Here is a 55,323-nt window from a genome sequence, read left to right as displayed (position 1 = left end):
CGTTCTTCTGCCCCGATCCGGTGGCGGCGAAACGCTGGGAGAAACTGGTCGATGATGCGCGAAAGGCAGGCTCCTCGCTCGGCGCAGTTGTAGAATGTGTTGCCACCGGCGTTCCAGCCGGGTGGGGCGCTCCGGTCTATGCAAAACTTGATGCCGACCTCGCAGGCGGAATGATGAGCATCAATGCGGTCAAGGGTGTGGAAATCGGAGACGGCTTTGGCGCGGCGAGGCTGTCGGGCGAGCAGAATGCCGACCCGATGCGCTCAGGCGCAAATGGACCCGAATTCGAGGCCAATCATGCCGGGGGTATTGCCGGCGGAATCTCGACCGGACAACCGGTAGTTTGCCGCGTAGCGTTCAAGCCGACCAGCTCAATTCTAACGCCAGTTGATACCATAAGTTCTTCGGGTGAGAACACTCAGATCCAGACTAAGGGTCGGCACGATCCCTGCGTTGGCATTCGTGGAACGCCTGTTGTCGAAGCGATGATGGCGCTGATCCTCGCTGACCACAAAATGCTGCACCGCGCCCAATGTGGATGAAGCTTGGCTAATTAGCGGATGCGCCGCAGCACAATATACAAGGCACCCTCCCCGCCGTGGCGGCGATGCGCCTTTCTCACCGCAGCGATGGAATCTGCATGGTCGCCAGCTGCCAGCCAATCGAGCAGCTTTGCCCGGATAACCCCGCGTTTAGTAGCTCTGTCAGCTGCATCGACCGGGCGCGGCCTGCCGGTAATAACCAGCACCAGCCTCGCCTCCATTGCCCGCGCCTGCATCATTCCGCTTTCGAGCCGTTCATGCGCGGCATCCAAATAATGATCGTGCAAATCAAGTGTATAATCGGGCGCGATATCGCCCGATTTGAGCTTCCGGTCCCATTTAGCGTCGAGCGTTTGTCCGCCGATGCGCCGCGCCATTCGCGGCACTGGCTGCCGAGCTGCTGGACTTTGAATTGGCGGGCGCTGCTTTGGCGGAAAAGCAACTGGCTTGGCTCTCTTTTGTATGGGAGCAGGTTCTTTTGCGCTCGGCTCCGCAGAAACCGCCGGAATCACCCGCCCATCAAGCGGTTCAACCGAGGAGGCAAGCTTTGCCCATGCGGCCTCTTCTTCGGCAGACAGGCCGCGAGGGAGTTTCACTGCACCGCCCTTATTTGCCGTTGAGGCGCTTGACTGTACCCTTGGGTAACAAGATCAGTGCTTGTCCTCGGCCGCTCATCCCGCCAGCAATTTCGCGAGCATCCTCGCCAGCGCCCCAGAACGTATCAAACCTATTGGCGCCCTTAATCGCGCCGCCCGTGTCCTGCGCAATCCACAAACCGTCCGCAACGTCGCGGTCAAGGTCCAGCCAAACCGGCGCGCCATAGGGCACAAACCGCGGATCTACCGCTACCGAACTTTCGCGCCGAACTGGAATGCCGAGCGAGCCCAAAGGTCCATCGCCGGTCAATTCGGTGAAGAATATCCAGCTTTCATTGAGCCGCATCAACGCTTTACCCTCGGCTGGATTTTCGCGAATATACGACATGATGCCCTGCATCGATCCGGGGTATTTACCCGGTCCATCGCCTAGCAACCCGCGTTCGCGCATCACCCCGCCTATGCCGGTATAGCTATGCCCGTTCTGACCCGCATAGCCGATCCGCATGACCGACCCGTCATCCAGCTTAAGCCGGCCAGAACCTTGTATTTGGAGAAAGAACATTTCGACCGGATCGGCGGCGTAAGCGAATGCAATGCCGCGATCTTCCAATGCGCCATCTTCGATTTCCGCGCGGGTATAATAGGGTACAGCATTACCGCTTTCATCAATTCGGCCAAGCGGCGCACGACCTGTCTTTTCCGCTTCAGCGGTTCCTGCAGGCCATTCACGGACCAAATCATTCGGGATGGCATAAACCGGCACTTCGCATCCAGGGCTGCGCATCCGGCATCCGCGAATTTCCGGCTCGAAATAACCCGTCGCGAAAGCTTCGCCGGTTCCGATTCGGGCAGTTTCAAAATACGTTTTGAAGAATGCGGGAGCGTCGCTTCGATATGCTGGTGCAGCCGTGCACGCCTCACGCCAATCTTCTGGGCGCGTCAAACCGGTCCGATCCTCACGTCGCAGCAGAGATGGGCAGCTTTCGATGAAGGCACTCAGCGCAGCATCTGCATCGGGCTGAGCCATGCCAAGACCGGCAACTGATGGACCCGAGGCAACCCCTGCGAGCCGCGCGCTGGTAATAGTCGCAGGATCAATCTGGATAGGCGGCGGGGCGCTTTCGGGAATAAGACTGCCGCATGCAGAAAGCAGAAGTAGCCCGCTTAAAGCAACCAAGACCTGGTTCATACGCATCGCTAAACCAGCCCTCTATCCCCGATCAACCCTCGTCAGTCTCGTCGAGCAGCCAGTTTTGATCGGAAGAGTTGATGTCACGCATGAATGTCCAAACATCGCGGCTTTCAATCGCATCATCGAGTGAACCCGCGATCATCGTACCGTCCTTATCATAGGTAACCGCCGCGATATCAGCGACGAAACGCACCGCAAGACGTGCCGTCTTGCCGTCGAGTGATGCGCGGTCAATAACCGATTCTTCAATCCGAATCAGGCGGTTGTCGAGTTTTTCGCCTGCTTTCTCACGCATCGTAATGGCTGCGTCGAAGCTCTCATACACATCCGAATCGCACAATTCGCGCAGAGTTTCACGGTCGCCCTTCCAGAACGCTTCGAGGATAATAGCGTAGGCAGCTTTCGCACCTTCGATGAAGCTGGTGATATCAAAGCTACGATCAGCCGCTGCGATTTCCCGAACCCCGCGCTCAACTGCCGGAACTATGCTAGGGCTTTCTTGAAATTGCTGGGAATTTTGAGGAATGACTTCGTCGCGCTGTGCCTGTTCCGCCTTGCGGGGTTGCGCTGGTGTTTCGCGGTGGGTCGGGATTGATTCCTCTTCGTGCTCGGCGCGTTGCCCCAGCACCGAATAGAGGCGCAGTCCAAGAAAGGCTGCGACCATGGCAAGGATTACGATTTCAACAATATGACCTGACACTATAAGTACCTGTTTTGCGGCGGCGCAGACAGATGCGCCTAAGCCTGTTTACCATTCGTGCCCTAAATAGGGTGTGAATACAAATGAACAACGCCCCAAACCACATTTCGGGCACGTCCCAGGGTCAAGAAATTTGCCAGCTTTGAGAGTAGTTGAAGTTGCGAGCACCGCATGACGGTGCTACTCGCGCCGCCGATCCGGACTTTTGCAGGTTCGGGAATGATATCCACAAAATACAAGCGAAAGACACAAACATCATGGCCGACGAAGGCGACATTCTCACCGATCTGAACATGGATCCAGCACCCAATGGCGCTGATACGAGCCCCGTCGCGGGTATCATTTCACAATATGTGAAAGATCTTTCGGTCGAAAACCCAAACGCTCCGGCCAGCTTCCAGTATACTGATCAACCGCAGATCGACCTGCAGTTCAACATCGCGGCCAAGCCAGTGAATGATGAAGTTCACGAAGTCGAATTGAAGATCAACGTCAGCGCCAAAGCAGAGCAAGGCAGTGTCTATCTAGTGGAGCTTGCATATTGCGGCCTAGTAGGGATGCGCAACATGCCAGAAGAGCAAATGCATGCCTTCATGTATGCCGAAGGCCCTCGCTTGCTGTTCCCCTTTGCCCGGCGCGTTATTGCCGATGCGACACGCGATGCCGGTTTCCAGCCGTTGATGCTCGATCCGGTAGATTTCAACGGCCTGTATATGCAGCAATTGCAGCAGAAAGCTGAACAGGAAGCGGCAGCTGGCGGCACTCCCGCTGGTGAAGCATAAGCTGGATGACACCTGCGGGCGCTGAACAATGAGCCTGCTGAAGAACGTCGGAACAATCGGCGGTCTGACCATGGTCAGCCGCCTGTTCGGCTTTGTGCGCGATATGCTGCTCGCCCGCGTGTTGGGTGCTGGCGGTGTGGCTGACGCGTGGCAATTGGCTTTCCAGCTACCGAACATTTTCCGCCGCCTGTTTGCGGAAGGCGCGTTTGCTAGTGCATTCGTTCCGCTGTTCAACCGTCATATGAAAGATGGCGATGACCAGACCGAGGCGAGGCGCTTTGCCAGCGAGATTCTGGCGATTTTGTTGCCGATTCTGGTGTTTTTCGGCGCGATCATGATGATTGCCATGCCCTGGATCCTCTACGCTTTTGCAAGCGAAGATCTTCAGGCTGACCAACAGAATTACGAGCTCGCGGTAATGATGGGCCGCATTGCATTTCCCTATTTGCTGTTCATGAGCCTAGCCACGCTAACTGCCGCAGTACTTAATTCGCTGTCCCGCTTTGCCGCAGCGGCAGCGGCACCAATTCTGCTCAACATTTGCCTGATTTCCGCGCTGACATGGGGCGCGATGCAAGCCGATAGCGAGGTTACCCGCCAATCGACCGGTCTGCTTCTGGCCATCGCAGTTACGACTTCAGGCTTGCTGCAATTGCTGTGGCTTACATACTGGATGCGCCGCAGCGGCTTTCGCATTCCGTTCAAGCGGCCACGAATTACCCCCGATGTAAAGCAATTAGGCGTGTTGATTGTGCCTGCCGTGTTCGGCGCGGGCGTCTATCAAATTAGCCGTTTCATCGACCTGTTCTTCCTCAGCAGCCTACCCGAAGGATCGATCACGTTTTTGGCGATGGCTGACCGCTGGAACCAGCTCCCGCTTGGCATTATCGGTATCGCACTGGGCACTGCAATCCTTCCCGCCCTGTCGCGCTTTATTGCCAGTGAGGACGCGGATGGAGCATTCCGTTTGCAAAGCAATGCGGTCGAACTGGCGATGTTGCTAACCATTCCCTCTGCTGTCGCTTTATTCGTAACCGGCAGCGCATTTACCCAAGTGTTTTTCGTCGGCGGAGCCTTCACCGTCGAAGACGCACTGATAACCGGAACTGTGGTTTCGGGACTGGTCATCGGCCTGCCCGCCTATGTGCTGGTAAAGGTGCTGACACCCAATTTCTTCGCTCGCAAGGATACGCGCACGCCGGTTTATACTGCGGCTGTGTCCTTGATCGTAACCATCAGCCTCAATCTCTTTCTGATCTTCTCGCTCGGGCTAGGCGTCTTGTCGCTTGCGATAGCTGGTTCGATCGGAGCGTGGTGCAATGTCGCGCTGCTTTACGCGATATTAGCCCGCAAAGGGTATTTCAAACTCACTGGAAGCGTGGTCAGCCGCATGTTCCGAATAATGATTGCCGCACTAATGATGGGTGCGGTGCTTTATTATCTAATGCCCTGCGCTGACCCTTACTTTACCGGCAGTGCGCTGGAGCGTGCAGCCAGTATTCTGAGCATCGTTCTGGCAGGCGCGCTGACCTTTGCAATCGCCGCCTTTGCCCTACGCGTGCTTGACCGCGAGACGATTGGCAGGCTTATGCGCCGTCAGGCGTAATTACAGGACAGATCATGAGAGTCGTTTCAGGCATTCAGCCGACAGGTAACCTTCATCTGGGCAATTATCTTGGCGCTATCCGCAATTGGGTGCGAATGCAGGATGAAATGCAAGATGGCAGCGAATGCCTATTCTTCCTCGCCGATTTGCATGCCATCTCTATGCCACATAATCCAGCTGAGTTGCGGGCAGGCACGCTGGAAATGGTTGCCGCGCTGGTCGCATGCGGAATTGATCCCAATAAGTCCGTCTTGTTCAACCAGGCACAGGTCCCCGCCCATGCTGAATTACAATGGTTGCTCAATGGCACGGCGCGGATGGGCTGGCTCAACCGGATGACCCAGTTCAAAGACAAATCGGGCAAGAACCGCGAAGGCGCGAGCATCGCTCTGTTTACCTATCCAGTCCTGCAGGCGGCTGATGTGCTGCTGTATCAGGCAACTCACGTGCCGGTTGGTGACGACCAAAAACAACATTTGGAGCTGGCACGCGATATTGCGCAAAAATTCAATAATGATTTCTGCGCCGATGATGCGCCTGTTTTCACCTTGCCGGAACCATATATCCCACCGCAAGCTGCCCGGATCATGAGCCTGCGAGATGGCTCCGCCAAAATGAGCAAATCTGATCCTTCCGACATGAGCCGCATCGATCTGGTAGATGATGCTGACACGATTATGAAGAAGGTCAAGAAGGCCAAATCGGACGCAGAACCGCTTCCATCGGATGCAGAGGGACTTGAAGGCCGCGCAGAGGCGCTCAATCTGGTGACGATCTACACCGCTGTTACCGGTGAAAGCGTGGATAGTGTCCTCGCTCAATTTGGCGGCGAGGGTTTCGGCAAGTTCAAACCCGCTTTGGGCGAGGTCTTGGTAGAAACCCTAGCGCCGATCTCTGCAAGATTCCGCGAATTAAAGGGCGACCGCGAATCGCTTGATGCGATCCTGGCTCGCGGCGCGTTGAAGGCACGTGATCTTGGCCGAAACACATTGGATCAAACTTATAGCGCGCTAGGCCTCGTTCGCGGCTGATTACACTGATTTACTTGAGGCTTCTGGCCAATCCTGTTCAAATCTAGTTCAGGGCTTTGCTTTACAATCAGCAAAGACAATGACAGATTTATCAGCATCTTATGGGATGGAGCGTCGGGTTAAGGCTTGAGCTTACTAGAATTCCCTACGTTTTTGGGTCCCGGTTTAAAGAGTAATTTGATTGCGAAAGGATTGGTCATGACGATCAAGGCATCAATATTCCGCCGCACGATGAAATTAGCATCTGTGCCCCTACTCCTCGCCAGCCTTGGTGCTTGTACGCAGGGCTTCAACGCCGATGTATCGCGTTTCCAAAGCCAGTTGCCTGCGCCGCAAGGCCAGACTTTTGCTGTAATCGCTGACGACCCTGCGCTGGCCGGTGGCCTCGAATTTTCAATGTATGCCGACCTGGTTGAGGCGCAAATGCAGCGGCTCGGCTACACCGAAGGCAATCCCGAAAACGCCAATTTGCTCGTGCGATTTGATTATGGGGTCGACAAAGGCCGTGAGCGCGTTCGTTCGACAGGCTTCTCTGACCCGTTTTACGGACGTTGGGGCGCATTTCGCCCTTATTATGGCTCCCGCTATCGCGGCCGCTTCGGCAGGCGCGGTTTTCATGGAAACGCATGGGGCTTCGGATTTAACGATCCTTGGTTCGGCGGACCTGAAGTGAACAGCTATACGGTTTATACCAGCGGTATCGACATGAAAATCGACAATACGGCCAATGGAACCCGGTTATTCGAAGGTAAGGCGCAAGCTGTCTCGACTTCCAACCGCTTGCAATATTTGGTGCCCAATCTGGTCGAGGCGATGTTCACCGACTTCCCCGGGAATTCGGGCGAGACCTTGCGAATTTCGATCAAACCGGAAGAAACTAAGGTTCGCCGGGTCGATTAATTTTTCTCGGGTCGGCGGACGCCCACAAGTAATTAGCTTTATTCTCCGCGCTTCTGCTGCCTGTGCCATCTGATCGCCGCTATTCCGACACCAATCGCCACCGAGCCGATTAGGAATGCACCCGGGAAGCTGAGTTCCACAGCGCCTGCACTGCCACGCATCGAAGCTTCCAGCACATCGAGCAAATAATTGCCCAGATGAATCGCGCCGGTCAACAGCACAGCTGCTGCAAGCATATTCTTGCCATCAAGCGGAGCCCATCCGCTTCGCAGGCCAATAAATCGCAGCACCCTTTGCGCCAGCCAAACCAGCACCAGGATCCACACAGCCAGCGCCACAATTGCGATCAACAGTCCGCCAAACCCCAAGCCGGAGATGGTTTCAATCATCTGCCGGTCGAGCCGAAACCACCCGCACCGCGATCGGTTTCATCAAGTTCGCCTACTTCGTGCCAAGCGGCTTGTGTTACGGGGCCAAGTACCAGCTGTGCGACCCGTTCGCCGCGTTTGATCGCGAATGCCTCGGTCCCGTGATTAATCATCAGGATCTTCAACTCGCCTCGATAATCGGAATCGATGGTGCCCGGAGTGTTCGGCACGGTAACACCAAATTTGTAAGCAAGCCCGGACCGGGGCCGGACCTGTATTTCATAACCAGCAGGAATTGCCATGGCGAGGCCTGTTGCAACCGCGTGACGCATACCTGGTTCAAGCGAGACATCTTCTGCCGACAGCACGTCCATACCCGCTGCGCCCGCGGTGGCATATGTTGGTAAATCGAGGCCTTCGCCATGGGGCAGGCGCTTTACCTGCACCCCAACCGTATTAGTCATTGTCGTCGCGCTCCGCCGATGTTTCAAGTTCTTCCGCGACCCGCGCAATCAATTCGCGCGCCACATCATCTTTTGGCATGTTTTGGAGGCTTTCAACACCGCGCTTAGTAACGATTTGCACACGATTATTTTCGCCGCCCATGACGTCACCCGAAACGTCATTCGCAACGATCCAATCGACACCTTTGCGCTTCAACTTGGTCTTCGCATTCTCAACCACATCCTGCGTTTCGGCGGCAAAGCCGATCAGCAAGCTTGGGCGATTCCCTCCCGCTGCAGTGGTGGCAAGGATATCAGGGTTTTCGGTCAGCATCAGCGCAGGCGGGGCAGAGCCGCGTTTTTTAATCTTCTCCCCCGATACATCCTTGCTCCGCCAATCAGATACAGCCGCAACCATGATTGCGACGTCAGCTGGCAAATTGCCTTTGACAGCTGCAGCCATTTCGCGGGCCGATTCTACATCTATCCGGTCGACCCCATGCGGTGTTTCGAGGAACACAGGCCCGGCCACCAGAGTCACCCTCGCACCGGCTGCTGCTGCTGCTGCTGCGATCGCAAAGCCTTGCTTACCTGACGACCTGTTGGCGATGTATCGCACCGGATCAATCGGCTCCCGAGTTGGCCCCGCTGTAATCAGAACATGCCTGCCGAAAAGAGGCCGGTGCTCGGGCTCCTGCTCGAAATCGGGCTGCCCATCGAGCGGATTGGTATGGCCATCTTGGCTGCCATTCTCATCGCCAATTCCGACTGAAACTGGCTGCTCATCGCCATCAATTGGCTCAGGCTCGGCACCGCCTTTTCCGGCCATGTGATTGGTCGCCTCCGGATCAGTCGGAGGGGCCGCAGCAGCACTACCCTTGCCCGCGAGCAAGGAACCGCCAGCTTCGGGATCGAAAGGTATTTCTTCCTCGGGCTCAGGCTCTTCTGAGGATTGTTCTTCCGACCATTGTGCTTCTAGCTCGTCTTGCGTGCGCTTGGCCGCAGAACGCGGAATAAGTGAGGACAGCAGGCTACCAAGACCGCCGCCGCGGGCTACCGGCTCGGGTTCTGCGACCTCAAGAAATTCACCAATTTCTGCCGGGTCGACATCGCCGGGATCAAGATCCAGCAAATCGGCAATTTCGAGCCAGATCGCCTCCGGTTCGGGCAAGCGCCCGGGGCCGAACTCTCCGCATGCCATCGGGCCTATGTCGGGATCGACCACATGAACGCCCGCCTGCCTCAACCAATTGGCATTGCGCTGCGTTGCCTCATGCTGCCACATCCGCACATTCATTGCGGGGACTGCCATCACCGGTTTATCGGTCGCGAGAATCAAGGTTGTTGCCAAATCATCGGCGATGCCTGCGGCCATTTTGGCCATCAGATCGGCGGTTGCCGGACACACGACGACCAGATCAGCCTCGCGGCTCAATTGGATATGGCCCATCTCCGCTTCGTTCTTAAGATCCCACAGCGTGGTGTAGACGGGGTTTTCGCTGAGAGCAGCAAGCGCCATCGGGGTCACAAATTGCTGACCGCCATTCGTGACGACGCAAGTGACATCAGCGCCACCCTTGCGGATCAGGCGCACGAGCTCACAACTTTTATAAGCCGCGATGCCGCCGCCAATAACCAGCAGCACTTTGGCAGAATTGTCCGCGCTCATGAAAAATCCCTCATCATCGTACTGACTTCAATATCATGGCACCAGACTAGCGGCGCAGCCCCCCTCCTGCCAGCCCTGCATTTCAGTGGTTAATTTTTATCTAGCCGATCATCCTTATCGGCCTATAAACCATCACTTAAGATTGACACGGGGGACCTGCATCATGCGTTTGGCATTAACAGCACTGATTTTCGTTGGCGGATTGTTTTATATTGCGATGGGAATGCGATTTCTGATCGACCCTTCGGGCGCTGGTGCGGGGTTTGGACTGTCGGCGATTGATAGCAGCGGACTTGCTGCGATCCGTGCAGACATCTCGGCATTCTTCATTGTCTCGGCGATTTGCATGCTAATCGGCGCGTGGAAGCGCAATGGTGACCTGCTGCTCGTTCCCGCCGGATTGTTTGGCATTGCCCTGCTCGGCCGTATCATCAGCGTTTTTGCCGACGGGACGGTCGAGGGTTTCTTACCGCCAATGATTATTGAAGCGGTAACCGTGACCGTAATGCTGGTGGCATCGCGAGTACTTCCGCACCGTGACCATCCCACTGATATCTAGCCGATCCAGCCTACCTGCAGCGCGCCGAAAGTGGCCGCTACACCGGCCAAGATAGCCACAGCATAGCCCGGCCATTTCCGGGTTTTATGCGCTGGCTTGTCCCACATCAACGGCACATGCGGCAGAGGTGCCTGCTCTGGCGCACCGCCTTTGGTTGGGAATTGGTCTTCGATCCTGCGAATTAACCCCGGCAGGCGCATCAGCGTCTCGGTATCTTCCTTGATCCGGTCGGCAATCGCAGCTTCAGGCCCCAACTCGTCACGTATCCACGCCCGGACATAGGGCGCCGAAGTATCCCACATGTTGATTTCAGGGTTAAGCTGGGTCGCGATACCTTCAACCATGACCATTGTCTTTTGCAGCAGCAACAAATGCGGCTGCGTTTGCATGTCGAAATCACGGGTGATTGCGAACAACCCGTCGAGCATTTGACCAACGCTCAATTCACTGACGGGTTTGCCCCGCATAGGCTCGCCCACGGCACGCAGCGCGGTCGCAAACTCGTCAACATCGTGATAGCTCGGCACGTACTGCGCCTCGAAGTGAATTTCCGCTACGCGTTTGTAATTGCCAGTGGTCAGTCCATAGAGAATTTCTGCCAGCCATGCCCGCGCTTGGCGGTTAATACGGCCCATAATCCCGAAATCAATCGCAACGATTGTGCCATCCGCACGCACGAACAAATTGCCCTGATGCATATCTGCATGAAAGAAGCCACCGCTGATCGCTTGAGTTAGGAACGCCAGAACCAATCTGTTAGCCAGCTCGGGCAAATCATGCCCTGCCGCGACCAATTCATCGCGCTTGCTTATCTTCACGCCATCGACCCATTCGACTGTCATTACCCGGCCATTTGTCCGGTCCCAGTCGATTGAAGGAATCTCATATCCATCAATGGCACGCATCGTCTCTGCTAGCTCGCTGGCGGATGCAGCTTCACGGCGCAGATCCAACTCGCGATTGGTCCAGCGCTCAAAATTGGCGATGGTCATGCGCGGGCGCAATCGTTCGGCTTCGCCGCCCATCGCTTCGAGATGCGCCGCCGCCCAGTGGTATGTCTGAAGGTCGCGTTCAAATTTCTCGCGGATGCCAGGGCGGAGCACTTTAATCGCAACGTCTTTGCCGTCGGTTGTGACCGCACGGTGGACTTGCGCAATCGAGGCAGCGCCAACGGGCACTGGGTCGATGTGGCTAAACAGAGTATCAATCGGCTGGCCGAAGCTGCTTTCGATGCTCGCGGAAATTTCTGCAAAATCAACTGGCGGTAGATTATCTTGAAGCGACAGCAGATTGTTAGCCGCTTCCTCCCCGACAATATCTGGGCGCGTCGCGAGCGATTGGCCCAATTTGATAGCCGCAGGACCGATGGCGCGAAATGCAGTCGCATAATCAGGAGTTTTGGGTTGGAAAGTTCCAAGCCTCGCAATCCGCACTAGTCGCCGAACTGGCGTCGGCGTGTTGGGATCGACTTCAATACCGCGCAATGCGCCGTGCTTGGCCAGTGTCCGGCCCCATTTCAAGAGCCGCCAGATATGCGTTGCGGGACGTGTCACGCTGCTAAATCTTCCAACCGGAATGGATCGCAACTGCGCCGCCGAAGATCGCCTCGACCTTGGTCTTTGCAAAACCAGCGTCGCGGATCATCTGTTCGAACTGCGGCATGGGCGGGAAACGGCGAATCGATTCGGCGAGGTACCGATAGCTTTCTTCATCCTGAGCGATCAGCTTGCCCATTTGTGGCATCAATTTGTGCGAATAGGCATCATATACTTCTTTGAAGCCCGGCCATTCGGTAGTCGAGAACTCGAGACAGTAAAATCGCCCACCAAATTTCAGAACGCGGTGCGCTTCTTTCAAAGCCCGATCAATATGGGTTACATTACGGATTCCGAATGCGATTGTGTAGGCATCGAAGGTGCGCGAGGAAAAACTTAGCTGTTCAGCATTCTGACGGGACCATACGAGGCCGTCGATCCCGCGTTCCATCGCGCGTTCGATACCCACATCAAGCATTTCCTGATTGATGTCTGATACTGTCACACTGGCGCCATATTCGGACATACGGAAGGCAATATCGCCGGTACCGCCCGCCATATCCAAAATCGTTTCGTCACTTTGCGGCTTAACGCGGCGCACAAACCGGTCTTTCCAAACGCGGTGCATACCCCCCGACATGACGTCGTTCATCAAATCATATTTGGCTGCAACTTTGGAAAAGACTTCGCCCACCAGCTCGGTCTTCTGGTTCACGTCGACGTCTTCGTAGCCGAAAGATACTGTATCGCTCATGGGCGGTTCCTTAGGAGCAATTGCGAGCGTGGCAAAGGGTGTTAAGAGCCTGACCATGCCTGAATTACCAGAAGTAGAAACAACGGTCCGCGGCCTCGCAAAGTTCCTTGATGGTCAGCGGATCACAAGCGTAACGCTGAACCGGCCCAATATGCGCAAGCCTTTTCCGCCAGAATTGGTGCAAATGGTGACGGGAGCAACTGTCACGGGCCTGGGTAGGCGCGCCAAATATGGCCTCATCCATACAGACCGCGAATCGACGCTGATTTTCCATCTGGGAATGAGCGGACGCTGGCGAATCGATCCGGAAGAGCCCGATAAGCACGATCACCTGGTGCTCGAAACGGAAGGTCATCAATTCGCTCTGTGCGACCCGCGGCGGTTTGGCTGGGTCGATCTGGTCGCGACGGATACATTGAATGAATGGCCATCAATCGCTTCATTGGGGCCGGAGCCGCTCGGTCCTGATTTAACCGTGGAGCATCTCCGCCAAGCCTTCGCAGGCCGCTCGCAAGCAATAAAGCTGTTGTTGCTTGATCAGCGAATCATCGCCGGACTCGGCAACATCTATGTGTGCGAAGCTCTGCACCGCGCCCGTATTCACCCACTTAAACCTGGAGGCAATGTTTCTCGGCAAGCTTTGACGAGATTGATTCCGGAAATCGTTGCGGTTCTCCTTCAATCAATCGAGGATGGCGGATCCTCCTTACGTGACTACGCTCGCCCCGATGGCCAGCTCGGCTATTTCGCCACTCGCTTCGCAGTATATGGACGCGAAGGAGATCACTGTGACCGTGAGGATGGCGGAGTAATCACAAGAATCGAGCAAGGCGGGCGCAGCACCTGGTTCTGCCCAAAATGCCAGAAGAAGTAAGTTCGTTATGCAGCGACAAATTGTTGACGATTCGCGAGAGGCTCGGTAAGGGGCGCGCTTTCCGGTAGGCAACTGCCGTTTCCGAACGAACCAATTTAAGAATTCCGGCCGTGTAATGGCGGCCCGACAAAGGACAGACATGGCCAATACGCCGCAAGCACGTAAACGCATCCGTCGCAATGATCGCCGCGCCGAAATTAATGGCGCGCGCAAGAGCCGCATCCGCGGTTTCGTCAAGAAGGTCGAATCGGCCATCGAAGGCGGCGATAAGGAAGTTGCAGCAGACGCACTCAAAGCAGCCCAGCCTGAATTGGCTCGCGGTGTTGCACGCGGCGTAATGCACAAGAACACGGCTGCACGGAAAATGTCGCGCCTCTCCAAGCGAGTCGCAGCGCTCTGATTTGAGTCGAGGATTCGGCTTCGAGCCAGGCGACTCGCTCGACCCAAAACAATTTAAGGCTGGCGCCGATGGTGCCAGCCTTTTTTGTTGGCCGAATTTGCGAGCCCAGATTGGGTGTGGAATGCCACCGAAACGAGACCTCACAAACGAAAATCCTAGGGATTTCCGCGATTCGCGCCGGATACATGACAAAAAATGAGGGTAAACAGCCTGTTAAACGGCGCTCTGCGGATCCTACCGAGTCAACAGAATTATTTCAGATTTTTTACAGTCTGAAGTCTTGAGTCTTTGGCGCAGCCGTTCATAACCAACATCAACGCTCGGGGTTCGACAGCCCGGGCTTTTACAAACTGACGCGATCTTGCGATCACGCGATAGAGTTTGCTCGGAAGAACACCATTTCCGAGTTTGGCGGCGCTATGCGACCGTTCAAGGCTATCACGTGCGCCGTCGCTTGGGGGGATAGATCCGGCTTTTGATCGGGCACACGGGGTTGGACGAGAGAATGGCAACGAAGATTGAGGGTGCGGCTGGCCGCAAAGGCGCCGTAAAGTCAGACAGGGAAATTATGGAAGATCTCGAAGCGATAAATCTGGCGGCTGACTGGGCAGATATCAGCCAAGGATTGCGCAAAGATCTGGGCCATCAATTGCACAGCCAATGGATCAAGCCGATCCAAGTTGGCGGTTTCTGCAAGGAAACCGGCACCCTTGACCTTTACCTTCCAACTGAATTTTCCGCCAATTGGGTGCTCGACCGATTCGCCGACCGGCTTTCGCTCGCATGGAAAATCGCGAAGAACGACATTCGCAATGTGAAAATTCAGGTACACCCTGGGCGCCGCAAGCTTCCTGATATCAGCCTGCATGACGGCGGGTTTGGTGGCGGGCGCCGTGCCGCCAACGATCGTTCAGATTCTTCGATGATTACGGTCGCTGCCGGCACAATAGGCGAACAGGGCTTTTCGTCCTCAGTTGGCCTCGACCCTTCTTTAACATTCGCAGCATTCATTACCGGCGAGACCAATATTCTTGGCTGCAATGCAGCTCAGCGGATGGCCGCGACTGAAACGCCGCAATTTTCCCCGCTTTATCTCAAGGCAGCGACTGGTCAGGGCAAAACCCATCTGCTTCACGCGATTGGCCACACCTATTTGGCATCCCATCCGCGGGCACGCATATTCTACTGCTCGGCGGAGCGTTTCATGGTCGAATTCGTGCAGGCGCTGAAGCAAAACCAGATGATGGAGTTCAAGGCGCGGCTGCGCAGCTTTGATTTGCTGCTGGTTGACGATATCCAGTTCATCATCGGTAAGGCGAGCGCTCAAGAAGAATTGCTCTACACAATTGATGCATTACTGGCCGAGGGTAAGCGCCTCGTCTTTGCCGCTGACCGGGCGCCGCAGGCCCTGGACGGTGTCGAGCCGCGCTTGCTCAGCCGCCTGTCGATGGGTCTGGTCGCAGATATCGCGCCTGCCGACATCGAATTGCGCCGCAAGATTCTCGAATCGAAACTGACCCGCTTTGCACCGCTCGAAGTGCCCGGCGATGTGATCGAATTTCTTGCCCGGACTATCACGCGCAATGTGCGTGAATTGGTTGGTGGCCTGAACAAATTGATCGCCTATGCCCAGTTGACCGGCCAAACCGTTTCGCTGCAACTTGCCGAAGAACAGCTCACTGACATTCTGTCGGCCAATCGCCGGCGGATTACGATTGACGAAATTCAGCGCACGGTCTGCCAGTTCTACCGGCTTGATCGAAGCGAGATGAGCAGCAAACGCCGCGCCCGCGCGATCGTTCGGCCGCGTCAGGTCGCGATGTATCTGTCAAAGGTACTCACGCCTCGTAGTTACCCTGAAATCGGCCGCAAATTTGGCGGGCGCGATCACTCGACTGTGATCCATGCGGTACGTCTGATTGAGGATTTGCGGACCCGCGACGCTGACATGGATGGCGATGTTCGAAGTTTGCTGCGTCAACTTGAAAGCTAGATAACAGCTTAGACTTTCCACCGATCACGAACAGCTAATCGACAGCCCTATGCACAGGGTTGTCGACAGGCTGTGCGCGCCGCGTCTACAGGCATCACATGGCCCCAAGCACCAGCCTTTCACCCGAACGCCTTGACCGTTTCGCACGTCACATCGTGATACCGGAAATCGGCGGAGCAGGACAAATGGCGCTGGCAGAGGCGCATGTCACTCTGGTTGGATTAGGCGGAATTGGCAGTCCTGCGCTGCAATATCTTGCTGGCTCTGGCATCGGCAAGCTGACATTGATTGACAATGGCGATGTCGAGCTGTCCAACCTCCAGCGTCAGACAATCTACACCCAGCGCGATATCGGCCATGCAAAGGCAGTCGCTGCACGCCGCTGGCTCGCCAATTTTGACAGCGCGGTTGAAGTCGATGTGCGCGATGACCGGATAGATGCTGCCAATGCAGCGGCTTTATTTGGCTCAACCCAATTGGTGATCGACGGGACTGACACTTTCGCCACGCGCCTGGCTGTGTCAGATGCGTGCGTAGCCCAGCGCATTCCGCTGCTCAGCGCCGCTGTAGGGCGTTTTCAAGGTCAAGTCGCGGCTTTCGCCGGACATCTTCCAGAACACTCTTGTTACCGCTGCTATGTCGGTGATGCGTTTGACACCGAGGATTGCGATACCTGCGCAGATGATGGGATGCTCGGCGCGATGGCTGGCTGGGCAGGAAGCTTTGCCGCGATGCAGGCTATCCGGGTCGTTCTGGAGGGCAAAGCAGCTTTCGGTAGTCCGGGCTGGAGCAAATTGCATCTACTCGACGGGATGAAACCAAGCATGCGCACACTAAACATCGCCAAAGACCCCGAATGCCGCGCCTGCGGCTCAAGGGCTTAGTAATTCTTGAACCCATTGTGGCACCAGCTTACTCGCTGGACCAATCCGCGTTTCGTCAAACCAGCGTGAACCCTCGCTCCGTTCCAGATTGAGTTCGATCGTCGGGACGCCCAATTCCTTCGCATCGCGGACGAACCCCGCTGCCGGGTAGACCGCGCCTGACGTGCCAATGGATACGAACAAATCGGCGTTCCGCAGCGCCGCATAAATCCGCTCCATGTCGTAAGGCATCTCGCCAAACCATACTACGTCAGGGCGCAGAGCTTGCTCGCCGCAATTTGGGCAAGATGGCCGCTCGATCATTGTACCCGTCCACCTAGTCCGGTGCTCACAAGCACAGCACAGCGCGCTGAGAAGCTCGCCATGCATATGGTGAACATGTGCAGCGCCGGCTCGCTCGTGCAGATCGTCAACATTCTGTGTCACTATCAGCAGATTATGATTGGGCTTGTTGCTCCACGCGTGATTCAGCTGAGCCAGCGCTTCATGCGCCGGATTGGGTAGCTTTTCCTGCACCGCCGCGCGGCGCATATCGTAAAAGTTCAGCACCAAGTCCGGATTGCGCGCGAAGCCCTCTGGAGTGGCGACATCTTCAATCCGATGCTGTTCCCACAATCCACCCTCGGCGCGGAAAGTATCGATACCGCTTTCAGCGCTGATTCCTGCTCCGGTCAGGATTACTATATTCTGCAAGTCAGTCTCCATCCGTCAAATCTTTACCATATCGCGCTATCGGGCAAGCACTATGAGCGATCCGACCAAAGCCCTTGGCAGACCCGCCTATCGCCCCGACATAGATGGGTTGCGAGCGCTTGCCGTGGTGCCGGTGCTCCTATTTCACGCGCATGTTGCCGGATTTGGCGGCGGATTTGTCGGCGTCGACATCTTCTTTGTCATCTCGGGCTACTTGATAACAGGTATTATAGCGCGCGAAATCGACGCGGATAATTTCTCGATTATTAAGTTTTACGAGCGGCGCGCGCGGCGGATCTTGCCTGCCTTATTCGCAGTGGTAGCGTTCGTATTGATTGCGGGGAGCTGGCTGTATTTGCCGGGGGATTTCGAGGGGGTTCCGCGCTCGGCGCTCGCCGCACTCGGCTTCCTCGCCAATGTGTGGTTTTTCATGCAGGCAGGCTATTTCCAAAGCTCTGCTGAGACCATGCCGCTGCTCCATACCTGGTCGCTAGGTGTAGAGGAGCAATTCTACATTGTATTCCCGCTCATCCTGATGCTGATTGCAAAATTTGCGCCGCGCCTGAGGCTAGCGGCGGTCGTCGCCTTGGCGTTTCTCAGTTTTGCATGGGCGGTCTCCAAACAAGCCGATAGCGACGGGTTCGCGTTCTATCTACTGCCGCCGCGCGCTTGGGAATTGATGTTCGGCGCATTGCTCGCCCTGGGTGCGATACCGCAAATCAGGAACCAATTTGCTAGAGAGTTACTAAGCTTTGCCGGACTAGCCGCGATTGTCGCCTCGACCCTACTTTACACCAAGGACACTGTCTTTCCCGGAGTGACCGCTTTGCCGCCGGTGGTCGGGGCGGCGCTGCTTATCCATTGCGGCCCGCAAACTGCCGTCAGCAAGCTTCTTGCGATGCGAGCGCCAGTTGCCATCGGCCTGATCAGCTATTCGCTATATCTGTGGCATTGGCCGCTAATTGTGTTGACGGAATATGCGCAAGACGAAAAGTTAAGCGAAGTCCAATCCATCGTCATCGTGTCTCTGTCCTTCGCCATTGCATGGCTCAGCTGGCGGTTCATAGAGGGCCCGTTTCGCAACCACAGCAACTTTGAACGAAGGCGTATCTTCGCTTGGAGCGTTGGCGGGATGGCGGCACTTTCGGCGGCATCGCTTGTGCTGGTATCACTGGGCGGATGGCCAGCGCGCTTTACCGAACAATCGGTGCGCTATGCCGAGGGAGTGCATGATATCAGCCCGGCGCGCGACGCCTGTTTGAACGATCAAATTGGCGGCGCGCGGCCCGAATGCAATCTTGGCGCCGAAGTCGCGCCAACTTCGCTATTGTGGGGTGATAGCCACGGGGTCGAACTCGCATGGGTGCTTGGCGAACAAATGAAGGTAAAGGGTCGGTCGTTAGCTCAGCGCACCCACGCCAGCTGTCCGCCAGCGCTTGGATATGAAGCGCCAAGCCGGAAGACCTGTGCCGAATTTAATCGGGCAGTCATGACGGAACTGGAAGCCAATCCAGACATAAAGACCGTCTACCTTACCGCTTTCTGGGCGAGCGACAATTACCGCAATAGCAGAGTAGCATCGCAGCTTCCGCAAACAATCGAACGACTCCAGCAGGCTGGTAAAAGCGTCATCCTTATCGGCCCTGTTCCGCCGCAAGGCTTCCAAGTGCCACGCAGGCTCGCGATGCGCGGACCTGAGATCGAAACTGCCAGCCGTGCCAGCTATCTCGCCAAGACCAATTGGCTGACGCGCAAGTTTACGGCGTGGCAACAAACCGGTGTCCAAATCATCGATCCTGCCGACCAATTGGTGCAAGGTGAGACAACCATCATTGTCGCGGACGGCCAACCGCTCTACTTTGATTCGCATCATCTGAGCGTTGCCGGTGCGAAACGCGTATTGGCAGGCGGCTCTCAGCTTTAGAGCGCGGAGGGGCATATGGCCCACATTGGCATTATAGGCAGCAAAGGCAGAATGGGACAAGCGTTGCAGCAGGCCATCCGTGATGCCGGGCATGACAACACAGGCGGTGTCGATCTGGGTGGCAGCGCCTCTGTCGCGGCGGCGCAATCGGAAGTTCTGGTCGACTTCTCTTCACCCGCTGCGTTGGCAGATAACCTCAAGGCCGCGCACGACGCAGGCATTCCCATCGTGATCGGCACAACCGGCTTGGGAGCAGAACATCATGCGATGATCGATAAGGCCAGTCATAACATCGCCATTCTCCAAACAGGCAACACCTCGCTTGGCGTGACATTGCTCGCACATCTGGTGAGTGAAGCCGCTGCCAAACTTGGCAGCGATTGGGATATCGAAATCGTTGAAATGCATCATCGGATGAAAGTCGATGCGCCATCGGGTACCGCGCTGCTGCTAGGTGAAGCCGCAGCCAAGGGCCGTAATATTGATCTCGCCGCCAATTCAGAACGCGGGCGCGATGGCCACACCGGAGAACGCAAGGAAGGTGCAATCGGTTTCGCTGCCCTACGCGGCGGAACCGTGGCCGGCGATCACAGCGTCATTTTTGCAGGCAACGAAGAACGCATCACGCTCACTCATAACGCCGAAAACCGGATGATCTTCGCACGCGGCGCGGTGAAGGCGGCGGCTTGGCTGATCGGCAAGGATGCAGGTCGATATACGATGCAGGATGTACTGGATCTGTGACCAAAGACCAGATTTTTGAATTTTTCCGCCGCCTCGCGGAGGACAACCCCGAGCCTGAGACCGAGCTGGAATATGGCAATGTCTATCAGCTTGTCGTCGCGGTTGCATTGTCAGCCCAGGCGACCGATGTTGGCGTAAACAAAGCCACTCGCAAACTGTTTGCCGAGGTTACTACTCCTGAACAAATGGTCACGCTGGGAGAGGAAGGGCTGAAGGAGCACATCAAGACAATCGGCCTGTTCAATTCCAAGGCAAAGAACGTCATTCTGCTTTCGCAGCGGTTGATCGATCACTATGGCAGCGAAGTGCCGGACGATCGCGAAGAATTGGTCACTTTGCCAGGTGTCGGTCGAAAAACTGCCAATGTTGTGCTCAACTGCTGGTTCAAACAAGAAACCTTCGCAGTCGACACGCATATTTTGCGGATGGGCAACCGCACTGGTCTGGCAAAAGGCAAAACGCCCGAAGCGGTCGAGGCCAAGCTGGAAAGACGCGTACCGCAGCCGTTCCGGCTCCACGCGCATCATTGGCTGATCTTGCATGGCCGCTATGTCTGCAAGGCGCGCACACCAGAATGTTGGCGCTGTCAGCTAAGTGATCTGTGCAGCTTCCGTAAGAAGGTGCTGGAAGCTCCTAAGAGGTGAGCACAGACTTGGTTATTCTCGCATAAACCTTGGTGAGCGTCTCCAGATCGGCCATTGCCACTGCTTCATCGCTTTTGTGCATCGTTGCATTGCACAGGCCGAATTCGATCACAGGGCATATCGCGCGCAGAAACCGCGCATCGGAGGTGCCGCCAGTTGTTGATGGTTCAGGGTCAATCCCCGTTTCCGCCTTCACTGCATCGGCGATAATCTGACTAAATTCGCCGGGCGGCGTCAGGAACGGTTCGCCCGAGATAATCGGCTTGGCAACGCCGCCATGTTTTCCTGCAATAGCGCCGACCATTTCTGCAAGCGATGCACCCGAATGGGTGTCATTAAAGCGGATGGAGATGCGCGCGGTGGCTTTGGCTGGGATGACATTATGCGCTGGGTTGCCGACCTCCAGATCGGTGATTTCGAGGTTCGAAGGCTGGAACCAGTCGGTCCCCTCGTCCAGCTTCAACGCATTCAATTCCGCCAGAATCGCAGTCAGCTTGGGCAACGGATTATCGGCCAGATGCGGGTAAGCAACATGCCCCTGCGTCCCATGCGCCTCCAGCCAGATATTAACCGAACCGCGCCGGCCGATTTTCATCATATCGCCCAGCCGATTTACCGAAGTAGGCTCCCCCACCAGGCACAGGTCGGGTATGTCGCCAGTTTCCTGCATGAAATCGATTAGCGCGCGGGTTCCGTAAACTGCCGGGCCTTCTTCATCACCAGTGATGATAAAGCTGACCGTTCCCGAATCCGCGGGCACATCGGCCATGGCCGCAACCATCGATGCAATCGAGCCCTTCATATCCACAGCACCGCGGCCATAGAGCAGTTCACCACGCCGCTCCGGAGCAAAAGGCGCGCTGGTCCAGCCCTCTCCTGGAGGAACCACATCGAGATGACCTGCAAAGGCAAAGTGTTTCGAGCCTTCCGGTCCGCGCCGGATTGCGAACATGTTTTCAACCGGCCCATCGGGTGCCTCACCCTTAACAAACCGGTGGGTTTCGAAGCCAAGCGGTTCGAGCATTGCCTCCATCACATCAAACACGAGCCCCGTCGCGGGGGTAACGCTGGGTGCGGCGATCAGTCTTTCGGCGAGTTCTATAGCGTTGCTCATGCAATCTTGGTTAAACCACCCGCAAAGCCATGACCAGATGGAGAAAGCCGCCATGCCCGAACTTGATCTTGTACCCATCCCGCAAACTTGCGCGACCGGCTATCCCGCACCTAATGGTGCCGAAGTCGAAGGGCGCTGGCATCGCCGCCTCGCTCCCGCTTGCGGTATGGGAAAGTTGGCCGCAACCCATGTGACGCTGAAGCCGGGAGCTTTCTCCTCACAGCGCCATTGGCACCGGGTGCAAGATGAATTGCTGGTGATGGTTTCAGGAGAAGCAATATTGCATGAAGATGGCACGACGTATGATACGAAGAGTGTACTCTAATGTTCAGCCGGAGCAATTGACCTTTGGATTTTGCCGGATTTGCCTTTGCTGTCTTGCTGATTGAGCTCACGCCCGGTCCGAATATGGCGTGGCTGGTCGCATTGTCACTTGGTCATGGTAAGCGCGCAGGATTGGCCGCTGTCGCGGGGGTTGCGCTCGGGCTGACTGTTAACGCTGTTCTGTCCTCTTTGGGCCTCAGCGCGCTGCTAACCGCCTATCCGGAGCTTGGCCGTTGGATTGGCTTTGCTGGCGCAGCGATGATGGTCTGGTTCGCATGGAATGCGTGGCACGACGCTAGCGAGAGCAGCACCGGACGCCTGCCCTCAAGTGAGGTAGACAAACATTTCATCGTCGGCTTCGCGCTCAATTTGCTTAATGTGAAAGCTGCGCTGTTTTTCCTGACCGTCGTCCCGCAATTTGTAAGTGTAAGCGGGTCCAGTTGGACCCAGATATTGATTCTCGGCTTTGTCAGCGTGATTATTGCGACATTGGTGCATCTTGTCCTAATCTTCGGTGCATCGCATGCGCGCATGGCACTGGCTAAACCAGGCCGGACCCGTAATATCAGCCGGTCGCTGTCAGTGCTTATGCTGGCTGTCGCCGGCTGGTTTGTGTGGGGTGCGCTCGCCTAAGGTCAGCCGCTTAGCGGCTTCTTTCAGGTTCGGGCAATGGACCCGGTGCGAAGGCGTCGTCTAACAGTGCAGCCATTCGTAAGCCCGCCTGCCGGATCCGGCGCTGGGCTATTGGTACAGCTTCCACGATGTCTTCCTGCGTCAAAGCGGTTTCATTAGGCAATTCGCTGGCGCATGGGTCTGTATCGAACGCAGTCCGATAGACAAAATCGCGTGCTGTCTGCCAGCTTTCGCGGCCCCAATCTGCCGCAGTTCCGCCACCATATTCGGCGCGTTCTTCGGCACTATAGGCCCGGACCATTGGTCCATCGGTTGACGTAATCGCCCGTTCGGCCAGTGCGCCGTCCCAAATCCAATGCATGTTCATATTGGGAACGATGCCATAGGCCGTGCGGCGGTCATTCCCGCCGCGGTCATCCTTATCGCCTGAATGGAGCGGTTGGTGAATGTCGCCGACAAAATGAACCATGAATGCCAGCGCTTCCAAGCGGATTGGAGCAGGCAAGCTTTCATCTGCAAGTAACCGCTGATTCCGTTCAATTTGCGCAGTGACACAATTGCCGCCGCTGCAATTTGCGCGCGGATTATACGCCTCGCAAATCGGTGTAGTGCGGTAATGCCAAGCTGCGGTGTAGCCCCAACGCCAACGTGTCCTGCGTACACAATCGGGCCAGACCGTGGCATCCTGCAGCGACGCCAGCGGACATTCGGGAGTGCCAAGCGCTTGCTCGTTGAGCAGCAGCCGCTCAATCGCAGCGCGGGTCTCGGGCTTCACATTGGCAAGCGCAATTTCGCCAGTGGTGCGGTGGCCATAACCGCCCCATGCCATTACCGGCGCTGGCAGCATCCCGCTCACCATCAAAGCCAATGCAGCAAACAAACCGAAAAAAGCTTTAGCACCGTTCATTTTGCGGACTCGCCCGTCTCGTATTGTTCCAGGACCCACTGTTCGTCCTCTGCACCGGCCAGCCATTGCTGCATCCATTCCTGTTCCCACACCGCCTCCATATAGGCTTCGGCGAAGCCGGGAACGCCGATTCCGTATGTCAGAAACCGGCTGACAATCGGAGCGTAGAAGATGTCCGCCGCGCCGAATGTACCGAACAGATATGGGCCGCCGTGCCCATAACGAGCACGTGCCTCTGCCCACAGCGTCAGGATGCGGACGATATCCTGCTTGGCGTCATCAGAGATTGCGAAACCTGCGAACCGCCGCCGCATATTCATCGGACATTCGCTACGCAGTGCCATATATCCGCTGTGCATTTCGGCCACCATTGAACGGGCCATGCCGCGCGCTGTGTCGTCTTTGGGCCAGAAACGATCGCGGCCAATCTTGTCGCCGCAATATTCCATGATCGCTAGACTGTCCCAAATGACCGCCTCGCCGTCCCACAGGATCGGAACCTTGCCAGCGGGCATTATTTCGCCCGACTCGCGTTTGGCTGTGGCCCATTCCTCGCCGCCGATATTGACGATGATTTCGTCAAAATGCAGGCCCGATTGCTTCATGGCCAACCAACCGCGGAGCGACCAGCTTGAATAATTCTTGTTACCGATGATCAGCTTCATCAATTCCACCTTATTGCCACCTGACTGGCGCAGTAAGCGTTCATCCTTTCGCTGTCGAGACTGAACGTCTGGAACACATGGAACAGGCTTCAAGCTAAAGACTCTCGCATTCGCAGGCTTCCTTAGCGCCCTGATATAGGCGTCGAGCATCTTGCGGGATTCGGTCATTTCCATCGGCGACGATATGGCGATTTCCAACGTTGTAGGAAAATGTGGTTATGTTCCTGCTTTCGCGCAAATGACGAAGGTGGTATTATTAAGTTATGACGCTTCGCCCGTTCCACCTCGCCTTTCCCGTCAACGACCTCGCTGCAGCCCGCGCATTCTATGCCGGCGTTCTCGGATGCCCCGAGGGGCGGTCCTCCGCGCAGTGGATAGACTTCAAATTCTACGGCCACCAGATCGTGACGCATCTGGTCGAAAGCGCCAGCGAAGATGCGGCCAAGAACCCGGTCGATGGCCACGGCGTCCCCGTCCCGCATTTCGGCATTGTCCTGACGATGCAGGACTGGGAGGCGCTGGCGGAACGGTTACGAGCCGCTGGCACACGGTTTGAAATTGAACCAACCATCCGTTTCAAAGGCAAACCGGGCGAGCAAGCGACAATGTTTTTCCGCGATCCATCGGGCAATGCGCTGGAGATGAAAGCCTTTGCAGATGATGCAATGCTGTTTGCGACTTAGCTGTTGTTGGGGCGTTTAGCGAAGCCCGAGAGGCTCTGCTCATAGACTGCTGGGCCGTCTGCTGTTGTCAAATTGAAGGACTTGTTGCTCAATCCGATTCTGAGGTGGACAGCGGACACTTCAGCAACTCATTGGTCGCGCCTCAAAACCAACAAGCAGTTTTCGAGATCCTTCCTTCGAGGTGGGGATGCCCAAGCTGGCCAGCTATCCAAGACCGCAGGATCGGGTCTGATCTCGATTGTGCCCTCAACAACTTCACCAAGGTAAAATAGGTCGCTGTTTGCAAAATCGGTGAAGGCCAATGAGTGTTCGACCACCACGCCTTCAAATGGCAAGTCGAAATCTTCTCTTAGCCCCTCTGCGTGATTGGCTGCCACGGTTCCGGTAAGGGTGATCTCGAAGCCAGCTTGGGTGATTGTGAGCTTAGCGAATATTGCTTCAGAGGCCCCGGCAAAGAGCATCGACCCGGAAGACGCACAAGATGATGTGACGGTCTGGACTGAATATTCACCAGCCAAGTCACTTGGATAACCTCTTTGCTCGATTGTTTCCCTATAGACAGAAAGCCGATGCTCGAAAATCTGTCGGAAAGTGCCGGAATTGGATTGATCGATCCTACCCTCAGGCGTGACCATTTCGATGTCGGTATCCTGAACCATCGCAAGAACTGCGAGGCGGGTTTTCGTGATGAGATAACTCTGCGCCAACATATCGGCGGGAATTTCCAGTGCCCGTTCCGACGTGATTTCAGAACTGGGCGACGTTTGGCGGGGCCGTCTATCTGTCTCGGCGAGGCTTGAGGCATAGACATCCTCTGCCAAGCCTGTTTCCGCTATCTCGCGGGCCATTAGCTGCCCCGACCACAGAGGGACAGCGCATGCAGCAACAATTGCCAGCGCACCACCGACGCCTGCTATTTGCCACCTTGTTTCTCGCAGTATGCTCGGGCGTGGACAAATTTCCATGACGCTCCCTCCGATCCAGCCAACCGAGGCTGAAACTTGATACACCGAGTGAGGGCATCGGGAGTTGATAGCGATCAATGACACTTGTTCTAGACTAGTGAATGCAGCTGCAATGGCCTGGAAGCGTACAAATCTTGGGAAAGTCTTTAGCTATCCGCTGCTCTCGCTTGCGGCATTGCTCAACGTGGCGGGTTTTCAAGCTTCTGCAAACGCTCGAGAAAATTCTGTCGTGTCGAGCTCGGACGACAACTCTGGCCTTTCTCGTTTCGAGGCCAGGACAATCGACCGATACGGCCCCTTTGAGGCTGATCGGAGATGGTCGACCTATCGTGCAATGAGCGAGCTTTTTGACCGCTTCTGGCGGCGGCCGACCAGTCGCAGGACTTTGTTCGACGCGCCTTCGAAAAGTCTGGAGAGATCCAATTTCCTGATCGAAGACCGGGATGAGGACGGCTCGGGAGAGTTTTTCGTCCTCTATCCCCGTGGCGGCAACAAGAACTCTCAGGATTTCGGAGCCTATTTCGACCTGAGTGGTGATGGTGAGCCGGATTGGATCGTGTTCTACGGTGGTACTGCAATGACCAGCAGCGGCGGGCTATTCTGGTGGCATCAACACGGGATCGATTCAAACGCAGATGGTGGTTTCGACATAAGAGTGGTCGGAATGATCGACATGGATGGCGACGGATTTCCGGAAGAGGACGCTACGGCCTGGGTATATGACAGTGATCATGACGGCCTGATTGATCGAGCCGAGCACATTGTCGAAGGGCGCGTGACAGAAATCGAACCTGTGAATGGATACTTGCCTCTTAACTGGGTGATCTCTCCGGAACTGGAAAAGCAACCAAGGGTCGGTGATGCCGTGTCTTCGCTGTTCGGTCTTATCGCCGCAGATATTGACGCTCAAACCGGTAGTTGAATTGGTTCATGTAGCTCCGTTTGGTGCTGTCAAAGCAAACGCACCTGATTGAAAAGCGGGCGGGCGAGGGTGGGGCAGGTCCGTGCCCCGACCCCGCAAACCCAGCAATCCGTTTCGATATTTCAACTCAACGCCCGAGATCATGCGGCAGGTCGTGATGATTTAGGTTCGCAACCAATGGCTTGAAATCCTATCCTGCGGCGATGCGTAGTCTCGGGAATATCAAGCGCCGCGAGATGGGCCGCTGGCTGAACAATCGAGCCGAGAATTCACACCTTCCATTTCGACGAAGAGAGCGAGCAATGCTGCGGTTTCGACAAATGAAATCGCTTTAGAACCTCATGGCCTGAACTGGCGCTTGGGTAGGGGGTATCTCCGCCAATCGGAGACAAGTTGCGATTAGGCTGACAGCACCTAGGGCGGTAATCGCACCAGTGGCGAATGTCCGCAATTGGGTCGTTAGCCGACTGTCCGCTTTTCGCCGAATAATCGGCAAGTCAGCCTTTGCTCTTTGCATGAGTATCTCATATCCTGTCAGACAAGTGACGAGCAGGATGTGGACTTTGCGCATTTCACTAACCTTGGCCGCATGAACTTGCATCCAACCACGAATGGACCGGAATTATGAACCTCGATTTTGATCCGAAGCTGCTCGAATTCCGCAAAAAGATCCGGTCCTTTTTCGAACGGGACTATCCCAAAGACATTCTGGCAAAGGTGGCTAGCGGAGCCAGTCTGACCACGCCGGAAGTGCGCAAGGCTGAAATGGCGCTGGGCGCAAAGGGCTGGCTGGCCAGCGCATGGCCCAAAGAACATGGCGGCCCCGGTTGGGGTATCGAGGAACAATATATTTTCGACGAGGAACTGGAGCGCGCGGGCGCGCCCACCGTCACCCCGATGGGCGTCGTTTATGTCGGGCCGGTCCTCTACACCTTCGGCAGCGAGGAACAGCAGGCCCGCTGGCTGCCCGGTATCGCCGATGGTTCGGTTGGCTGGGCACAAGGCTATAGCGAGCCCGAAGCAGGCTCCGATCTGGCATCGCTACAATTTTCCGCTTTGCGCGAGGGAGATGAGTATGTGCTCAACGGGACCAAAATCTGGACCTCCGCCGCGAATCACGCTGACTGGATCTTTCTGCTGACGCGGACTTCGCAGGAAGCAAAGAAGCAGCTCGGCATTACCTTCATTTGTGCGGAGCTGGACCTGCCGGGCGTGACGGTAAAGCCGATCATTTCGATCGATGGCAAATATCACCTCAGCCAATGCGATTTCGAAAATGTGCGCGTGCCAGTGTCAAATCGCATCGGCGAAGAAGGCAAGGGCTGGACCTATTCGCAATATCTGCTCGGAAACGAGCGGACATCCTATGCCCGGATCGGCGGCAAGCGCGCTCAATTGGCCGGCATCCGCTCCATCGCCTCGCAAATACCGACCGGCGGCAATCAGCGTCTTATCGATGACAATGCCTTTGCCGCGCGGTTAAGTTCTGCGCAAATCAAGGTTGATGCACTGGAGATTACCACTCTGCGCGTATTGTGTTCGGTCAAAGATGGCGGCGCACCTGGCAATGAAGCCTCGATCCTGAAAATCATGGCAACCGAGATTGCGCAGGAAATCACCAGCCTGTTCGTGGTCGCCGCCGCCGAACATGGAAACCGCAAATTCGCCGATAGTGTCAGTCCTGAATGGACAGGCAATGCCGCTTTCGCTGCACCCGGTGTCGCCACATATTTCGGCGCCCGCGCGCAAAGCATTTATGGCGGCACAAATGAAATTCAGCGTAACATTATTGCGAAACACGTGCTGGGATTATGAGTATAGAGAATTTATTTGCGAGCTAATCGACACACTGGATCCGCGTCACTGCGAGTGTAACGAAACGCAATCAAACGAAGCCTAAACCCCCGCATCCCCTAGCACCGCAGCCCTCAGTTCCGCGATGCCCATGCCTTTTTCCGCGCTGGTGATGTGCATCTCGGGAAAAGCTGCTGGATGCTTGGCCATTTCTTCAGCGGTCGCAGCGACAACCGCATCCAATGCGCTGGCCTTGATCTTGTCCGCTTTGGTTAAGACGACGCGGTAACTCACCGCTGTTTCATCCAGCATCGCCATCATGTCGCGGTCGACATCTTTAAGCCCGTGGCGGCTATCAACCAGCATCAGCGTACGGTTCAGAACCTGCCGCCCGCGCAGATAGGTCTTGATCAGCTTCTTCCACTTCTCGACCACCGCCAGCGGCGCTTTGGCATAGCCATAGCCCGGCATGTCGACGAGGCGGAACAAGGTCGGTTCACCAACTTCGAAGAAGTTCAATTCCTGCGTCCGCCCCGGAGTTACCGATGCGCGTGCAATCGCCTTGCGCCCGGTAATCGCGTTAAGCAGGCTGGATTTTCCAACATTGGAACGTCCGCAAAAAGCAATTTCGGGCACGGTCGGTTCAGGCAGGAATTTCAGCTGCGGGGCAGACAGCAGGAATTCGACCCGTCCAGAAAACAGCTTTGCCGCCCGCCTGGTCAGTTCGGCCCGGTGGGCTTCTTCCTGCGCGTCCAGTTCTTCAGGGCTTAGCGCTTTGCTCATGCTTTACCCTTGGCATCACGCGCGTCGGTGAGTTCCTTATCCGCCTTCTCTTTCTCCGCCGCCGCTTTCAATTGCGGGTGACGCGAATAGAGATAGGTTTGCTGTGCCAGAGTGAGCACGTTGTTAGTGACCCAGTAAAGCAGCAGGCCCGAGGCGAACCCGGCCATCACAAACATCAGCATCCATGGCATGATCGCAAAGATTTGCTTCTGCATCGGGTCCATCGCAGTCGGGTTCATGCGGAATGTCAGCCACATAGTGATACCCAGCAGTACAGCGAGCGGGCCGATCGCGATCAGCGCAGGCACTTCAAACGGCAAGGCCCCGAACAGGTTGAGGATATGCGCGGGATCGGGCGCGGACAAATCCTTCAGCCACAGCACGAATGGCTGGTGGCGCATTTCAATTGCCAGAATCAGCGTTTTATACAGCGCGAAGAAAATTGGGATCTGGATCAGGATCGGCATACAACCCGCGAGCGGATTGACCTTCTCCTCCTTATACAGCGCCATGATCTTCTTTTGCTGTTCCTGCTTATCATCTTTGTAGCGTTCCTGAATCGCCTTCATCTTTGGCTGGATCGCCTTCATCGCCGCCATCGATGCGAATTGTTTTTGCGCGATGGGGAACAGCACGAGCCGGATCAGGAAGGTCATCAGGATAATCGCGACACCAAAGTTGCCGACCAAGGCAAACAGATGCGTCAGCAACCACCAGATCGGCCATGCAATCATCGAGAACCAGCCCCAATCGATTGCCTTGCCGAATTTGGAAACGCCAGCTTCCTCATACATGTCGAGGACTTGGGTTTCTTTTGCACCGGCGAACAATTGGGTGGTGCGAGTGACTTGCTTGCCAGCAGCAACAGTCACCGGCTGATAGGTCATCCGGGCGACGAACAGATCATTGCCAAGCGAGCGGAAATCGGTGGCAACGTCGCTTTTCTCTTGCGGGATCAACGCCGACAACCAGTAGATATCAGTAAAGCCCAGCCACGCCGCGCGGCCTTCGGTTGTGCCTTCTGATGCGTCCTCCGCCAAATCGTCATAATCGGGACCGAACTGCACCGCTTCGCCAAAATTACCAATCGGGCCGGAGTGGACATTCCATGTATCAAGGCTGGCGGTGTTGCTCGTGCGGACGATGCCAGCACGGGCATTGACCACGATCGGTCCCGCGCTGGTGTTGGCAATCGTCTGCTCGGCAGTGATCATATAGTGATCATCAATCGTGAGCAGAATGGTGAACAACTGGCCTTCGCCATTGTCATAAGTCAGCGTTACCGGCGCGGTGGGAGACAGCGGACCGCCTTCAGCCTGCCAAACAGTTGCATTGGTAGGGACCTTCACACCTTCGCCCACCCAAGTGAACTGCGCATATTGCTGCGCCGGAGTGCCTGCGGGGGAGAATATCCGGACCGGGCCGCTATCCTTGTCCACTTCTTCGCGGTGTGTGGTCAGCGTAATATCATCGATCCGCGCGCCAACCGGGTTGATTGAGCCCGTGACTTCGGGCGCTGAGATTTTCACCCGTTCGGCAGCCACCAAACTTGTTTCCAGATCAGCTTCTTCCTGAGCGATTGCGGCGGGATCGGTCAGGCCTCCTTCGCGGGTCTTGGCGACCGTTGCCGGTTCTGCGTCGGTTGCTGAAGAAACTTCGATTGTTTGGGCTACCTCGGTCGGTTGGGGATAGAACCAGTTCATGGCCCCGTTCCATCCGACCAGAATCAGGCCGCATAACACGACGAAGAGCAGAAAATTACGCTGATTATCCAAGGTCTAATTCCGTATTCTGTGTCTGTCTGATCGTGCGTTGCCGCACATCAGCGCATTATGTCTGAGTCATGTCAGGGAACCGGATCATGCCCATGTCCCCCCCACGGATGGCAGCGCAATATACGCTTAAGCGCCAACCATCCACCCTTGATTGCACCGTATTTACCAAGTGCCTGAATCGCGTATTCGCTGCACGTCGGCGCAAAGCGACAAGTCGGCGGCAAAATCCGCGACGGACCAAGCTGCCACAACCGGGCAATCCAGATGAAAATAGTCCTCACTAGTGGTTAGATAGGTTTGCTTGAGGCAAAATCGAGGCGCAGCTTGCACCGCTCATCGGCGGTTACCCTTCCTTGGTCGATTGGAGCCACGCCTGCGCGGTGGGTCGCCCTTACCCTCGGCAGCGCGGCGAAGCGCGCCGGATAATTCGGCGCGCATGGCGGCAAAATCCCGCTCAACGCCGCCTTCGCGGCCAATCAGTATGTGATCGTGATTGGGCAAACCTTCACCGGGCAACGCATCCCATAACAATTCACGAAAGCGCCGCTTCATCCGATTGCGGACAACTGCATTACCGATTCGTTTGGTGATGGTGATGCCGTAACGCTTGCCCAATTCACCATTGGGCCGCGCCAGCAGTACAAAGCCGGGCCGTGCCACGCGCAAACCCGAATTGGCCGCAAGAAAATCGCGGCGCTGCGAAATGACAGTGGGTTTGGAGGGGCTTGAAGAGTTGGTCACGTTTTTTGTCCCTCAAACGCCGGTCGGCCACATCTGCAGCCTCGGCTTACTCGCACAAGCTCGGGCGGCCAGTCGGCCTTGCGGTCACTGGTCGTGAACCGAATCACTTCAAGCTAGCAAAATTCGACCAATATGCTCGGTCGCGGCAGCCAGAGGGTGACTGCCCGACGCGCGGTTAGCGCGGAAGCCTAAGCGAACGGACGTGAGCGCCGGCGCTTGAGGCCTCTAGATCAAATCAGGCAGAAAGCTTTTTACGGCCACGTGCACGGCGCGCGCGCAGGATCTTACGGCCGCCGACAGTTGCCTTGCGGGCGAAGAAACCGTGGCGACGGGCGCGCACGAGATTGCTAGGCTGGAATGTACGCTTCATGATAACACCACTAATCGAAAATCTGGAAATACAAATAAAAAGGGCCGCCCGTAAATGGCGACCGCCTGTATGGAGCGCGCAATTAAGGCAGCAAAGCGTCCAAGTCAAGATATGCCATGAGCGGCGCGGCTTCTAATTTCGTCTGCACAGGAATGGCATAATCCGCGTCAGCAATCGCGGCCGGTGCCGCGCCTTCTACAGGAGCCTCCAAACCCAGCCAGCCGCGCATATCCCGCGCGTTCAACCATTTGGCGTCGCGGAAGCCAACCGAATTGGTCATGGCGTAGAAAGCCTTCGCCCGTGACACGCCCATACCCATCTCACGGTAGTAATCGAGATACATCCGGTTGGGGCCAGCATTCAATGCAAAATCCTGTGGCTGGCGGCCTTGCCCATCAATCCATGAATGAACCGCAAATTCTGCGCCATCATCGATTCGCCAGTCGGCGCCTGCAAGAAACAACTCCACCGCGCCCGAACGCACAGAACCGCCGCGCGGGACATAGGTTGCAATGCCAGCCGCTCGGATCATCCGGCCTACGCGCATATTGGCACGGTCATCATCGGTGCCAGGCGCCTCCACGAGGCTGAGCACTTTTATGTCTGGATGGGCGCTGAGCATTTCGGCGAAATCGGCTGGTGATGCGCGGTTGGTGACCCCGACCAATTCCGCGTAACCCTGGTCAATTACGCGGAACGGGCCGTAGCTGGCAATCGCTGCGGCAGCCTGCGCTCGCGGCGCTGCAGCTGGTCCGGTTGCCAGCCGGTGCGCACCATCCTCGATACGCACCCACTTCTGCTGCGCATTATCCCATTCCTCAACGTAGGTCTCAACCGACAACACCTGAGCCGCGAGGGGGGCGGCAAACAGAGTTGTAAGTGCAATGAGAAGAGCAATGACGATGCGCATGGCGTTTCATTACCGGACGGTCTCTTTGGCATTCGATAAGCGATAGGGTTGCAAAATTGTTGCCGGATATACTTTATATTTGATAATGATTGCCGCCTGTTGCTCGCTAACCCCTCGACATCGCACGGCTTTCCCGCCACAGGCATTGGCGGTGAGGACCAGTTAATTTGTGGGGTAATGCGCGTGGTCGCATTGGTTCGGACGGTCGCTTATCTCGGGTTAGAGGCACGCGCAATCGAGGTGCAGTGCCAGGTCGCACCCGGCTTGCCGCGTTTTAATATAGTCGGCCTGGCAGACAAGGCCGTCGGCGAAAGTCGCGAGCGCGTGCAAAGCGCGCTGGCCGCGATGGGCCTATCGCTGCCGCCAAAGCGGATCACCATCAATCTATCGCCAGCCGACCTTCCAAAAGAAGGATCACATTATGATTTGCCCATTGCGCTTGCACTGCTCGCCGCGATGGGAGTGACCGATGCTGAGCAATTGACCGACTGGATTGCCGTTGGTGAACTGGCGCTTGATGGCCGGGTGGTGCCTTCGCCGGGCGTGCTATTGGCTGCAATCCACGCGAGCGAGGAAGAAGCTGGTCTGATGTGTCCGGCGGCGCAAGGGGCCGAGGCGCGCTGGGCCAGCGGCATACCGATTTGCGCCGCGCCCGATCTGATCAGCCTGCTCAATCATCTCAAAGGCACTTCGCAATTGCCCGAACCGGTGCCCGGCGATGTAGAAGCGCCTGTGCCGGGGCCGGATCTAAAGCAAGTGAAGGGGCAGGAGACTGCGAAGCGGGCACTCGAAATTGCTGCTGCTGGCGGGCATAATCTGCTGATGAATGGCCCCCCGGGTGCTGGCAAAAGCCTGCTTGCCTCCTGCCTTCCCGGAATTTTGCCTGAGCTGACCCCACCCGAAGCGCTCGAAGTGTCAATGGTCCAGTCGGTCGCTGGAACGCTGGAAGGCGGACGGATCAGCCGCGCCCGCCCGTTTCGCGCGCCGCACCATTCTGCCAGCATGGCAGCGCTGACGGGAGGAGGGTTAAAAGTGAAACCGGGCGAGGTCAGCCTCGCGCATTTGGGCGTGTTGTTTCTCGACGAACTACCCGAATTCCAGCGCGCTGTGCTTGATTCGCTGCGTCAGCCGCTTGAGACCGGCAAAGTTGATGTCGCACGCGCCAATGCGCATGTTACATTTCCTGCACGGGTCCAGCTGATTGCGGCGATGAACCCGTGCCGCTGCGGTCATTTGGGTGACCCAGCCTTAGCCTGCTCGCGCGCACCCAAATGCGCAATTGATTACCAGAGCAAAGTCAGTGGCCCGATGCTCGACAGGATTGATTTGCATGTCGATGTCGATCCGGTCAGCGCAATGGATCTGGCTTTGCCCCCTCCAGCAGAGGGCAGCGCAGAGGTCGGCGCAAGAGTAGCCAGAGCCCGAGCTATCCAGACCTCACGCTTCGATCAAACCGGCGCACGCACCAACGCCGAATTGGAAGGGGATGGGCTTGAGAAGTTCGCCACACCTGACGAGGATGGCAAAAAACTGCTTTTTCAAGCCGCTGAAAGAATGCGTCTGTCTGCACGGGCCTATACCCGCATGCTGCGGGTGGCGCGAACCGTAGCAGATTTGACTGGATCGGAGGAGGTCACCCGAATCCATGTGGCAGAGGCGCTGAGCTACCGGCGACAAGCCCCCAGGGCTTGAATACAACGCAATATACAATGCGAGAGAATCGGCTATCGTGCGCCCAGTCTCGCGATTGGCAAACAGTCGGGGAAACCGTTTGGGAGAACGAATTTGACCGAAGCGACCGCGCATAGCGTGTCTGGTACGCATAGCGTGTCTGGTACTGGTGGCAGCCCGGAAACAGGCTATGGCACCAAGAATTACCGGAAATACATCCTGGGGATGTTGCTGACGGTCTATATTTTCAATTTCATCGACCGTACGATCATCAATATTCTAACCGAGCCGATCAAAGAATCGTTCGGCGTTGAGGATTGGCAGATGGGTCTGCTTGGCGGACCGGCATTTGCCATTCTCTATACGTTTGTGGGCATTCCGATTGCGCGCTTTTCCGAAAAACATCACCGCGTCTGGATAATCGCCGGATCGGTTGCCTTGTGGAGCCTGATGACGGCTTTGTGCGGATTTGCGACCAGCTTCATCGCACTGTTTATTTTCCGGATCGGGGTCAGCATCGGTGAAGCAGGTTGTTCGCCGCCAGCAAACTCTATCATTGCCGATTATTTCGTGCCGAAGGAACGTTCGACAGCAGTCTCGGTCTATGCGCTCGGTATCCCGCTTGGCGGTATGGTCGCCTATGTTTTCGGCGGATATGTGGTCGGCAGCCTCGATGGTCCGATTGTCGGAGCGATGCTCGCCGATTGGGGTTGGACCTGGGCAGCAAACGCGCTCGATTGGCAGAATATCGAAGGCTGGCGGGTGGCGTTTGTGGTGGTCGGGGTCCCAGGCATTATCGTCGCCATGATCGTGAAAATGACCATCAAGGAGCCGCCACGCGGCTATACTGATCCAGCACATATGCAGAATAAGGAGCAAGTCGGCTTCGGCGAGGTCCTCAAGATTTTGGCCAAGAAGCCATCTTATTGGCATGTCACTATGGGTGTCACCATCGCGTCCTTCGTCAATTACGGAGTGGGTCAGTTTTTCGTTTCATTCCTGATCCGGACGCATGAAATGTCGATTTTCGACGCATCGGTGAAAATCGCGATGGCGCTGGCGGTGATGGCTTCGATTGGCACATACATGTCAGGCTTCCTTGCCGACAAATATGCGGAGCGCTTCCCCAAGGCATTGGCCTTTATTCCGATGTTCGCCTTGATGGGCGTGATCCCGATGCATGTGGTCGGCTATCTGGCAGAATCCTTGTGGCTTGCGGTGCCGCTGATGATGGTCGGGCAGATGCTGCTTTATACCTATTTGTGCCCCTTATACGCTGTGCCGAGCGGCGTGGTGGACAGCCGGATGCGGGCCACCTCGGTTGCCGTAACTTTGTTCATCGTGAATTTGCTCGGCTATGGCTTGGGGCCGCCGCTGATCGGCGCTTTGTCGACAATTCTGAACGCGACGTTCCTTTCGGGAATTGATCCCACGCTCAGTTTGGAAGCGTGCAAAGCAACCGGAATAAACGCTGCCGCACAAACCGCTTGTGACACCGCCAATGCGGATGGGTTGCAGTGGTCCATGATCATATTCAAATGTCTGTATTTGTGGTCGATCTTCCACTTTTATATGGCAAGCCGGACGATCCAGCGCGACATGGGCAGGTAGCTGCTCCGCACGGATGCGGTAACCGTCAAGGCGACATTCACAGCAGAGTGGTGTAAAGCGGGATTAAGCATGTGGGTTGGCGCGCTTGGGGAGCATTATATTGCGCCAGTCAGCATCCCCCAAAAGGAACGTCCGATGATTGTATGGTTTGGAAGCCGCTATCTCGATCTGCTCGGATCGATTTACATCTATAACGAGCATCGCGGCTACACCGCGATTGACCGTGTGCTGGATGCGGTAAAGGTACGCTCTCCTGAAGATACCCAGCTGATCGCCGCGATAGAACAGCACCGTGCGGACGAGCGCAAACATTATGTGATGTTCAAGCGCTGGTTCGAATTGCGCGGAACAAAGCCGCTCGCGCTTGACCGCGCATTTGGCCACATCGACCGCTTCATCGAGATTATGTTCGGCAAGACGATCGACAATCTCGACACGCAAGAAGTTATCAATCGTGACGAGCTATTTGAACGGATGTGCCGGATAATTTCATTGACCGAGAAGCGCGGGTTCAAGCAGGTCGAGATTTTGCTCAAGAACCGGTTTGTGCTTGGCGACCGTGCATTGACCAAGATTTTCAAAATCATTCACCGCGACGAGCCAAGTCATTGGGCACCCTATGACGGTTGGCTCAAGGCCCATGCAAAACGTGACCCGAAATGGTGGGAGCGGATGGTCGATGGATTTGTCCATTCCGAACTGCTTTTCTTGAAATTGCCGGTTCTGTTCCTCAATCCGTTTATGAAACGGCGCGAGGATTGGGCGGATAGCGCAGAGCTTGATCCCGACCGGCGCGGTGCCTTGAGCACTGTAAGTACCTAAGCCACTGGCCGCCGCCAGATCCGCTCATGACCGACCCCTCCGATCCTATCCGGCGAGGCCTGTGGGCTAGGCTGTTTTCCGCCAAGACCGGCGGGATGCTGGTGCGCAACACGGTGGTGAGCACGGGTGTGTTCATCATTGGCTTGGGCGTGCTGTGGGTGCTAGTGCAAAAGGGCGGGATGGATGAAGTCATCGCAGCCGGGATTGGCTTTGTGACCGCAAACAGTCTGCACTATCTGCTTGGAAGAAGCTGGATTTTCCGCGGGACCGAGCGCGCACTTGCCGCTGGCTACGCGCTGTTTCTGGTAAATGGCGGAGTAGGCCTATTGGTGACCATGGGCCTGTATGCCGCGCTGTTAGAATGGACGTCGATCAATTATCTTGTGGCAAGAATAATCGTGTCGGTGTTCGCTGGACTGATTGTCTTTGTGCTCAATGCAGTCTGGAATTTTCGCCGGGTTTAATTCGCCGGCTATAGTTCTCCAAGTTTAGGGCGTAACCAGCCTATTGCGCAGCTTGTGCCTTTCGCGCGGCCGCAATGTCACCAATCCCGATTACCTTGCCCGACTTGGCACGCGAGCCGTCAGCACGAAGCCCTACATTTTCGGGTTCTGTGAGCCACAAATCTTGCGGCCCCAAGATCCGCCCGTCATGCGCGAGGATTGATACGGGGCCAATTGGCAGCCGATCAGCTTGATCTACAAGCACCGGATTCTCCTCAATCTCGACACCGTATTTTTGGCCCCATTGGCGCAGCGACAGCATCGCCGGGAGAAGATCAAAACCCTTTTCCGTCAGCCGGTATTCGATCCGGCGTTTGTCATCAGGGCAAGGTTCGCGGTTCAAAATCCCGTGTTCGACAAGCTTCGCCAGCCTGTTTGACAGGATGTTGCGGGCAATACCCAGCTCGGTCAGAAACTCTTCAAAATGGTGCAAGCCGTTAAAGCTGGCGCGTAGAATCATAAATGACCAGCGTTCGCCCATGACTTCCAAAGCTTCAGGCAAGCCGCAGCTCGTCAGTTCTTTCAGTGGTTCGCGTAAATCGCCCATTTCATGCCTCTCTTACAAATCACCATAACGCGCTTTCCAGCAGGCGCAAAACTGAAACTAAGTTTTCAGTTGCAACTCACTACTTACTCAACTAGGTAGTGATTCGCAACTGGTTGTAAATAGCAACTGGTTCTTGAAAATCTGTCACTCAACAAAGGAAAAAGACGATGACCCTCTCCTCCTCGATCTTCCGCAATTTCAGCGCCATCACGCTCGCGCTGCTCTATACCGTCTTCACGTTCGGTGTGGCTGTCACGCCTGCGCCCGTCCAGGCCAAAACACAGCCTGTCTATTACATCGCCGAGCTTGCTGCACCAACGCAGGAAGCCCGGGTCGTTGCACGCGGAATGGTTTGGCGCTGCGATGAAACGCGCTGCATTGCGGCGAAGAACAACTCACGCCCAATTAATATTTGCAAGCAACTCGTGCGTGAAACGGGCGCAGTAACCAGCTTCACTGCCAGCGGCGAAGCCTTTTCTGATGACGAACTAGCAAAATGTAACGGATAACCTGCCTTCAATAACGGACTCAACCCCCGCCCTGTCCGCCAATCGGCAGGGTGCCCTCCAAAGGCCTCCGGTGAACGCCGGGGGCCTTTTTTTTCAGCCTGCTACAGCAACCCTAGGGAAACCAGCTCCGCTTCTAGCCGGCGCGCGTCTTCGAAGTGGTGCGTGTGCCAGCCCAGCGCATCTGCCGCTGCGATATTCGCCGCATTGTCGTCCACAAACAGCATCGCGCTGGCAGGCGCTTCGAACCGTCGTTCGGCAAGATCAAAAATTGCCCGGTGCGGCTTTACCATTTCCTCATGTCCGGACACGACGATATCCCGAAACAAGTCGAAGACCGGTTCTGTCGGGCGATATTGCGACCAGAAATCAGTCCCGAAATTGGTAATCGCGAACAAGGGAACTCCACGCAGGTGCAACCGCTCGATCAATTCGGCTGTCCCGGGCACCCTTGCCGGAATGGTTTCAAGAAACCGTGCGCCATAAGCTTCGATCAGATCGGAATATTCGGGGAACTGGGCTGAGCGCTCTTCTATCATCTCAACAATCGGGCGGCCTGCATCATGCTGCATATGCCACACCTCGGTCACTACATTGGCCAAAAACCAGTCAAGCTGTTCCCTGTCGTCAATCAACTTCGCGAATAGCAGCCGCATGTCCCATTGAACGATGACCCTGCCCACATCGAACACCACTATATTTGGCTGATCGTTCATCGGGGCCCCTTCACCGATTGACTGCATTTCACACAGCAACGGCCCGCACTCCGTAAGGAGGCGGGCCGGTTCTGTTCAACGACCGCGCAATCCGCGCAGTCGGCCGCGCTATTGATTAGCCCTGACGGGCTTTGAAGCGGCGGTTGGTCTTGTTGATCACATATGTCCGGCCGCGGCGGCGAATCACGCGGCAATCACGGTGGCGGTTCTTCAGCGACTTAAGGCTGTTGCGGATTTTCATGGTCTTATTTTCCAAAAAGAAGGGCACCGGAGCAGGTCTCCGATGCCGGAATTTCAAGCGCGCAAGTAGGGTGCGAATCGCTTCGCGTCAAGTTGGAACCTGCCTGCGAAGCGCCCTAATCGCCTCTTATTTCACCAAGCTTGCGCTCCCATTGCAGCGCATGGCCGATGATTTCGTCCAGATCATCATGTTTCGGCTGCCATGGCAGCGTCGCACGAATCCGCGATGGATCGGAAATCAGCGACCCGGGGTCACCCGCACGCCTTGGTTCGATAATCCGCTTGATGGTCCGGTTAGTCACCCGGTCAACCGAATCGAGTACGTCGAGCACGGAGTAGCCCCCGCCATAACCACAATTCATCGTCAGGCTGCGCCCTGGCTGCTCGATCAGCGCCTCAAGCGCCAAAACATGGGCAGCGGCGAGGTCGGACACATGAATATAGTCGCGTACACCAGTGCCATCGGGTGTCTCAAAATCCGTGCCGAAAACCGCCACTGCATCACGTTTACCCAGTGCCGCCTCTACTGCCACCTTGATCAGATGCGTCGCGCCGGCGGTAGATTGCCCGCTACGCGCTTGCGGATCGGCACCAGCCACATTGAAATAGCGCAAGGCGCAATAGTTCAGATCATGCGCAAATGCTGTGTCCTTCAGCATCTGTTCGGTCATCAATTTAGACCAGCCATAGGGGTTGATCGGGACTTGCGGAGTGTTCTCGCTGACCTGAGAAACGTCTGGAACACCATAGGTCGCCGCAGTGGAGCTGAAGATGAAATGCGGCACTCCCGCTGTCACCGCAGCTTCAATCAGCGCGCGGCTTTTCACCGTATTGTTGTGATAATATTTAAGCGGGTTCTCGACCGACTCAGGCACGATAATCGAGCCCGCAAAATGCATAATTGCGCCGGTTCTCTGCTCGTCAAATATCCGGGCAAGCAAATCGCCATCTTCGATATCGCCTTCATATAGCGGTACGCCACCCGGCACGGCAAAGCGGAAACCGGTGGTGAGATTGTCGATAATTGCGACGTCCCATCCGGCATCCAACAACGCCAACACGGCATGGCTACCAATATAGCCGGCGCCGCCGGTTACCAATACGGAAGGTTTCGAGCTGTTAATCATGTTCCGCGCTTAGCAAACTCCTGCGACCTAATGGTTAACGGCCCAAGCATTTGCACCATATTTCGGCCATTTAACGGCACTGGCAACACGTCCAGACTGTCTGTAAGGCTGCGGCAGGAGTTCGCATCATGAAATTTTCGACATTCGCTCTTTCTGCATTCGGTGCCATTGCCGTATCCGCTTGTGTAGCCGGCCCACGCATTGACCCGGTCGAAGTGACCCGCTTCCATTCTGCTCAAGCGCAATTGGGAACAGGTACGATATTCATCGAATCGGCCCCTGGAATGGAAGGCGAAGATAGCGATCCGGTTGAAGCCGCCGCTTTTAAATCGGCCATTGCTGCAGAATTGACCGAACTTGGATACCGCGAGGTGCCACGCGCGCAAGCCCAGCAAATCGCGCAAGTCCGCGTTAACCGCTATGTCGCGCAGGCCGCCCAGAGACGCAGCCCCGTCAGCGTCGGTGCTGGCGGTTCGGCAGGTTCATACGGATCAGGCGTAGGGTTGGGCATTGGCATTAATCTTGGCGGCGGCAAGCGCGGGATGATTGGCACCGATATCGCCGTCATGATCCGCGATGCAGGAACCGGCGATGCCGTGTGGGAGGGCCGCGCCTCCATTTCCGTAAGTGATAATTCACAATTGGCCGATAATGGGCCAAACGCTAAAGCAATCGCCGATGCCCTGTTCAGCGAATTTCCGGGCAATAATGGCGAAACTGTAGAAGTAAGGGTCGCAAATTGAGTAATATCCAGATTGATGCCGCTTTTGACAGCGGAAACATCGAAGTTTTGTCCCTTGATGGCGCAAGCGCACGGCTTGCCATCAGGGCAGATCATATGTCCGAGTTTAAGCAGTGGTTCCATTTCCGCGTTAGCGGCATGGCCGGACGCGAGGTCGAATTGAAAATCGACCAGATGAACAGCTCTGCCTATCCGGCAGGCTGGCCCAATTACAATGCGCGCGTCAGCGAAGACCGTGAATATTGGGGCACCACAGAAACCGAATTCGACAAGAGCGAAGGCGATGGCACGCTCACAATTCGTTACACACCAGCCAGCGATATTGCCTATTTCGCCTATTTCGCGCCCTATTCGATGGAGCGGCATCACGATCTCGTCGCAGAGGCTGCTGCATGTGAGGGCGTATCCTATGAACGCCTAGGCGAAACGCTTGACGGGCAGCCAGTCGACTATCTTCGGATCGGTGAAGGCGATACTCAAGTCTGGCTTACTGGCCGCCAGCATCCCGGCGAAACCCAAGCAGAATGGTGGATGGAAGGCGCTCTCGAATGCTTGACCGATCCGACCGACACCGTCGCCCGTATGCTGCGCGAAAAATGCACCTTCCACATCGTGCCAAACTGCAATCCGGACGGGTCGCACCGCGGCCATTTGCGGACTAATGCGGTCGGCGTAAACCTCAACCGCGAATGGGCAGAACCAACGGCGGAGAAATCACCCGAAGTCCTCGTTATCCGCAACAAGATGGACGAAACCGGTGTGCATTTCGCAATGGATGTCCATGGTGACGAAGCCATCCCCGCAGTATTCCTCGCCGGATATGAGGGCATCCCCGGCCTGACCGACGAACATTACGCCGGTTTCGCCAATTATCAGGCAATCCTCGAACGCCGCACACCCGATTTCCAGACCAAGCTCGGCTACCCTAAAGCCGCGCCCGGCAAGGCCAATCTGTCAATGTGCACCACTCAAGTCGCCTACCGCTTCAAATGCCCCGCGATGACGCTTGAAATGCCGTATAAAGACAATGACGACGCACCTGATTCCGAACAAAACTTCTCACCTGAACGGTGCAAAGTGCTGGGCCGCGATTGTTTGGGGGCGTTGCTGGAGTTTTTGGAGGCTTAGGAGGCAGGAGCCTAAATCAAGCTTGCCGGTCCGAATGCCTCGGGTAGCAGCACGCTGAGTTTCACACGCTTCACTTCATCAGGCCCAACACATAGTATTTCGGGATCAGTCCCGCCCAATTGCGCCAGTTCGTTCAACACCTGCCGGCATCTACCGCATGGCGTGATCGGGTCATCGCCCGGCCCCGTTACCGCGACTGCCAGCAACCCGCCGCGCACGCCATCGGCCATTGCTTTGGATACGGCTATCGTCTCTGCGCACAGCGCGAGGCCATAGCTGGCGTTCTCTATATTGGTGCCGGTCACCACGCTGCCATCGGCGAAGCGCAATGCAGCGCCCACCGCGAAATTGGAATAGGGTGAATAGGATTGCTGCGCAGCCTCGCGTGCTGCGGCGATTAGGCTCTGGTCATTAGTATCGGTCACGGTCTCACCACCATCCATCTGATCGATTGCTGCGATGCTTCGCTGCGCAGGGCTTCGTTTGCGGTCCAGAACAGCCAGGGCCGTCCGGCATAGCTCGGTTCAAACCGCGTCCGGCTGAGCCACAAATCACGCTCAATCATCTGGCTGATCTTGTACCGACTTTCAAATTCGGGCGAGACTTTCAAGATCAGGCGCTTGCCAGTGTGATTTTCCACCTGGTTGATCAACGTGATCAATTCGCTTTCAACAGCCGCGTCGGGTACGCGCTTTTCGCAAATCTCTGCGGTGCGCGCCAGCTCGACTACCGGCGGCATCCATTGGCCGCCTCGAGGGACCATCACCACGAAATTGGCCGTCTGCCCGTCCGCCATCACGCAAGGATCGAACTGATGGACCGCGCCAATCTCCATGCCAGCCTCTTTTGCAGCATCAAGATTGCGCCCGAAGCGGCCATCCTTGCCCGATGCACCATCGCTGGCAGCGAGATAGGCGAAACTTGCGCCGAGCGCCTTGGCCGTGCGGAAGTTTACTTCGCCATCGTGGGCGCTGACGTAAATGCCTTGATCGGGAAAAACGCTTTCTTCAGGTGTCCAGTGCTGCATATCCCACCAGAACCAACCACCAGCCGTCATCACGACGAGCAGCAGCAGCGCGGCAATCCGCCACAGCCAACCGACTGATTTCTTTTTGCGCGCCATCTGCTTTCCCTCAGCCCTTGATGTGCAAAACGCAGATTAGCGTGAATAACCGCCGGGCTGTGGCGAAATCGGTTTCAACCTTGCCTTCCAGCCGTTCGAGCAGCAATTCAGCCGCACCATTATGAACCCCGCGCCGGGCCATATCGATGGTTTCGATTTCAGCTGCTGTGGCTTTGCGGATAGCCTGATAATAGCTGTCGCAGATGGCAAAATATTCGCGGATTGGGCGGCGAAAGCGAGCAAGACCAAGCACAATAGTTTCGAGCGATTCAGCCCCGGCCATTCCGATTGCCATGACCAACCGCCCGTCCTGAACCGCCAGTTTGAGATCATAAGGGCCGTTATGCCCGTTTTCGACCAAACGAATCGGTTTAAAGCTGTTTTCTTCGACCAGATCGAACATCGCAACGCGGCGTTCCTGCTCCACATCGGCGCTGCGCCACAGGATCGTATCTTCATCTAGATCGATCTTGGCAATACGCCAATGGTTGTGATTAGAACCGGTCATCATTGCGCCTTTCGCAGATGCAAAGGGGTTGCTGCAAGCCTTTCACGATTCATCCCCACTATCCACAGGGCAAGTGAGGCAAAGCAGCACTCTATATTTTGGCTGGGGACTTGCCATGCCGCCCCCATCCCGCGCAAAGAATGGCCATGTCCGACCAAGAACTGATTGAACGCACCGCCGCTGTTCCCATAAGCGAGAATGGCAGCGCCAACGGCACGCCCATCGGGCGCAGCCTGCCCGCAAATATCGAGGCGGAGGCGGCATTCTTGGGTGCGGTTCTGATCGACAATAAGGTCATCGAGGAACTGCCCACTCCGATTCGCCCGATCCATTTCTTCGAGCCGGTTCACCAGCGCGTCTATGAGCGGGTGCTAACATTGCTGGACCGTAATGCAGTAGTCACTCCGGTCACGCTAAAACCCTATTTCGAGGCTGACGAAGCGCTGAAGGAATTGGGCGGAATTACCTATCTGGCACGGCTTACTGCCGATGGTCAGGGTCTGCTCGCCCCGCGTGAATTGGCAGAGCAGATTTACGACCTCGCTTTGCTGCGCGAGTTGGTGACTGTAGGGCGCAATCTGGTCGAAGGCGCGCTGGATACATCAGAAGATGTTGCGCCGATGCAGCAGATTGAACAGGCGGAGGCATCCTTGTTCCAGGTGGCCGAAGGCGCTGCTGGACAGACAGAGGCATCATCTTTCAGTACCGCTTCGCACAAGGCGCTGGGCATGATCGAATTGGCGATCAACTCGGGCGGTAATATCTCGGGGAAGACCACCGGACTGACCAGCATCAACCAGAAGATAGGCGGGCTGCATGATTCCGATTTGATCATTCTTGCTGGGCGTCCGGGTATGGGCAAAACCTCGCTGGTGACCAATATCGGTTTCAATTGCGCGGATCGCTATCTGCGCGATATGGCTGACGGAATCGAAGAATCTGTCGGTGCGCCGGTGGCGTTTTTTAGCTTGGAGATGAGCGCCGATCAGCTGGCCACGCGTATCCTGTCCGAACAGGCGGGTATTTCGTCAGAAAAGCTGCGGATGGGCAAGATCAGTCGAGAAGAATTTCAGCAATTGAGTTTCGCCAGCCAGCGTCTGGCCGAACTGCCGCTGTATATTGATGACACTCCCGCGCTGACAATTGCAGCCCTGCGAACCCGCGCCCGGCGGTTGAAGCGCAAACATGGCATTGGTCTGATTATCGTCGATTACCTGCAATTGCTGCAAGGTTCAGGTCGCGCCAATGACAACCGCGTGAACGAGATTTCGGAGATTAGCCGTGGCCTCAAAACACTGGCCAAGGAACTGGAAGTGCCGGTTATTGCGCTGTCACAGCTAAGCCGGGCAGTCGAGCAACGCGAAGACAAAACCCCAATGCTGTCCGATTTGCGCGAATCAGGTTCGATTGAGCAAGACGCCGATATGGTCTGGTTTGTTTATCGTGAGGATTATTACATCCAATCAAAAGAGCCCAAGATGCCGGTCGAAACTGACGACCAGAAAGTGCACGAAGCCTATGAAGCTTGGCGCGCGCAGATGGAGCAAGTGTTTGGCTTAGCCGAGCTGGTCGTGGCCAAGCAGCGGCACGGTTCCACCGGCAAGGTTCGGATGAAGTTTGAAGCACGGATTACTAAGTTCTCCGACCTTGCCGACGATGATCCGCGCGCCAATTATGACAGCTCTATTGGCTAATCAGCTGTCGTTATTTAGTCCGCGCGCAGCGGTGTAATCCACCACAGAAACCATCGACCACCCGAACCACCATTTCAGCAACGACCATGGATTGCGCCATTTGCGATGCAGCTTGCGAGTAACTTCGATTGATGCATCCTGCATATCGTCTACCAATTCGCGCATCCGCGCTGCCAACGCTGCATCTTCGAAGCGGAACATCATTTCCAGATTTATCCGGATCGATCGATGATCGAAATTGGCGCTGCCAAAATAGACAATGTCATCTACAACGATCAGCTTCATATGGAGCTTGCAGGGTTGAAACTCATAGATGCGCCCTCCAGCCCTTAACGTGGCACCATATGTAGCGCGGGCCGCCGACATAGTGGTCTGGCTGTCTGACTTGCCAGCCATAATCAGGCGCAATTCTCCACGCTTTGCTATCTTACGAATAAGCCGCCGAAAACTGCGAGGCGGTGAGAAATAGGCCATCACCATGTCGAGCCGTGTCGCGCTAACCAGATCGCTTTTAACCTGGCGCGCCCAATTGCTCGGCGAACGTGTCGGCCCGCCGAGTGTCAGGCGTACTTTTCCATCACCGAGTTTCCAATCCTTGATCAATTTGCGCATAGCCCGGTATTGCGCGTTAGGGTTCTCGGTCCATTCGGCCAATTGCCCGTACCAGCGAAGCAAATCATCAACGACCGGGCCGGTCATCTTGCAACCCAGATCCTTCCACCCATTGTCGTTCGGGGGATCAAAATAATGATCCGAGACATTGAACCCGCCCACCATCGCGATTGTCTCGTCAGCGATGCAGATTTTCTGATGGTTGCGGATCAGATAACGGCGGCTGACTTTCGGGGTGAACACTGCAAAATGACCGCCCTGATCGATTATTGGCTGAAAAAACTTGTCTGGCGCATCGGTCCCGAACCGGTCCACCAACAAGTGAACGCTTACGCCGCGTCCAGCCGCACTGGCAATCGCATCACGAACCTGTGTTCCGGCGCCATCTTCCTGAAACATGTAATAGAACAGGTTGAGCGATGTTTCTGCCCTGTCGATGGTTTCTATGAGCGCCGCGAGCCGGTCTGCTCCCGCAGGGTAGAATGTAAGGTCATGGCCTTGAGCGGTGATAGAAAAAGCTTCTGGATCATTGTAGGAAGGTCGCTCGCTCGGAGTATGGCTCGTCTTATGGCTGGAGTCTTGCCTTGGGTCATGATTGGCCAAACGAAATTCCTTTTATTGACCGTGAGTCCTCGCGCTCTTGATAGGGCAAATGCCGGTCAGTCTTGCTCCTGCGTATGCACCAAAACGGCAATGGTTGCACATACTGCATTTTCTTGACTCGTAGCGCGCTTCGCCCTATTTAGCGCGCTTTCCTGAAACACAAGTTTTACTGGAGTGCCCTATGGCGCGTGTTACCGTCGAAGATTGCGTCGACAAGGTCCCCAACCGTTTTGATCTCGTTTTGCTTGCTGCGCAGCGCGCACGTGAAATTTCGGGCGGCGCTGAACTGACCATTGATCGGGACCGCGATAAAAACCCCGTCGTCGCTTTGCGCGAAGTGGCCGAACAAACAATCAAGCCCAAAGACCTTAAAGAAAGCGTCATCACCAGCTTGCAGAAAATCCTGCCTGACGACGAAGATGAAGCCGATGAAATCGGCTCGCTCAGCCAGTCTGCAGAAGCATTGCGGATCACCGCATCTGCTCCCGCCCGGTCAACCTCAATCGGTTCCGATTACGAAGGCTGACCGTATTATAAGAACTGTCCCTGCACGGGATACAAAAAGGGCCACTCCTTGACGGGGTGGCCCTTTTTGTATTCGGGTCTGCGAAAATATAACGGGGCGCAAGGCTAGTGGCAGTAATCGCGATTTACAGCGTGAAAGGCGGTGTGGGCAAAACCACGCTAGCGGCCAATCTTGCATGGTGTTCGGCCATGCAATCCTATCGATCGACGGTCTTGTGGGATTTGGATGCTGCCAACGGCGCGGGGTATTTGCTCGGCATAGAGCCCGATCCCAGACTGCGTGCAGAGGCAATGTTCGGGATCGCGCCGGACCCTGAAAAGCATCTTGTGAAGAGCGCTTACCCCAATCTAACGGTTCTGCCTGCCGATGAGAGTCTGCGTTCGATTGAAGCCTTGCTGTCACGTCCGGGACGTCGCAAGCATGTCGGGCGGATCACCAATGCACTCAGCCGAAAATACGAACGGATTATTCTCGATTGCCCTCCTGCAGTCAACGAACAGAGCCGTCAGATATTGCAGGCATCTGATATCGTGATCGTACCACTACCGCCATCGCCACTGTCGACCCGCGCATTCCAGCGCGTCGCCAAAGAGATTAAGGCATCCGGCCACCGGCACCCGCCAATTCTGCCAGTTCTTTCAATGATCGACATGCGCCGCACTCTACACCGCGAGGCGCGCGAAGCTGCCCCGGACTGGCCGGTGATACCCTTGGCCAGCGCGATGGAACAATGTGCTGTAAGGCAAAAGCCAGTTGGCGATTTCGCAACAAGTTGTTCAGCCGCCAAGGGAATAGGCAAATTATGGGCCGCAATTGAGGCGAAGACTGCCACCTTTGAAGCCTAGAAAATCACGGCACTCTAGCGCTGATAGGCTTGCTGCATTAGAAGCTATGGCATGAGCGGGGACATAGGCGAGATTTCAGGAGCCATCGGGGAGGCAGCGCAAGGCGCGGCCATCGCGCATGTGGCCGAGCCCGGAACCGGCAGCAGCAGCCAGGACCAGAGTCATACACACGAACAAGCTTGTCTGAATTGCGGAACGCCGCTGATGGGGGCGCATTGTTACGCTTGCGGGCAAAGGGCGCATGTTCACCGCACTCTGAAAGGGTTTCTGCACGATCTGGTGCACGGTGTGCTGCATTTTGAAGGCAAGTTCTGGCGCACAATGCCATTGCTAATCTGGCGCCCTGGCATTGTTATGCGCGAATATATCGACGGTAAACGGGCGAAATATCTCAGCCCGATCGCGCTGTTTTTGTTCACCGTATTTGTCAGCTTCGCGATCTTCAGCGTGTCCGGCGGTTTCGGAAATATTGAACCGGAAATCGACCCCGCAACCGCTGAAGAGATTGGCGCGAGAATCGAGCGTGCTGACGATCGCTTGGCGAAGCTTGGCCGGGATCTTGTCGCGGACGATGTGACGGCCGAAGAAGCGGCGGTCATCCGCGGGAAGATAACCGAAGAACAGCAGCAACGTGATTTGCTTGTTGCGGTTCTGGAGCAGGGCAAGATTACAGAAAGGCCCGGCGGACCGATTAAGATTGGCCTAGGCCCCGATGACCGGCAGATCGAGGCTGCCCAACCAGCACCTGAAGCGAACACTGAAGGCACCGCACAGGATGCTGGCCCCGCAGACGAAGCGGAGAATTGGATTGAAGCTTCATGGACAAAGCTGAAGGAAAACCCGACGCTGCTGCTCTATAAATTGCAGACCAACGTGTATAAATTGAGCTGGTTGCTGATCCCGTTGAGCTTGCCGTTTATGTGGATCTTGTTTCCGTTTAGCCGCCGGTTCAAGATGTATGATCACACCGTTTTTGTGACCTATTCGATCAGCTTTATGACGATGCTTGCGGTGATAATGTCATTCGGCATTGCTCTGGAAATTGTGCCCTTGGTGGCCATTCCGGCGCTCTATGCGCCTTTTCATCTCTACCGCTCGCTTCGCGGGGCTTATGATTTGAGCCGGTTTGGCGCCTTGTGGCGAATGCTGGTGCTGAGCATGTTCATCTGGTTATCGATGGCACTGTTCGCATTGATCATGATCGGCATTGTGATTTCTGGATAAAAAAGGGGCTCGCCGAATTGGTCGGCGAGCCCCTTTTTTTAATCTACCATCAGGATTGACTGAGATTACGCCCCTTCCGGTGCGCTATCCCCTGATCCGCCAAACTTCTTACCCGCTTTGGGAATTGACGAGCCAGCAATTGCTTTAATCGCCCCAGATCCCTTGGGTTTGTCGCTGCGTTCAAAGGAGCCCTTCTCCATCAGCTGGTCAATCTCGTCACCAGATAGCGTTTCAAACTCCAGCATCGCTTGAGCCAGCAAATGCAGCTTGTCTTCCTGAGACTTGAGGATGTCCTCAGCGCGTTTCAGACCGCCTTCAACCAACGATTTGATTTCGGCATCAATCAACTTGTTGGTCTCGGCTCCGGCCATTGTGCGCTGAGTCGAACCCATACCCAGATAGCCTTCTTGGCTGGCCTCATATTGAAGCGGGCCAAGCTTGTCCGACATACCCCATTTGGTCACCATATTGCGCGCTAGATCGGTCGCATATTGGATGTCCGAAGACGCACCGCTCGAGACTTTGCTATGACCGAAGATAATCTCCTCAGCCACACGGCCGCCCATCGCAACTGCTAGGTTCGCGTGCATCTTATCGCGGTGGTAAGAATAATTGTCCCTCTCCGGCAAACGCATCACCATACCAAGCGCCCGGCCGCGCGGAATGATTGTCGCTTTGTGAATCGGGTCGGATGCTTCCTCGTTAATCGAAACCAGCGCGTGACCCGCTTCGTGATAGGCAGTCATCTTCTTCTCATCATCGGTCATCACCATGGAGCGCCGCTCGGTGCCCATCATGACCTTGTCTTTCGCGTCTTCAAATTCCTGCATCGCAACCAGACGCTTGTTCCGGCGAGCTGCCAGCAACGCTGCCTCATTGACGAGGTTAGCGAGATCAGCGCCTGAGAAACCTGGTGTCCCTCGCGCAATCGTACGTGGATTGACATCGGGTGCCAATGGCACTTTCTTCATATGAACGCCGAGGATTTTCTCGCGGCCATCAATGTCAGGAATTGGCACCACGACTTGGCGATCGAAACGGCCCGGACGCAGCAGCGCAGGGTCGAGCACATCGGGGCGGTTAGTCGCGGCGATGATGATGATGCCTTCATTGGCTTCAAAACCATCCATTTCGACCAGCAGCTGGTTCAATGTCTGTTCGCGTTCGTCATTGGAATTGCCAATGCCGTTGCCGCGGTGGCGGCCAACCGCGTCGATCTCATCGATAAACACGATACAAGGCGCGTTTTTCTTTGCCTGTTCGAACATGTCGCGAACGCGGCTCGCGCCAACGCCGACAAACATTTCGACAAAATCAGAGCCTGAAATAGTGAAGAAGGGAACACCGGCTTCGCCAGCGATCGCACGGGCAAGCAATGTCTTCCCCGTACCGGGCGAGCCAACCAACAAAGCGCCTTTGGGGATTTGACCACCCAATTTCGAGAAGCGGTGCGGGTCTTTCAGAAATTCGACAATTTCTTCCAGCTCTTCGCGGGCTTCATCGATACCGGCAACGTCGTTAAATGTCACCTTGCCTTGGCGTTCGGTGAGCAATTTAGCTTTCGATTTGCCGAAGCCCATCGCGCCGCCCGCGCCGCCACCCTTTTGCACCTGTCGCAGAGCAAAAAATGCGATGCCGAGGATGAGAATAAATGGCAGCGACTGGATCAAAATCACCAGCAAAGGATTCATCCGTTCGACCGCAGCGCCCGAGTAACGGACATTGCTTTCATCAAGCAGCTTAGTCAGTCCCGTATCGGAGCCAACGGGAATGGTGGTGAACAATTCTCCCGATTTAAGCTTGCCGGTGATCTTGTCAGGAGCGATTTCAACGCTCTCGACAGTACCCTCGGCCACCTTGCCGCGGAACGCGGAATATTCCATCTCCTGCGATGGAGCCTGTCCGGCATTGCCGAACATCGTCACAACCAAGATCAGCGCCATGAAGATGCCGCCCCATACCACCAGGCTCTTGACCCATGGGTTTGGAGTTTGCGGTTCGTTCTCGTCGTTCATCGGGCTTGTATTCCTTTCACTTCGATAATGTAGGAGCAGACGGGTGAATGGCAAGCTAACGCCGCATTATCTATCGCGTTTGTTTTTGCGATTACTGTGATTGATATTCGCCAGATACAGCGTCAGCCATAGGCTTTGAGGAAAACGTTAACCGCGCCCTCAATCCTTTCGCGATTGCGTTCGGGGTCATTTGCAGCGCCAAACCGCCGCTCCAGATCGGCAAATCCCTTACACATTGAAACGAATTGCTCGGCGGCCAGCGGCAAATCATCAATCTGCAATCGTCCTTGGTCGACCTCATGCTGGAGCATAAGGCAAAATTGCATCCGCATCCGCCGCGGGCCTGCATCAAGAAACGAACGGCCCACTTCGGGCTCATGTTCGGTTTCCGCCGCAATCCGCAGTTCGAATCGAGTCATCTCAGGCCGGGCGAGGAAATTTGTCATCGCTATTCCCAAAGCCAGCAACCGCTCGCGCAAATTGCCTTCACTTTCCATATCGAGTGTGAAATGATCGCGCATCTGTTCACATTGATGCTCGACTGTCGCTACAAACAGACCGCGCTTGTCGCCGAAATGGTTGTACACGGTAACTTTGGATACACCGGCTTTGGCAGCCACTTGCTCGATTGCTGTGGCCGCAAAACCAACATCGAAAAACATCCCGGACGCAGCATGGACAATCGCCAAGCGTTTTTCCTCATCCGCCGGCCTTCCTAGCTTGCCCCCGGCCTTCGGAGTAAGTTTCTTTTCGATATCGATTGACAAAGTGAACGGCTCCGTTCAGCTAAACGCTACCGTTCAATAATGGGTCATGCGCTACCAATACGCAAGCCCTGAAGGTTTAACGAGGTTCGCGAGTGCTCTGGATTGCCATACGCATGCTCACGGGTGACAGGCAGAAGTTCTACGGACTTCTGTTTGGAATCGCGTTCTCGACTCTGCTTATTACTCAGCAATTGACGATTTTCGTCAATCTGATCGAACGCGGCGCGAGCGGCGCATACAACGTATCAAACGCCGACATTTGGGTGATGGACCCCGTCAGCCGGACCACCGACCTTGCTTATGCGATGCCTTCGACTGCACTCGACAAAGTGCGCGGTGTGGCGGGTGTTGATTGGGCTGTGCCGCACCTTAGAGCAAACGCCGCGGTCCGCACAAAGGACGGAGATCTGGAAGGCGTCGCAATCATTGGTGTCGATGATGCAACGCTGATCGGCCTGCCGAAGGGAATGATTGACGGCGACACATCGGTTTTATCACAGCCCGACTCGGTTATCATTGATGATGTCGGTGCAACCAAGATGTTTTCCAATCAAGATCCGGTAGGTCAACGACTCGAGCTTAACGACCAACGCGCCGTCGTGCGCGGCATTGCAGATGCTATTCCCAGCTTTACCAGCACCGTAGTGCTTTACACCAAATACAGCCAAGCGCTGCGATATGTGCCCGGAACCCGCAATCGGCTGACCTTCGTTCTGGTTGGCGCAACAGACGGCGTTGATCCGGTCGAATTAACCCAGCGTATCGAGGCCCAGACCGGGTTGAAGGCGCGTACCCGCGATCAATTTGCCAGTGACGGGGTCGATTTCATCATTGAAAACACTGGCATCCCGTTCAATTTCGGGATCACTGTAGTGCTCGGCTTTATCGTCGGGGTGGCGATTGTCGGACTGACCTTCAGCCTGTTCATCCGCGACAACATCAAGCAATTCGGGGCGCTTAAAGCAATCGGGGTTACAAATCGCAAGATAGCGGGAATGGTTGCGGTGCAGGCGGGAATGGTCGGCATTATCGGCTATTCGCTCGGAGTGCTGGGCACGGTCGGATTCATTTCAGCCTTTGCAAACAATCCGACGTTCAAGGGGTTCTATATCCCTTGGCAGATACCGCTAATCTCCTTTGCTGCGATGGTGTTGATCATCGCAATCACCGGGTGGATCGCGCTGCGCGGCGTGATGAAAACCGAACCGGCGGCGGTGTTCAGATGAGTGCCACCGAACCAAAACAAGCGGCCGAACCGGCAATCCGCACACGCGGGGTCACGCGGGACTTTACCGCCGGTCAGCAAACTATTCGGGTGCTGCACGGCATCGATCTCGATGTTTGCCCCGGCGAACTGACCTATCTGGTCGGCGAATCAGGGTCGGGGAAGACCACCATGATCTCGATAATGTGCGGCATTTTGTGGCCGACCGAGGGTGATGTTGAAGTCTTCGGGACCGATATTTACAGCCTGTCGGATACTGAATTGGTCAATTTCCGGTTGAAGAATATCGGTTTTATCTTCCAACAATATAATTTGATCCCCTCAATCGACGCAGCATCCAACGCGGCGGTCCCTTTGATTGCACAAGGGATGCACCGGCACGAAGCGCGCGACCGGGCGATCAGGATGCTCGAAAAGCTCAACATTGCTGATCAGGCTGACAAGCTGCCAAACCAGCTCTCTGGCGGGCAACAGCAACGGGTGGCCATCGCCCGCGCGCTCGTTCACGAACCGCGCCTTGTCGTTTGCGACGAACCGACTGCTGCGCTTGATGCGAAATCGGGCCGCAGGGTCATGGACTTGCTGCGCGAGGTGGGTGTCGCAGAGGACCGCTCGGTCATTATCGTGACCCACGATAACCGCATTTTTGACCTCGCTGACCGCATCCTCGTGCTTGAGGACGGCCGGATTATTCATGACGGCACCGAAATGCCTGAAGACCATTAGAACGGAATATCGCGATGGCATTGCTACCTCAAAATTTCAGCTTTTCGCGCAAGGCATTGCCGGTGATTGCTGTCATCGGCCTAATCTTCGCAGTAATCTTCATCTGGCGCGGCGTGCCCGACCGCGAATTGACCGAGCCTGATAAAGAGCCACCGCGCGCCACAGGCACCCTTGCTGATGCGTCGCGGGTGGCAGGTTCGGGCCTAGTTGAGCCTTCGAGCGAGATCGTGGATATCGGCACAGCCCTGTCGGGTCTGGTAACCGATCTTCGCGTGACGCCAGGCGATTATGTCGAGAAGGGCCAACCGCTATTCATCGTAGATGACCGCGCAATCCGCTCTCGCTTGAGTGAAACACAGGCCGCCATTGGTGAAGCTCGAGCCGCCATTGCAGAAGCGCAAACCACGCTTTCCACCGCGC

At 55.9% G+C, this 55,323-nt stretch carries 60 protein-coding genes and 2 pseudogenes (2 of these 62 running past the window's edge); 33 read left to right on the top strand and 29 right to left on the bottom strand.

All coding sequences use genetic code 11. The features are described 5' to 3' along the window. Nucleotides 1–542, top strand: partial view of a chorismate synthase gene (aroC, locus tag GRI36_RS04180; RefSeq protein ID WP_160597322.1) — the 3' portion only. Its footprint begins 526 nt before the window's first position; 542 of the gene's 1,068 nt are visible here — the last part of the coding sequence; its start codon lies off the left edge, out of view; the stop codon is at nt 540–542. Nucleotides 543–553: 11 nt separating this feature from the next. On the opposite strand, the gene GRI36_RS04175 is transcribed toward aroC, so the two are convergent. From GRI36_RS04175 to GRI36_RS04165, 3 genes are read right to left on the bottom strand one after another with little or no spacing between them, the layout of a single operon-like run. After that, nucleotides 554–1,138, bottom strand: a complete 585-nt coding sequence (locus GRI36_RS04175) for a Smr/MutS family protein (RefSeq protein WP_160597321.1) — start codon at nt 1,136–1,138, stop codon at nt 554–556. A gap of 10 nt (nt 1,139–1,148) precedes the next feature. Beyond that, a complete protein-coding gene (gene mltA / locus GRI36_RS04170) occupies nt 1,149–2,336 on the bottom strand; it encodes a murein transglycosylase A (RefSeq protein ID WP_407985659.1) in 1,188 nt (395 codons plus the stop codon). A gap of 25 nt (nt 2,337–2,361) precedes the next feature. Next, nucleotides 2,362–2,997, bottom strand: coding sequence for a Tim44/TimA family putative adaptor protein (locus tag GRI36_RS04165; protein ID WP_202392207.1), 636 nt, complete (start codon nt 2,995–2,997; stop codon nt 2,362–2,364). A 293-nt stretch (nt 2,998–3,290) separates the two neighbouring features. Between GRI36_RS04165 and secB the strand changes: the two genes are divergently transcribed. The 4 genes from secB to GRI36_RS04145 all read left to right on the top strand — a co-directional run bounded on the left by secB (nt 3,291) and on the right by GRI36_RS04145 (nt 7,352). Then, on the top strand, nt 3,291–3,815 hold the full coding sequence (gene secB / locus GRI36_RS04160; RefSeq protein WP_160597319.1) for a protein-export chaperone SecB: 525 nt from the start codon (nt 3,291–3,293) through the stop codon (nt 3,813–3,815). A 28-nt stretch (nt 3,816–3,843) separates the two neighbouring features. Continuing rightward, complete coding sequence (gene murJ, locus GRI36_RS04155) at nt 3,844–5,421, top strand: murein biosynthesis integral membrane protein MurJ (protein WP_160597318.1); 1,578 nt, start codon at nt 3,844–3,846, stop codon at nt 5,419–5,421. 14 nt (nt 5,422–5,435) lie between these two features. Then, nucleotides 5,436–6,452 (top strand): tryptophan--tRNA ligase, encoded by a 1,017-nt coding sequence (gene trpS / locus GRI36_RS04150; protein ID WP_160597317.1) that lies wholly within the window; start codon nt 5,436–5,438, stop codon nt 6,450–6,452. Nucleotides 6,453–6,650: 198 nt separating this feature from the next. Beyond that, on the top strand, nt 6,651–7,352 hold the full coding sequence (locus tag GRI36_RS04145; RefSeq protein ID WP_235902159.1) for a DUF4136 domain-containing protein: 702 nt from the start codon (nt 6,651–6,653) through the stop codon (nt 7,350–7,352). Between the two features lie 38 nt (nt 7,353–7,390). Here the strand turns inward: GRI36_RS04145 and GRI36_RS04140 are convergent, their stop codons facing one another. The 3 genes from GRI36_RS04140 to GRI36_RS04130 are packed head-to-tail and all read right to left on the bottom strand — an operon-like array spanning nt 7,391 to nt 9,832. After that, nucleotides 7,391–7,741, bottom strand: a complete 351-nt coding sequence (locus tag GRI36_RS04140) for a hypothetical protein (RefSeq protein ID WP_160597316.1) — start codon at nt 7,739–7,741, stop codon at nt 7,391–7,393. After that, entirely contained in the window at nt 7,738–8,184 is a 447-nt protein-coding gene (dut, locus tag GRI36_RS04135; RefSeq protein ID WP_160597315.1) for a dUTP diphosphatase, read from the bottom strand. Before dut ends, GRI36_RS04140 begins: the two co-directional genes overlap by 4 nt. Then, entirely contained in the window at nt 8,177–9,832 is a 1,656-nt protein-coding gene (locus GRI36_RS04130) for a bifunctional phosphopantothenoylcysteine decarboxylase/phosphopantothenate synthase (RefSeq protein ID WP_160597314.1), read from the bottom strand. The genes dut and GRI36_RS04130 overlap by 8 nt, the downstream gene beginning before the upstream one ends. Before the next feature lie 163 nt (nt 9,833–9,995). Here GRI36_RS04130 and GRI36_RS04125 point away from each other — a divergent pair, with 163 nt between their 5' ends. After that, nucleotides 9,996–10,391: a hypothetical protein gene (locus tag GRI36_RS04125; protein WP_160597313.1), complete on the top strand. Its 396-nt coding sequence runs from the start codon at nt 9,996–9,998 to the stop codon at nt 10,389–10,391. Here the strand turns inward: GRI36_RS04125 and ubiB are convergent. Beyond that, nucleotides 10,388–11,944 carry a 2-polyprenylphenol 6-hydroxylase gene (gene ubiB / locus GRI36_RS04120; RefSeq protein ID WP_160597312.1) on the bottom strand — a complete coding sequence of 519 codons (1,557 nt, stop codon included), beginning with the start codon at nt 11,942–11,944 and terminating at the stop codon, nt 10,388–10,390. The two genes, GRI36_RS04125 and ubiB, sit on opposite strands and share 4 nt — an antisense overlap. Nucleotides 11,945–11,948: 4 nt before the next feature. Beyond that, nucleotides 11,949–12,680 carry a class I SAM-dependent methyltransferase gene (locus GRI36_RS04115; protein WP_160597311.1) on the bottom strand — a complete coding sequence of 244 codons (732 nt, stop codon included), beginning with the start codon at nt 12,678–12,680 and terminating at the stop codon, nt 11,949–11,951. A 55-nt stretch (nt 12,681–12,735) separates the two neighbouring features. Between GRI36_RS04115 and mutM the strand changes: the two genes are divergently transcribed. The 4 genes from mutM to GRI36_RS04095 all read left to right on the top strand — a co-directional run bounded on the left by mutM (nt 12,736) and on the right by GRI36_RS04095 (nt 16,831). Beyond that, nucleotides 12,736–13,554 (top strand): bifunctional DNA-formamidopyrimidine glycosylase/DNA-(apurinic or apyrimidinic site) lyase, encoded by an 819-nt coding sequence (gene mutM / locus GRI36_RS04110; RefSeq protein ID WP_160597310.1) that lies wholly within the window; start codon nt 12,736–12,738, stop codon nt 13,552–13,554. 139 nt (nt 13,555–13,693) lie between these two features. Next, nucleotides 13,694–13,954 (top strand): 30S ribosomal protein S20, encoded by a 261-nt coding sequence (gene rpsT / locus GRI36_RS04105; protein ID WP_160597309.1) that lies wholly within the window; start codon nt 13,694–13,696, stop codon nt 13,952–13,954. A gap of 568 nt (nt 13,955–14,522) precedes the next feature. Then, complete coding sequence (gene dnaA, locus GRI36_RS04100) at nt 14,523–15,947, top strand: chromosomal replication initiator protein DnaA (protein ID WP_235902358.1); 1,425 nt, start codon at nt 14,523–14,525, stop codon at nt 15,945–15,947. A gap of 98 nt (nt 15,948–16,045) precedes the next feature. Beyond that, the gene (locus GRI36_RS04095) at nt 16,046–16,831 is read left to right on the top strand and encodes a HesA/MoeB/ThiF family protein (protein ID WP_160597307.1); all 786 of its coding nucleotides are present in this window, start codon (nt 16,046–16,048) and stop codon (nt 16,829–16,831) included. Here the strand turns inward: GRI36_RS04095 and GRI36_RS04090 are convergent. Next, nucleotides 16,820–17,536, bottom strand: a complete 717-nt coding sequence (locus GRI36_RS04090; protein WP_160597306.1) for an NAD-dependent deacylase — start codon at nt 17,534–17,536, stop codon at nt 16,820–16,822. The genes GRI36_RS04095 and GRI36_RS04090 overlap by 12 nt on opposite strands. 40 nt (nt 17,537–17,576) lie before the next feature. Here GRI36_RS04090 and GRI36_RS04085 point away from each other — a divergent pair, with 40 nt between their 5' ends. The 3 genes from GRI36_RS04085 to nth are packed head-to-tail and all read left to right on the top strand — an operon-like array spanning nt 17,577 to nt 20,836. Beyond that, nucleotides 17,577–19,448, top strand: a complete 1,872-nt coding sequence (locus GRI36_RS04085; protein WP_160597305.1) for an acyltransferase family protein — start codon at nt 17,577–17,579, stop codon at nt 19,446–19,448. Nucleotides 19,449–19,463: 15 nt separating this feature from the next. Beyond that, nucleotides 19,464–20,192, top strand: a complete 729-nt coding sequence (dapB, locus tag GRI36_RS04080; RefSeq protein ID WP_160597304.1) for a 4-hydroxy-tetrahydrodipicolinate reductase — start codon at nt 19,464–19,466, stop codon at nt 20,190–20,192. Then, nucleotides 20,189–20,836 carry an endonuclease III gene (gene nth, locus GRI36_RS04075; protein WP_160597303.1) on the top strand — a complete coding sequence of 216 codons (648 nt, stop codon included), beginning with the start codon at nt 20,189–20,191 and terminating at the stop codon, nt 20,834–20,836. Before dapB ends, nth begins: the two co-directional genes overlap by 4 nt. On the opposite strand, the gene dapE is transcribed toward nth, so the two are convergent. Further along, complete coding sequence (gene dapE / locus GRI36_RS04070) at nt 20,826–21,950, bottom strand: succinyl-diaminopimelate desuccinylase (RefSeq protein WP_160597302.1); 1,125 nt, start codon at nt 21,948–21,950, stop codon at nt 20,826–20,828. The genes nth and dapE overlap by 11 nt on opposite strands. 52 nt (nt 21,951–22,002) lie before the next feature. On the opposite strand from dapE, the pseudogene GRI36_RS04065 reads away from it, so the two are divergent. Further along, nucleotides 22,003–22,245 (top strand): annotated as a pseudogene (locus GRI36_RS04065) (cupin domain-containing protein); the annotation flags it as partial. A 53-nt stretch (nt 22,246–22,298) separates the two neighbouring features. Next, the gene (locus tag GRI36_RS04060; RefSeq protein ID WP_160597301.1) at nt 22,299–22,907 is read left to right on the top strand and encodes a LysE family translocator; all 609 of its coding nucleotides are present in this window, start codon (nt 22,299–22,301) and stop codon (nt 22,905–22,907) included. Between the two features lie 10 nt (nt 22,908–22,917). Here GRI36_RS04060 and GRI36_RS04055 read toward each other — a convergent pair whose 3' ends face one another. Beyond that, complete coding sequence (locus tag GRI36_RS04055; RefSeq protein WP_160597300.1) at nt 22,918–23,814, bottom strand: S1/P1 nuclease; 897 nt, start codon at nt 23,812–23,814, stop codon at nt 22,918–22,920. Beyond that, nucleotides 23,811–24,479, bottom strand: a complete 669-nt coding sequence (locus GRI36_RS04050; RefSeq protein ID WP_160599041.1) for a glutathione S-transferase family protein — start codon at nt 24,477–24,479, stop codon at nt 23,811–23,813. The genes GRI36_RS04055 and GRI36_RS04050 overlap by 4 nt, the downstream gene beginning before the upstream one ends. A gap of 263 nt (nt 24,480–24,742) precedes the next feature. Here GRI36_RS04050 and GRI36_RS04045 point away from each other — a divergent pair, with 263 nt between their 5' ends. Then, the gene (locus GRI36_RS04045) at nt 24,743–25,162 is read left to right on the top strand and encodes a VOC family protein (protein WP_160597299.1); all 420 of its coding nucleotides are present in this window, start codon (nt 24,743–24,745) and stop codon (nt 25,160–25,162) included. 128 nt (nt 25,163–25,290) lie between these two features. Here the strand turns inward: GRI36_RS04045 and GRI36_RS04040 are convergent, their stop codons facing one another. Beyond that, nucleotides 25,291–26,010 (bottom strand): hypothetical protein, encoded by a 720-nt coding sequence (locus tag GRI36_RS04040; protein WP_160597298.1) that lies wholly within the window; start codon nt 26,008–26,010, stop codon nt 25,291–25,293. Nucleotides 26,011–26,239: 229 nt separating this feature from the next. Between GRI36_RS04040 and GRI36_RS04035 the strand changes: the two genes are divergently transcribed. From GRI36_RS04035 to GRI36_RS04025, 3 genes and pseudogenes are all read left to right on the top strand, one after another. Next, complete coding sequence (locus GRI36_RS04035) at nt 26,240–27,049, top strand: hypothetical protein (RefSeq protein ID WP_160597297.1); 810 nt, start codon at nt 26,240–26,242, stop codon at nt 27,047–27,049. Nucleotides 27,050–27,222: 173 nt separating this feature from the next. Further along, a pseudogene (locus GRI36_RS04030) lies at nt 27,223–27,381 on the top strand (DDE-type integrase/transposase/recombinase); the annotation flags it as partial. Nucleotides 27,382–27,673: 292 nt separating this feature from the next. Beyond that, the gene (locus GRI36_RS04025; protein WP_160597296.1) at nt 27,674–28,864 is read left to right on the top strand and encodes an acyl-CoA dehydrogenase family protein; all 1,191 of its coding nucleotides are present in this window, start codon (nt 27,674–27,676) and stop codon (nt 28,862–28,864) included. Between the two features lie 81 nt (nt 28,865–28,945). Here GRI36_RS04025 and yihA read toward each other — a convergent pair whose 3' ends face one another. The 6 genes from yihA to GRI36_RS03995 all read right to left on the bottom strand — a co-directional run bounded on the left by yihA (nt 28,946) and on the right by GRI36_RS03995 (nt 33,422). After that, nucleotides 28,946–29,626 (bottom strand): ribosome biogenesis GTP-binding protein YihA/YsxC, encoded by a 681-nt coding sequence (gene yihA / locus GRI36_RS04020; protein WP_160597295.1) that lies wholly within the window; start codon nt 29,624–29,626, stop codon nt 28,946–28,948. After that, entirely contained in the window at nt 29,623–31,401 is a 1,779-nt protein-coding gene (yidC, locus tag GRI36_RS04015; protein ID WP_160597294.1) for a membrane protein insertase YidC, read from the bottom strand. The genes yihA and yidC overlap by 4 nt, the downstream gene beginning before the upstream one ends. A 71-nt stretch (nt 31,402–31,472) precedes the next feature. Continuing rightward, nucleotides 31,473–31,682, bottom strand: coding sequence for a membrane protein insertion efficiency factor YidD (gene yidD / locus GRI36_RS04010; RefSeq protein ID WP_160597293.1), 210 nt, complete (start codon nt 31,680–31,682; stop codon nt 31,473–31,475). Between the two features lie 52 nt (nt 31,683–31,734). After that, entirely contained in the window at nt 31,735–32,142 is a 408-nt protein-coding gene (gene rnpA, locus GRI36_RS04005) for a ribonuclease P protein component (protein WP_328598345.1), read from the bottom strand. A gap of 235 nt (nt 32,143–32,377) precedes the next feature. After that, nucleotides 32,378–32,512 carry a 50S ribosomal protein L34 gene (gene rpmH, locus GRI36_RS04000; protein ID WP_160597292.1) on the bottom strand — a complete coding sequence of 45 codons (135 nt, stop codon included), beginning with the start codon at nt 32,510–32,512 and terminating at the stop codon, nt 32,378–32,380. Nucleotides 32,513–32,594: 82 nt separating this feature from the next. Continuing rightward, nucleotides 32,595–33,422, bottom strand: coding sequence for an alpha/beta hydrolase (locus GRI36_RS03995; RefSeq protein WP_202392113.1), 828 nt, complete (start codon nt 33,420–33,422; stop codon nt 32,595–32,597). 183 nt (nt 33,423–33,605) lie between these two features. Between GRI36_RS03995 and GRI36_RS03990 the strand changes: the two genes are divergently transcribed. From GRI36_RS03990 to GRI36_RS03975, 4 genes are all read left to right on the top strand, one after another. Then, the gene (locus GRI36_RS03990; protein ID WP_160599039.1) at nt 33,606–35,114 is read left to right on the top strand and encodes a YifB family Mg chelatase-like AAA ATPase; all 1,509 of its coding nucleotides are present in this window, start codon (nt 33,606–33,608) and stop codon (nt 35,112–35,114) included. A 93-nt stretch (nt 35,115–35,207) separates the two neighbouring features. After that, nucleotides 35,208–36,704: a spinster family MFS transporter gene (locus GRI36_RS03985; RefSeq protein ID WP_235902158.1), complete on the top strand. Its 1,497-nt coding sequence runs from the start codon at nt 35,208–35,210 to the stop codon at nt 36,702–36,704. A gap of 135 nt (nt 36,705–36,839) precedes the next feature. Beyond that, the gene (locus tag GRI36_RS03980; RefSeq protein ID WP_160597291.1) at nt 36,840–37,526 is read left to right on the top strand and encodes a ferritin-like domain-containing protein; all 687 of its coding nucleotides are present in this window, start codon (nt 36,840–36,842) and stop codon (nt 37,524–37,526) included. A 26-nt stretch (nt 37,527–37,552) separates the two neighbouring features. Next, the gene (locus GRI36_RS03975; RefSeq protein ID WP_160597290.1) at nt 37,553–37,990 is read left to right on the top strand and encodes a GtrA family protein; all 438 of its coding nucleotides are present in this window, start codon (nt 37,553–37,555) and stop codon (nt 37,988–37,990) included. Nucleotides 37,991–38,030: 40 nt separating this feature from the next. Here the strand turns inward: GRI36_RS03975 and GRI36_RS03970 are convergent, their stop codons facing one another. After that, complete coding sequence (locus GRI36_RS03970) at nt 38,031–38,576, bottom strand: winged helix-turn-helix transcriptional regulator (RefSeq protein WP_160597289.1); 546 nt, start codon at nt 38,574–38,576, stop codon at nt 38,031–38,033. A gap of 167 nt (nt 38,577–38,743) precedes the next feature. Between GRI36_RS03970 and GRI36_RS03965 the strand changes: the two genes are divergently transcribed. Then, complete coding sequence (locus GRI36_RS03965; protein WP_160597288.1) at nt 38,744–39,085, top strand: CC_3452 family protein; 342 nt, start codon at nt 38,744–38,746, stop codon at nt 39,083–39,085. Nucleotides 39,086–39,186: 101 nt separating this feature from the next. Here the strand turns inward: GRI36_RS03965 and GRI36_RS03960 are convergent, their stop codons facing one another. From GRI36_RS03960 to galE, 3 genes are all read right to left on the bottom strand, one after another. Beyond that, complete coding sequence (locus GRI36_RS03960; RefSeq protein WP_160597287.1) at nt 39,187–39,798, bottom strand: HAD-IA family hydrolase; 612 nt, start codon at nt 39,796–39,798, stop codon at nt 39,187–39,189. 115 nt (nt 39,799–39,913) lie between these two features. Continuing rightward, nucleotides 39,914–40,039, bottom strand: a complete 126-nt coding sequence (ykgO, locus tag GRI36_RS03955) for a type B 50S ribosomal protein L36 (protein WP_007165381.1) — start codon at nt 40,037–40,039, stop codon at nt 39,914–39,916. A gap of 115 nt (nt 40,040–40,154) precedes the next feature. Continuing rightward, nucleotides 40,155–41,165: a UDP-glucose 4-epimerase GalE gene (gene galE / locus GRI36_RS03950; RefSeq protein ID WP_160597286.1), complete on the bottom strand. Its 1,011-nt coding sequence runs from the start codon at nt 41,163–41,165 to the stop codon at nt 40,155–40,157. A gap of 128 nt (nt 41,166–41,293) precedes the next feature. Here galE and GRI36_RS03945 point away from each other — a divergent pair, with 128 nt between their 5' ends. Together GRI36_RS03945 and GRI36_RS03940 are read left to right on the top strand one after the other, a co-directional pair. Beyond that, on the top strand, nt 41,294–41,908 hold the full coding sequence (locus GRI36_RS03945) for a DUF4136 domain-containing protein (RefSeq protein WP_160597285.1): 615 nt from the start codon (nt 41,294–41,296) through the stop codon (nt 41,906–41,908). Then, a complete protein-coding gene (locus tag GRI36_RS03940; protein WP_160597284.1) occupies nt 41,905–43,035 on the top strand; it encodes a M14 family metallopeptidase in 1,131 nt (376 codons plus the stop codon). The genes GRI36_RS03945 and GRI36_RS03940 overlap by 4 nt, the downstream gene beginning before the upstream one ends. A gap of 11 nt (nt 43,036–43,046) precedes the next feature. On the opposite strand, the gene GRI36_RS03935 is transcribed toward GRI36_RS03940, so the two are convergent. Genes GRI36_RS03935 through GRI36_RS03925 form a run of 3 tightly spaced genes read right to left on the bottom strand, consistent with a single transcriptional unit; the run spans nt 43,047 to nt 44,666 of the window. Beyond that, nucleotides 43,047–43,460, bottom strand: a complete 414-nt coding sequence (locus tag GRI36_RS03935; protein ID WP_407985657.1) for a cytidine deaminase — start codon at nt 43,458–43,460, stop codon at nt 43,047–43,049. Then, nucleotides 43,457–44,158 (bottom strand): glycoside hydrolase family 25 protein, encoded by a 702-nt coding sequence (locus tag GRI36_RS03930; protein WP_160597282.1) that lies wholly within the window; start codon nt 44,156–44,158, stop codon nt 43,457–43,459. Before GRI36_RS03930 ends, GRI36_RS03935 begins: the two co-directional genes overlap by 4 nt. A 10-nt stretch (nt 44,159–44,168) precedes the next feature. Continuing rightward, the gene (locus GRI36_RS03925; protein ID WP_160599037.1) at nt 44,169–44,666 is read right to left on the bottom strand and encodes a UPF0262 family protein; all 498 of its coding nucleotides are present in this window, start codon (nt 44,664–44,666) and stop codon (nt 44,169–44,171) included. Nucleotides 44,667–44,812: 146 nt separating this feature from the next. Here GRI36_RS03925 and GRI36_RS03920 point away from each other — a divergent pair, with 146 nt between their 5' ends. Beyond that, complete coding sequence (locus tag GRI36_RS03920) at nt 44,813–46,360, top strand: replicative DNA helicase (protein ID WP_160597281.1); 1,548 nt, start codon at nt 44,813–44,815, stop codon at nt 46,358–46,360. Here GRI36_RS03920 and GRI36_RS03915 read toward each other — a convergent pair whose 3' ends face one another. Continuing rightward, nucleotides 46,361–47,575: a phospholipase D-like domain-containing protein gene (locus GRI36_RS03915; RefSeq protein WP_160597280.1), complete on the bottom strand. Its 1,215-nt coding sequence runs from the start codon at nt 47,573–47,575 to the stop codon at nt 46,361–46,363. 181 nt (nt 47,576–47,756) lie between these two features. On the opposite strand from GRI36_RS03915, the gene rpoZ reads away from it, so the two are divergent. The 3 genes from rpoZ (at nt 47,757) to GRI36_RS03900 (ending at nt 50,170) form a co-directional block, all read left to right on the top strand. Next, the gene (rpoZ, locus tag GRI36_RS03910; protein WP_160597279.1) at nt 47,757–48,101 is read left to right on the top strand and encodes a DNA-directed RNA polymerase subunit omega; all 345 of its coding nucleotides are present in this window, start codon (nt 47,757–47,759) and stop codon (nt 48,099–48,101) included. Between the two features lie 107 nt (nt 48,102–48,208). Continuing rightward, a complete protein-coding gene (locus GRI36_RS03905) occupies nt 48,209–48,946 on the top strand; it encodes a ParA family protein (RefSeq protein WP_160597278.1) in 738 nt (245 codons plus the stop codon). Between the two features lie 51 nt (nt 48,947–48,997). Beyond that, nucleotides 48,998–50,170 carry a DUF3667 domain-containing protein gene (locus GRI36_RS03900; RefSeq protein WP_160597277.1) on the top strand — a complete coding sequence of 391 codons (1,173 nt, stop codon included), beginning with the start codon at nt 48,998–49,000 and terminating at the stop codon, nt 50,168–50,170. A gap of 65 nt (nt 50,171–50,235) precedes the next feature. Here GRI36_RS03900 and ftsH read toward each other — a convergent pair whose 3' ends face one another. Together ftsH and GRI36_RS03890 are read right to left on the bottom strand one after the other, a co-directional pair. Beyond that, entirely contained in the window at nt 50,236–52,185 is a 1,950-nt protein-coding gene (gene ftsH / locus GRI36_RS03895) for an ATP-dependent zinc metalloprotease FtsH (RefSeq protein WP_160597276.1), read from the bottom strand. A 122-nt stretch (nt 52,186–52,307) separates the two neighbouring features. After that, nucleotides 52,308–52,952 (bottom strand): TetR/AcrR family transcriptional regulator, encoded by a 645-nt coding sequence (locus GRI36_RS03890; protein ID WP_235902157.1) that lies wholly within the window; start codon nt 52,950–52,952, stop codon nt 52,308–52,310. A gap of 113 nt (nt 52,953–53,065) precedes the next feature. Here GRI36_RS03890 and GRI36_RS03885 point away from each other — a divergent pair, with 113 nt between their 5' ends. The 3 genes in view from GRI36_RS03885 to GRI36_RS03875 are tightly spaced (at most 14 nt apart) and all read left to right on the top strand, a layout consistent with a single transcriptional unit that may run on beyond the window. After that, entirely contained in the window at nt 53,066–54,178 is a 1,113-nt protein-coding gene (locus GRI36_RS03885) for an ABC transporter permease (RefSeq protein WP_202392112.1), read from the top strand. Next, entirely contained in the window at nt 54,175–54,903 is a 729-nt protein-coding gene (locus GRI36_RS03880; RefSeq protein WP_160597274.1) for an ABC transporter ATP-binding protein, read from the top strand. Before GRI36_RS03885 ends, GRI36_RS03880 begins: the two co-directional genes overlap by 4 nt. A gap of 14 nt (nt 54,904–54,917) precedes the next feature. Beyond that, a protein-coding gene (locus GRI36_RS03875) for an efflux RND transporter periplasmic adaptor subunit (RefSeq protein ID WP_160597273.1) crosses the window boundary here: on the top strand, nt 54,918–55,323 show its start. The gene runs 605 nt beyond the window's last position; 406 of the gene's 1,011 nt are visible here — the first part of the coding sequence; it begins with the start codon at nt 54,918–54,920; the stop codon falls past the right edge of the window.

This window comes from Pontixanthobacter gangjinensis (assembly GCF_009827545.1).
In the GTDB taxonomy this organism is placed as follows: Bacteria; Pseudomonadota; Alphaproteobacteria; order Sphingomonadales; family Sphingomonadaceae; genus Pontixanthobacter; species Pontixanthobacter gangjinensis.
This window is presented reverse-complemented; position numbering and strand designations above follow the sequence as displayed.

Excerpts from the sequence above, each read along its gene's own strand:
- mltA (WP_407985659.1), bottom strand. The coding sequence starts at position 2,336 with ATGCGTATGAACCAGGTCTTGGTTGCTTTAAGCGGGCTACTTCTGCTT.
- GRI36_RS04165 (WP_202392207.1), bottom strand. The coding sequence starts at position 2,997 with ATGGTCGCAGCCTTTCTTGGACTGCGCCTCTATTCGGTGCTGGGGCAA.
- secB (WP_160597319.1), top strand. The coding sequence starts at position 3,291 with ATGGCCGACGAAGGCGACATTCTCACCGATCTGAACATGGATCCAGCA.
- murJ (WP_160597318.1), top strand. The coding sequence starts at position 3,844 with ATGAGCCTGCTGAAGAACGTCGGAACAATCGGCGGTCTGACCATGGTC.
- trpS (WP_160597317.1), top strand. The coding sequence starts at position 5,436 with ATGAGAGTCGTTTCAGGCATTCAGCCGACAGGTAACCTTCATCTGGGC.
- GRI36_RS04145 (WP_235902159.1), top strand. The coding sequence starts at position 6,651 with ATGACGATCAAGGCATCAATATTCCGCCGCACGATGAAATTAGCATCT.
- GRI36_RS04140 (WP_160597316.1), bottom strand. The coding sequence starts at position 7,741 with ATGATTGAAACCATCTCCGGCTTGGGGTTTGGCGGACTGTTGATCGCA.
- dut (WP_160597315.1), bottom strand. The coding sequence starts at position 8,184 with ATGACTAATACGGTTGGGGTGCAGGTAAAGCGCCTGCCCCATGGCGAA.
- GRI36_RS04130 (WP_160597314.1), bottom strand. The coding sequence starts at position 9,832 with ATGAGCGCGGACAATTCTGCCAAAGTGCTGCTGGTTATTGGCGGCGGC.
- GRI36_RS04125 (WP_160597313.1), top strand. The coding sequence starts at position 9,996 with ATGCGTTTGGCATTAACAGCACTGATTTTCGTTGGCGGATTGTTTTAT.
- GRI36_RS04115 (WP_160597311.1), bottom strand. The coding sequence starts at position 12,680 with ATGAGCGATACAGTATCTTTCGGCTACGAAGACGTCGACGTGAACCAG.
- mutM (WP_160597310.1), top strand. The coding sequence starts at position 12,736 with ATGCCTGAATTACCAGAAGTAGAAACAACGGTCCGCGGCCTCGCAAAG.
- rpsT (WP_160597309.1), top strand. The coding sequence starts at position 13,694 with ATGGCCAATACGCCGCAAGCACGTAAACGCATCCGTCGCAATGATCGC.
- dnaA (WP_235902358.1), top strand. The coding sequence starts at position 14,523 with ATGGAAGATCTCGAAGCGATAAATCTGGCGGCTGACTGGGCAGATATC.
- GRI36_RS04095 (WP_160597307.1), top strand. The coding sequence starts at position 16,046 with ATGGCCCCAAGCACCAGCCTTTCACCCGAACGCCTTGACCGTTTCGCA.
- GRI36_RS04090 (WP_160597306.1), bottom strand. The coding sequence starts at position 17,536 with ATGGAGACTGACTTGCAGAATATAGTAATCCTGACCGGAGCAGGAATC.
- GRI36_RS04085 (WP_160597305.1), top strand. The coding sequence starts at position 17,577 with ATGAGCGATCCGACCAAAGCCCTTGGCAGACCCGCCTATCGCCCCGAC.
- dapB (WP_160597304.1), top strand. The coding sequence starts at position 19,464 with ATGGCCCACATTGGCATTATAGGCAGCAAAGGCAGAATGGGACAAGCG.
- dapE (WP_160597302.1), bottom strand. The coding sequence starts at position 21,950 with ATGAGCAACGCTATAGAACTCGCCGAAAGACTGATCGCCGCACCCAGC.
- GRI36_RS04055 (WP_160597300.1), bottom strand. The coding sequence starts at position 23,814 with ATGAACGGTGCTAAAGCTTTTTTCGGTTTGTTTGCTGCATTGGCTTTG.
- GRI36_RS04050 (WP_160599041.1), bottom strand. The coding sequence starts at position 24,479 with ATGAAGCTGATCATCGGTAACAAGAATTATTCAAGCTGGTCGCTCCGC.
- GRI36_RS04045 (WP_160597299.1), top strand. The coding sequence starts at position 24,743 with ATGACGCTTCGCCCGTTCCACCTCGCCTTTCCCGTCAACGACCTCGCT.
- GRI36_RS04040 (WP_160597298.1), bottom strand. The coding sequence starts at position 26,010 with ATGGCCCGCGAGATAGCGGAAACAGGCTTGGCAGAGGATGTCTATGCC.
- GRI36_RS04035 (WP_160597297.1), top strand. The coding sequence starts at position 26,240 with ATGGCCTGGAAGCGTACAAATCTTGGGAAAGTCTTTAGCTATCCGCTG.
- GRI36_RS04025 (WP_160597296.1), top strand. The coding sequence starts at position 27,674 with ATGAACCTCGATTTTGATCCGAAGCTGCTCGAATTCCGCAAAAAGATC.
- yihA (WP_160597295.1), bottom strand. The coding sequence starts at position 29,626 with ATGAGCAAAGCGCTAAGCCCTGAAGAACTGGACGCGCAGGAAGAAGCC.
- rpmH (WP_160597292.1), bottom strand. The coding sequence starts at position 32,512 with ATGAAGCGTACATTCCAGCCTAGCAATCTCGTGCGCGCCCGTCGCCAC.
- GRI36_RS03995 (WP_202392113.1), bottom strand. The coding sequence starts at position 33,422 with ATGCGCATCGTCATTGCTCTTCTCATTGCACTTACAACTCTGTTTGCC.
- GRI36_RS03980 (WP_160597291.1), top strand. The coding sequence starts at position 36,840 with ATGATTGTATGGTTTGGAAGCCGCTATCTCGATCTGCTCGGATCGATT.
- GRI36_RS03975 (WP_160597290.1), top strand. The coding sequence starts at position 37,553 with ATGACCGACCCCTCCGATCCTATCCGGCGAGGCCTGTGGGCTAGGCTG.
- GRI36_RS03970 (WP_160597289.1), bottom strand. The coding sequence starts at position 38,576 with ATGGGCGATTTACGCGAACCACTGAAAGAACTGACGAGCTGCGGCTTG.
- GRI36_RS03965 (WP_160597288.1), top strand. The coding sequence starts at position 38,744 with ATGACCCTCTCCTCCTCGATCTTCCGCAATTTCAGCGCCATCACGCTC.
- GRI36_RS03960 (WP_160597287.1), bottom strand. The coding sequence starts at position 39,798 with ATGAACGATCAGCCAAATATAGTGGTGTTCGATGTGGGCAGGGTCATC.
- ykgO (WP_007165381.1), bottom strand. The coding sequence starts at position 40,039 with ATGAAAATCCGCAACAGCCTTAAGTCGCTGAAGAACCGCCACCGTGAT.
- galE (WP_160597286.1), bottom strand. The coding sequence starts at position 41,165 with ATGATTAACAGCTCGAAACCTTCCGTATTGGTAACCGGCGGCGCCGGC.
- GRI36_RS03945 (WP_160597285.1), top strand. The coding sequence starts at position 41,294 with ATGAAATTTTCGACATTCGCTCTTTCTGCATTCGGTGCCATTGCCGTA.
- GRI36_RS03930 (WP_160597282.1), bottom strand. The coding sequence starts at position 44,158 with ATGGCGCGCAAAAAGAAATCAGTCGGTTGGCTGTGGCGGATTGCCGCG.
- GRI36_RS03925 (WP_160599037.1), bottom strand. The coding sequence starts at position 44,666 with ATGACCGGTTCTAATCACAACCATTGGCGTATTGCCAAGATCGATCTA.
- GRI36_RS03920 (WP_160597281.1), top strand. The coding sequence starts at position 44,813 with ATGTCCGACCAAGAACTGATTGAACGCACCGCCGCTGTTCCCATAAGC.
- rpoZ (WP_160597279.1), top strand. The coding sequence starts at position 47,757 with ATGGCGCGTGTTACCGTCGAAGATTGCGTCGACAAGGTCCCCAACCGT.
- GRI36_RS03900 (WP_160597277.1), top strand. The coding sequence starts at position 48,998 with ATGAGCGGGGACATAGGCGAGATTTCAGGAGCCATCGGGGAGGCAGCG.
- ftsH (WP_160597276.1), bottom strand. The coding sequence starts at position 52,185 with ATGAACGACGAGAACGAACCGCAAACTCCAAACCCATGGGTCAAGAGC.
- GRI36_RS03885 (WP_202392112.1), top strand. The coding sequence starts at position 53,066 with ATGCTCACGGGTGACAGGCAGAAGTTCTACGGACTTCTGTTTGGAATC.
- GRI36_RS03880 (WP_160597274.1), top strand. The coding sequence starts at position 54,175 with ATGAGTGCCACCGAACCAAAACAAGCGGCCGAACCGGCAATCCGCACA.